Origin of the sequence: Pseudomonas sp. O39 (genome assembly GCF_045447295.1) — a bacterium.
Lineage (GTDB): Bacteria > Pseudomonadota > Gammaproteobacteria > Pseudomonadales > Pseudomonadaceae > Aquipseudomonas > Aquipseudomonas antarctica_A.
Map to the genome: position 1 here is coordinate 115,344 of NZ_JBJGXV010000011.1, position 54,644 is coordinate 169,987.

Below are 54,644 nucleotides of genomic sequence, written 5' to 3' on the forward strand. Positions count from 1 at the left end.
TCGTGTGCCGGGCTGGTGGAACAGATTTTAATCAACACCGTGGGAGGCGCTGCGGACGTCAAACCGAAAAGCGAAAAAGCTATTTGCGGTTGCAGCGACCTCAACCACGGGCAAATCCGCCAGGCTATCCGCGAACAGCATCTGCTGACCATCGCCAGCACCATGACTTACCTGAACTGGCGCACACCCAATGGCTGTGCCACTTGCCGCCCGGCATTGAATTACTACCTGATTTCCACCTGGCCCGGCGAAGCCAGGGATGACCCGCAATCGCGCCTGATCAACGAACGCGCCCACGCCAATATTCAGAAGGACGGCACCTATTCTGTAGTCCCCCGGATGTGGGGCGGGGTGACCAATCCCTCGGAGCTACGGCGTATCGCCGATGTGGCCGACAAGTACAACGTGCCGATGGTCAAGGTCACCGGCGGCCAGCGTATTGACCTGCTGGGCATCAAGAAACAGGACCTGCCCGGCGTCTGGAAAGACCTCGACATGCCGTCCGGCCATGCTTACGGCAAATCCATCCGCACCGTGAAGACCTGCGTCGGCAGCGAGTTCTGCCGCTTCGGCACTCAGAACTCCACGCAGTTGGGCATCGAACTGGAGCATGACCTGTTCAATATGTGGTCGCCGCACAAGGTCAAGCTGGCAGTGTCGGGCTGCCCACGCAATTGCTCGGAAGCGGGCATCAAGGACGTAGGAATTATCGGTGTCGACTCCGGCTGGGAGATGTATATCGGCGGCAATGGCGGGATCAAAACCGAAGTCGCAGCGTTCTTCGTCAAGCTGAAAACCGCCGAAGAAGTCCGCGAATACAACGGCGCTTTCCTGCAGCTGTACCGCGAAGAAGCCTTCTACCTAGAGCGCACCGTGCATTACCTGCAACGGGTGGGCATGGAACATATCAAGAAGGCCGTATTGGAAGACCCGGCCAGGCGCCAGGCGCTCAATGAGCGCCTGCAGTTCTCACTGTCATTCGAACAAGACCCTTGGAAGGAACGCCTGGAGCAGCCGCTGCTGAAAAAGGAGTTCGAGGTTATTCCCGTCAAGCAACTGGAGGTGCAGGCATGAACTGGCTGGATATTTGCGCCCTCGATGAAATCAACACTCTGGGTTCGCGCATCATCAATGGACCCAAAGGCGATATCGCGATTTTTCGTACCAGTGATGACGAAGTTTTCGCCCTCGACGACCGCTGTCCGCACAAGGGCGGGCCACTGTCCCAAGGTTTGATCTATGGCAAGCGCGTGGCCTGCCCGCTGCATAACTGGCAGATCGACCTGGCGTCCGGCGAAGCCCAGGCACCGGATATTGGCTGCGCCCATCATCACTTCGCCCGCGTGGAAAACGGCCGAGTGATGTTGGCCCTGCGGGACGCGGGTTGATGAACCGCCAGACCACTGCATCCACGTGTTGTTATTGCGGGGTGGGTTGCGGCGTGCTGATCGAGCATGACGGCTCGCAGATCCTGGGCGTGCAAGGCGACCCGAACCACCCGGCAAACTTCGGCAAGTTGTGCAGCAAAGGCGCCAGCCTGCACCTGACCGGCGACCTGGCTGCCCGCGCCTTGTACCCGGAGCTTCGCCTGGGCAAAGGCCTGGTCCGTGCCCGCACCGACTGGGACACGGCTCTCGAACACGCGGCCAACGTGTTCGCCGACACCATCGCCGAGCACGGGCCGGACAGCGTGGCGTTCTACATCTCCGGGCAATTGCTGACAGAGGACTATTACAGCTTCAACAAGCTGGCCCGCGCGGTGGTCGGCACCAACAATATCGACAGCAACTCGCGGCTGTGCATGTCTTCGGCGGTGGTTGGCTACAAGCGCAGCCTGGGCGCCGATGCACCGCCGTGCAGTTATGAAGACCTGGAGTCCAGCGACTGTGTGATGATCGTCGGCAGCAACATGGCCTACGCCCACCCAGTATTGTTCCGACGCCTGGAGGAAGCTAAATCCCGGCGTCCACAGATGAAAGTCGTGGTCATTGACCCCCGGCGTACCGACACCTGCGATTTGGCTGACCTGCACTTGGCGATCTTGCCGGGCACGGACGTCGCGTTGTTTCACGGAATTTTGCATCTGTTGCTGTGGGAAGACTGGATCGACCGCGACTTTATCCAGGCGCATACCGATGGGTTGGCCGAGTTAAAGCGACTGGTGCATGACTACACACCGCAAATGGTCACGCAGTTGTGCGGGATCAGCGTCGAGCAACTGCGCCTTTGTGCGCAATGGGTCGGCACGTCCAGCAGTTTTCTGTCGCTGTGGTGCATGGGGCTGAACCAATCCACCGCCGGCAGTGCGAAAAACAGCGCGCTGATCAACTTGCACCTGGCGACCGGCACGATTGGCCGACCGGGCTGTGGGCCGTTTTCCCTGACGGGTCAGCCCAATGCGATGGGTGGACGCGAGACCGGCAGCTTGTCGAATTTACTGCCAGGGCACCGCGAAGCGGCCAACCCCGAACACCGAGCGCAAGTCGCCGCCTATTGGGGGGTTGAATCGTTGCCCACGACAACCGGGTTAACGGCGATCGAACTGTTCGAGCAAATCCAGGCCGGCAAGATCAAGGCATTGTGGATTGCCTGTACCAACCCTGCGCAATCCCTGCCAGACCAGAACAGCGTCCGTGCGGCCTTGGCCGCCTGCCCGTTCGTGGTCTTGCAGGAAGCCTTTCGCACGACCGAAACTGCTGCCTATGCCGACCTGCTGCTGCCTGCCGCCAGTTGGGGGGAGAAGGAAGGCACAGTGACCAACTCCGAACGGCGTATTTCCCACGTGCGCCGCGCCATCGTCCCACCAGGAGAAGCGCGTCCCGATTGGGCGATTACGGTGGATTTCGCACGGCGGCTGGAGCGTCGCTTACGGCCGGGATCGACCAGCCTGTTTACGTTTGAACAACCTGCGCAGATTTTTGATGAGTACAAAGGACTGACCGGCGACCGCGACCTAGACTTGTCAGGCCTCAGCCATGCCCTGCTCGATCAGATCGGCCCGCAGCAATGGCCATTTCCCGTGGGCGCGCAAACGGGAACGCCGCGCCTGTACACCGATGGCACCTTCCCCACCGAAACCGGCCGCGCGCACTTTATCGCCGACCCTTACCGCGCCGCCAAGGAACAGCGGGACGCGCGCTTCCCGCTGACCCTTATCACCGGCCGCCTGCGCGACCAGTGGCACGGCATGAGCCGCACCGGCACGGCGGCGCAGTTGTTCGGGCACGTCAGTGAGGCGTTACTGAGCCTGCACCCGGAAGAGTTACGCCGCCATCGCTTCAAAGAAGGTGACCTGGTCAGCCTGAAAAGCCGTCGCGGCAGCGTGATCGTCGCCGTCAGCAGTGACGACAGCGTGCGTCCAGGCCAGGCGTTCTTGCCCATGCATTGGGGCGATCGCTTTCTCAAAGGCGGCGTCAACGTCCTGACCCCACCGGCGTTCGATCCCCTGTCAAAACAACCCGAACTCAAGCACAGCGGCGTGCGCCTGGAGCCAGTGCAACTGCCATGGCAGCTGTTCGCGCTGATCGAAGGAAATATACAGCAACACTTTGAGGCCCTGCGCCCGCTGTGCGAGGGCTTTGCCTACGTCAGCCTCAGCCTGGCCGGGCGCGAAAGGCCGGCGCTGCTGGTGCGCGCTGCGCACACCGAAGCGCCCGACCTGCAACTGTTGACCCGAATCGACGAACTGCTGGGCCTGAACGACGGCCCTGTCATGGCCTATGACGACCCCCGTCGCTCAATCGGCAAGCGCGTCAAAATTGAAAAAGGCCGCATTACTGCGCTGCGCCTGGCAGGCGAAACCCTGGCCCGACACTGGCTGCAAAAACTCTGGCAGGAAGGCCGGGCTGACGAACAACTACGTCGCTGGCTGTTGGCGCCGCTCAGTGCTCCACCGGGTGGCGCGACAGCCAGCACCAAGACTTTGTGCAACTGCAAGAACGTCAGCGAAAGCGCGGTGTGCGCCGGTATCGGCCGTGGACTGGACCTGGACGGGCTCAAACAGGAACTCGGCTGCGGCACTCAATGCGGCTCCTGCGTACCGGAAATCAAACGTCTTTTGGCCAGCAACCCGCAGCCAATCGCAATGCGTGTGTGAGGGGAAAATATGAGCGCAAAGGTTTGGCTGGTGGGCGCAGGGCCGGGTGATCCGGAGTTGTTGACCCTCAAGGCGGTGCGGGCCCTGCACGAAGCCGATGTGGTGCTGATCGATGATTTGGTCAACCCGGCAGTGCTGGAACACTGCGTCAACGCGCGGGTAATTACCGTAGGCAAGCGTGGGGGTTGCCGTTCGACGCCGCAGGATTTCATTCACCGCCTGATGCAGCGTTATGCGCGCCAGGGTAAATGCGTGGTGCGACTTAAAGGCGGTGACCCGTGCATTTTTGGTCGAGGCGGCGAAGAGGCGAGGTGGTTGCGCGAGCGCGGGGTGGAGGTGGAATTGGTCAACGGGATTACAGCGGGGCTGGCGGGGGCAACGAATTGCGATATCCCGCTGACGTTGCGCGGTGTCAGCCGAGGCGTAACGCTGGTCACGGCGCATACTCAGGACGACAGTAGCCTGAACTGGCGTGCGCTGGTCGAGGGTGGCACGACGCTGGTGGTGTATATGGGGGTGGCAAAACTTGAAGAGATTCGTCGGCAACTGCTGGAAGGCGGAATGGCCGCGGATATGCCGGTGGCGATGATCGAAAACGCATCGTTGCCCCAGCAGCGCGAATGTCGCAGTCGTCTGGCGTCTATGCATGCGGATGCGCAGGCGTTTGCCCTGAAGAGCCCGGCGATCCTGGTGATCGGCCCTGTTGCCGCCACTGCACAGGCGATCCGGGTTGCGGTCTCAGCCAGCATTTGAGGCAAATCACAGGCGAAAAAAAGCCCGGCCTAAGCCGGGCTTTTTTCTACCACTCAGTAATTACTGAGCAGCTTGAGCTTCTACCGAGGCTTCTACGCGACGGTTGATAGCGCGGCCAGCTTCAGTTGCGTTGTCAGCAACTGGGCGGGATTTGCCATAACCAACCGAGCTTACACGGTTAGGAGCGATACCGTCTTTGACCAGAACTTGCTTGACCGCGTCAGCACGACGCTGGGACAGCTTCTGGTTGTAAGCGTCAGGACCGACGGAGTCAGTGTGACCTTCAACAACGGTGGTGGTCTGTGGGTACTGTTTCATGAAGTCAGCGAGGTTTTTCACGTCGCCGTAGCTGTTAGGCTTAACAACCGACTTGTCGAAGTCGAACTTCACGTCCAGCTCAACACGAACAACCTGAGCAACTGGAGCTTCTGGCTCTGGAGTTGGCTCTGGAGCTGGTGCTGGGGTAGGAGCTGGAGCAACTGCGCCAGCGTTACCGCCGAAGTTCACACCCAGGCCGACCAGTGCGGAGTAATCCCACTTGCCGTTGTCCAGTGCGTAGTCAGCTTCAACGCCAGCACGTGCGAACAGGTTGTTGGTGAAGTAGTACTTCACGCCAGCGCCAGCGATAGCCAGGGTCGACTGGTCACGACCAGTGTGACCGTCAGCAGCAACGTTGGTACGGCTCTGGTGACCGAAACCACCTTCAACGTATGGACGCAGGGAGTCAACACCGGCCTGACCGAAGTGGTACTGAGCAGTCACGCTGCCAGTGTCACCTTTGATCTTCTGGTTGCCAGTACCGCCGTTGGAGCGGGTGTGGTTGGTCGTGTCGTAGTTCAGGTTGATCGACACGTCGTCGGTCAAGAAGTAACCGATGCTTGCGCCAGGGTTGAAGCCGTCTTCGATGTGCTTAACGCTATCGTTGTACTGCTTCTTGTAGAACAGCTGGCCTTCAACTGCGCCTTGGCCTTGTGCCAGAGCGCCGAAAGAAGTGGCAGCAATAAGAGAACCAATGGCAAAGCCCAAGGTGTTTTTCAGTTTCATCCGTTAAATCCCCATCTGGTGATTGTAAAGCAGTCCCACAAACCGGGGGACAACTCGGCGACAAGTCTAACAGAACTTGCCTACACGTAAGAGATATTTGCACCGAACTAAGTTTCAGTACTGCCCGCAAATTTCTCACGTAATTTATCAAGAGCACGTTTGTAACGCATTTTTGTAGCACTCAAACCCATGTGCATGATGTCAGCAATTTCCTGAAACTCGAGCTCTGCGACAAATCGTAGCACCAGAATTTCACGGTCAATTGGATTCACATACACCAACCAACGGTCAAGTCCGCCCTTCTCCTCGGGTGTCGGCGCCTTTTCTTCAGACGCTTCCTCAAGGGGGTCCAGACTCAAAGCGTCCATCAAGCGACGCTTCCGCCGTTCCTTACGATACTGCGTGATGCACTCGTTGTACGTGATGCTGTAGAGCCATGTCTTGAACTTCGATTTCCCCTCGAAGTTCTTCAGGCCGTACAGCACCTTGAGCATCACTTCCTGACAGACATCGTCCGCGTCTCTATCGTTCCCTAAATACCTTGAACAAACGTTGAACAGAGTGCGTTGATACCTGCGCATCAATTCTTCGTACGCGCGTGTTACGTGAAACAGCTCCGTGTGCGAGCGCGCGACCAACTCCTCATCAGAGAGCTCACGGGGGTCATAGCGCGTAGACAGCGTTTGGGCTTTATTCAAAACAAGTCGTGCCGACAGTCAGGTCAATGTCCGCTACAGCCCGGTCACCCGGGTTTGCGGCGGCGTACATTAGCAGGGTTTACCGGGTTAGCGGCTACTGACCTGCTGCTCCAGAAGAATCCGATTGGACAGTGACACCAGGTCACCGTCATCGGTCAGCACCGTCGTCTTGACTGTACCGATCTCTTCGATTTGCCCTTCGACCTCGCCCACACGGACCTGTTGCCCAACCTGATACAGCTCACGCACATAGATTCCCGCAAGAATCTGACCGGCAATTTCCCGGCTACCCAACCCCATGGCCAGCGCAACGGCCAGACCAACGGTAATCAAAACAATCACAATCACGTGGTTAAGAAGGTCAGTTTTGACCTCCAACTGGCTGATCGCGACGGAAATACTGATGATGATCACCAGCCCCTGGGCAATTCGCCCCAGGCCCGCAGCATAGTCCAAGCCCACGCCTTCGGCTGCCCCACGCACCAGACCGTTGGCCAATTGCGCCAGCAAAACGCCTACCAGCAACACCAGCGCGCCGCCGAATACTTTCGGCAAATACAGCGCCAGCATGTCGAGCGTAGCTGAAACTCGCTCAAGTCCAAGGGATTGAGCCGCAGAAACCAGAAAAATAAGTAAAACGAACCAGTAGACGATCTTCCCGATCAGGGTAGAGATCGGGACTTGCAGCCCGGCACGGCCCAATAGTTTGGTCAAACCGGTGCCCGCCATCAAGCGATCCAGCCCAAGCTTGGCGAGTAATTTGGACAGCAAGGTGTCGAGCAACTTGGCCACGACAAAACCCAGCAATACCAGGACCAGAGCACCAAACAGGTTGGGAATGAAATTCGCCACCTTGGTCCACAATGCGGTCATCGCGGTGACCAGGCTCTGGGTCCAGAGATCAAGTTCCATATTCAATCAGCCTTATCAGCAGTGCGAGCAAGAGGTTTACGACGGGAAACCGGCGATACATGGGCCGAACCATTGTTCAGGGCCATCATCAACGCAGGCAGCCAACGACCGAGCAAACCGAACAGGTCACCCGCCCCTACCTGACGGTTGGCGGTTTTCAACACGCGGCCCAGGCAAGCGTCGTCGTCACGGTTGGACGGCGAAGCATTGAGCATGTCACGCAAAGACTGTTCGAACGGATCGTGCATAAAGACCTCTCGCAAGTATTTTAAAAGACGAGGGTTAAATTCTTGGGGTCACATGCGACCCTTCCTGTGTTCAGGTCATATTCAGGTCAAACCCAGCGCAATCGTCGAAATAGCCACCATTGCCCGAGCGCGACAGCCACCATCATCAGGCAGGCAATCGCGAATCCGTAGGGGTCACCGGAGAAGGGTATTCCGCCCACGTTTATACCCAGCAAACCGGTCAGAAAACTCATCGGCAGGAAGATTCCCGTGATGATCCCAAAGCGGTACATGGTGCGATTCATGCGCACGCTCAAGCGCCGGTCTTCGGTCTCAAGCACAAGCCCCACGCGCTCCCGAGTCAATTCGAGCTCTTCCAGGTAACGGGTCAGGCTGTTGTTCAATTCGTTCCAATAGTCAGCATCATCGTTACAGAACCACGGCAATTTGATCCGCGTCAGCTGGGCAAAAATATCCCGCTGCGGCGCCAGGAATCGCTTCAGCCCAGCCGCTCGTCGACGGATCTGCAAAACATTGCCATGTTCCGGAGTATACCGTTCGTCGGCATCAAGTTTTTCTTCCTCGAAATCGACGATTTCGGAAAGATCGGTCACCAAATCCTGCACTTTATGGGTCAGGTACTGCGCCATATAAAGGATGAGTTCAGACGAGGTTTTTGGGCCTTTGCCCTCCGCCAGTTGCACCAGCAACTCATCAGTGGCGCGCAGCGGGCGCAAGCGCAAGGAAATCACGCGACTGGCCGCAGCGAAGATACGCACCGAGACCATGTCTTCCGGCTCGGCCCCCGGGTTGAGGTTGACCCCTCGCAGAAACAGCAGCAATTCGTCGTCCGGCAGCGGCAACAGGCGCGGACGGGTGTTTTCCTCCAGCAACAAGTCGCACGCGAACTCGCTCAAGCCGCTGGATTTACGCAACCAGGTCTGGGTCCGCGGATGGCTGCGATCCCAATGCAACCACAGGCTTTCCTGGGGCTGCAGTTGCAAATCGTCGAGCTCAGTCCGGGTAATCGAACGCGCACCGCCTTTACCGTCCAGTACCAGGGCATGCACCAGCCCCCACTGCGCGTTTTCTTCCTCGAACATCCTCACCCCTATGGCTACAGCAGTTTATTCAGGCATTTTCAGCGGGCTTGGCGAGACGATCACACCATTATTGTCCGCATAGATGTATTCACCCGGGCGGAAGGTTACGCCCGCGAAGGTCACCACTACGTTCAGGTCGCCAATGCCGCGCTTGTCGGTTTTCATCGGGTGAGAGGCCAGTGCCTGCACACCCAGGTCAGTCTGGGCGATGACATCGACATCACGGATGCAACCGTAGATCACCAGCCCTTCCCAGCCGTTTTTTGCGGCTTTCTCGGCGATCATGTCACCCAGCAAAGCGCGGCGCAGGGAACCACCACCGTCGACTACCAGCACTTTGCCGGCACCCGGCTGGTCGGCCTGCTCCTTGACCAACGAGTTGTCTTCGAAGCATTTGATGGTGACGATTTCGCCACCAAAGGAGTCTCGGCCACCGAAATTGCTGAACATCGGCTCAACCACCTGCACCAGGTCCGGGTAGGCGTCGCACAAGTCGGGCGTCACGTAATGGTTCATCGAGAAACTCCTGTCGTGAAAGAAGAGGTCGAACATCCCACGGTGTACATCAGAAAAACGCGTCGTGACAGGCAATCTTTACATGCTCATCCGTTGACGGCGGCCATGATCAAACCCATTTTGTCGCAACGCAATAGCCATTGCGCGACTGAATATGACCAGAAGCCCATAACGCGTCATATCTTAGCCGCAACCACACACAAGTGAAACGCCCTTGGTAGCGCGCTTGCGTCAAACCGTTGCGGCAATCTGCGATTGAGCCCCGAACAAAGGTGTGAGCGGATCTTTCAACCACTGCGCCACCAACGGCCACACTTCGGCCTGGGCGGCTTTACTGACCAGCATTTCAACATGCCCGAAATCCCCGGTAAAACCTTGTCCGCGCCCCAGGCACAGGTATTGGCGATGCACAGAGCCCACTTGCTCGAACAGTTTGCGACACGCCCAATCCGGGTCTTGCCGATCACCCGCAGCGCTCACCGCCAACAGCGGCACGTCAACGTCGGCCAAGCCCTTCCACCAGTCTTGCTTACCCTCGCCAAAGCGACCGAACAGGCCATTCCAGCGCATGGCCTCGATCATCACGCCCGCTGGCTCGTCCTCCGGACCGCGCTTGAGGCGGGAGCCGGATACCTCGCCAAAGCGCTTCAGAAGCAAACGCCCCGTCCACTCCAGCGGTGGAATTTTCAACGGCCAGTGGGTGCGGCTGACCTGGCAGCCAAACAGCGCGACTGAGGCCACTGCTGGCGCGCCAAGGTGCTGACCGCCCAAGGCTGCCGCCAGAGCGGTGCCACCCAGGGAATGCCCAATCCAGTGCGGGATTTGCGCACTTTGCTCACGCACAAACGCCCCGATGGCCGGCAAATCGTAACGCGCATAATCGGCGACGCGATTGCTGGCGTAGTTCTGATTGCGCTTGGACAGGCCATGCCCGCGCATTTCCGGGATCCATACATCAAATCCCTGGCGCGCCAGGTAAGCGCCCAGGCCGATGCCTTTAGGCGAGTAACAGAAGCGCCGATTGGAAAAACTGCCGTGCACTAAAATTACCGGCGTGCCCCGGTTTTCCGGGACATCCGCCAGGCCCAAACGGGTCACGGCCAACTCGACGGTGCCGTCCGGGCTGTTGCCGGGTTTGAGGCGGTACACATCTTCACTCAGGTCGCCGCGACGTTCAGCGCTGATCAGGGCGACGGGAAACAGGTTGCTACTGCTTTGCATAATGCTCTTGCACAAAAAAGGGCGGCGTCCGGAAGGAGTTCCGCCCTGCACAGATAAGAATGCCGGTCACCCTTAATGAGTGACCGGCACTTTTGACGTAACGACCTTATGCGGGCGCTTGGCCTTCCGCGAGGAAGAACCAGGTTTCCAGCACGGAATCGGGGTTCAGCGAGACGCTTTCGATGCCCTGCTCCATCAGCCATTTGGCCAGGTCCGGGTGGTCGGAAGGGCCTTGGCCGCAGATCCCGATGTACTTGCCGGCCTTGTTACACGCCTGGATGGCGTTGGCCAGCAGCTTCTTGACCGCCGGGTTACGCTCGTCGAACAAGTGAGCGATGATCCCCGAATCGCGGTCCAGGCCCAGGGTCAGCTGGGTCAGGTCGTTGGAGCCGATGGAGAAACCGTCGAAGAACTCCAGGAACTCTTCGGCCAGGATGGCGTTGGATGGCAGTTCGCACATCATGATCACGCGCAAGCCGTTTTCACCACGACTCAGGCCGTTTTCCGCCAGCAGATCAACGACCTGGCTCGCCTCGCCGAGGGTACGCACGAACGGCACCATAATCTCGACGTTGGTCAGGCCCATCTCGTTGCGCACGCGTTTGAGCGCACGGCACTCCAGCTCGAAGCAGTCACGGAAAGCTTCGCTGATGTAACGCGAGGCGCCGCGGAAACCCAGCATCGGGTTTTCTTCTTCCGGCTCATAGAGCTTGCCGCCGATCAGGTTGGCGTATTCGTTGGACTTGAAGTCCGACAGGCGCACGATGACCTTTTTCGGGTAGAAGGCCGCCGCCAGGGTGCTGATGCCTTCCACCAGCTTCTCGACGTAGAAACCTACCGGGTCGTTGTAGCCGGCGATGCGCTTGTCGACGCTTTCCTTGATCTCCAACGGCAGACCGTCGTAGTTCAGCAAGGCCTTGGGGTGCACGCCGATCATGCGGTTGATGATGAATTCCAGGCGGGCCAGGCCCACACCGGCGTTTGGCAACTGCGCGAAATCGAAGGCACGGTCCGGGTTACCGACGTTCATCATGATCTTGAACGGCAGGTCTGGCATGGCGTCGATGGAGTTTTGCTTGATGTCGAAGCCCAGTTCGCCTTCAAAGATGAAGCCGGTGTCGCCTTCGGCGCAGGACACCGTCACACCTTGGCCATCTTTCAACAGTTGGGTGGCGTTGCCGCAACCCACCACAGCAGGGATCCCCAGCTCACGGGCGATGATCGCCGCGTGACAGGTACGCCCGCCGCGGTTGGTGACGATGGCGCTGGCGCGCTTCATCACCGGCTCCCAGTCCGGGTCGGTCATGTCGGAAACCAGTACGTCACCTGGCTGGACTTTGTCCATTTCGGACACGTCCTTGATGATCCGCACTTTACCGGCGCCAATGCGCTGGCCGATGGCGCGACCTTCTACCAGCACGGTGCCGGTTTCTTTGAGCAGGTAACGCTCCATGACGTTGGCCGAGGTACGGCTCTTCACGGTTTCAGGTCGAGCCTGCACGATGTACAACTTGCCGTCGTCACCGTCTTTGGCCCACTCGATGTCCATCGGGCACTTGTAGTGCTTTTCGATGATCATTGCTTGCTTGGCCAATTCGCTGACTTCGGCGTCGGTCAGGCAGAAACGCGCGCGTTCGGCCTTGTCGACATCAACGGTTTTCACCGAGCGACCGGCCTTGGCCTCGTCGCCGTAGATCATCTTGATGGCTTTGCTGCCCAGGTTACGGCGCAGGATGGCCGGACGGCCTGCCTCAAGGGTGTGTTTGTGGACGTAGAATTCGTCCGGGTTGACCGCGCCTTGTACGACGGTTTCGCCCAGACCGTAGGCACCGGTGATAAACACCACGTCACGGAAACCGGATTCGGTGTCCAGTGTGAACATCACGCCGGCGGTGCCGGTTTCCGAACGTACCATGCGCTGCACACCGGCAGACAAGGCCACCAGCTTGTGGTCGAAACCCTGGTGTACACGATAGGAAATAGCGCGGTCGTTGAACAGTGAGGCGAACACTTCCTTGGCTGCGCGGATAACGTTTTCCACGCCGCGGATATTAAGGAAGGTTTCTTGCTGGCCGGCAAAGGAGGCATCCGGCAAGTCTTCAGCGGTGGCAGAAGAGCGCACGGCGACGGCCATGTCGGGGTTGCCGGCCGACAAAATGGCGAAAGCAGTGCGGATTTCTTCGTTGAGCTTCTCGGGGAACTCGGCGTCCATGATCCATTTACGGATCTGGGCGCCGGTCTTGGCCAGGGCGTTGACGTCATCGACGTCCAGGGCGTCCAGCGCGGCGTGGATCTGAGCATTCAACCCGCTCAGCTCGAGGAAATCGCGGTAAGCCTGGGCCGTGGTGGCGAAACCACCGGGCACCGAAACACCAGCGCCTGCAAGATTACTGATCATCTCGCCGAGGGATGCGTTCTTGCCCCCCACATGCTCTACATCATGGACGCCGAGCTTATCGAGGGAAACTACGTACTCTACCAAGGTGATCTCTCCACTTTCTGTGTTGGAAAAGCTCAGGACGCCGGCTGCTCAGTAGGAGCAAACGCTGACGCTTGTGGCCTGGACCTGGAAAATAAGTGAGAATGCGGCCCACTGCGGGACGGCAAAATCGCGCCTATCATATCCAAGATTCGCCATCAGCTTAAGGCCCAGGGCTCAAATGAAACGATCTGCTTTCTTTATCTCCGACGGCACCGGCATTACAGCCGAAACATTGGGTCAGAGCCTGCTCGCGCAGTTCGAAAACATTACCTTCGCCAAATTCACGCGGCCCTATATCGACAGCGTGGATAAAGCGCGGGCCATGGTACAACAAATCAATCTGGCGGCCGAAAAAGACGGTTGTCGCCCGATCATTTTCGACACCATCGTCAATCAGGATATTCGTGAGATCCTCGCGACTTCCAATGGTTTCATGATCGACATCTTCTCCACGTTCCTGGCGCCGCTGGAGCAAGAGCTGAGTGAACACTCTTCCTATTCCGTAGGAAAGTCCCATTCCATTGGGCACAACTCCAATTATATGGAGCGTATCGAGGCGGTAAACTTCGCCCTCGACAACGATGACGGCGCCCGTACTCACTACTATGACAAGGCCGACCTGATCCTGGTGGGCGTATCCCGCTGCGGCAAGACCCCGACGTGCCTGTACATGGCCATGCAGTTCGGCATCCGCGCGGCCAACTATCCGCTGACCGAAGACGACATGGAGCACCTGACGCTGCCGGCCGCCCTGCGCGCGCACCAGCACAAGCTGTTCGGCCTGACCATCGACCCGGACCGCCTCACCGCCATCCGCAATGAGCGCAAGCCCAACAGCCGCTACTCCAGCTATGCCCAGTGCGAGTTCGAAGTGCGCGAAGTGGAAAATCTGTTCCGTCGCGAGAATATTGCGCACATCAATTCCACGCATTTCTCGGTGGAAGAGATATCGGCGAAGATTCTGGTAGAGAAAGGCGTAGAGCGACGCTTTAAATAATCTCTGTTGCTTGAACTGACGCCATCGCAGGCAAGCCAGCTCCCATAGCGGAATACACTGCAAATGTGGGAGCTGGCTTGCCTGCGATGAACGGTAACTCGGTTTACCGTCCTACAAATGAAACCTGTCCCCACCCTGCCCCAACGCCGTCGCCAGCGCATCAAACCCCGCCCGCAACAACTGGTCATCCCCCGACGTATTACAAATGCTCGCCCGAATAAACTGCGGCACTGCTGTTTGCCCCACGGCAAACGCCTCGGCGGTGGCGATCAGGTAATTATTCTGCTTGAGCTCCGCCTCAATTTCCGACGCTCGCCATGGCTCCGGTACTTCAATCCAGAAATGCGGACTGTTGAGGTGGGTGCGGTACTCCAAGCCGGTCAGCAGGTCACGCACCAGGGCTTTGCGTCGGCTGATCTCATTGATTTGTTGGCGTAACAGGTATTCCGCCGTGCCGTTTTCGATCCACTGGGTTGCCAGTTCCAGGGTCACCGGCGTGGCCATCCAGCACGTCGAGCGCAACGCTGCCGAAATACGGCTGACCAACGCCGGTGGCGCATGCACATATCCCACACGTAACCCGGCAGACACCGCCTTGCTCAGGCTACTGATCAAAATCGTACGCTCCGGTGCGAAAAAGCTTAGCGGTGGTGGGCGATCTTCCACCAGGACGCCGTGGGCTTCGTCTTCAAGAATCAGCAGATTATGCTCACGGCATACCTTAACCAAAGCCTCACGGCGTGCGACAGACAGCACCGCCGTGGTCGGATTCTGGATGGTCGGTGTGCAGTACAGCGCCGAAACCCGGTGATTACGACAAACTTCATCCAGCGCACCGGGCAGCACGCCTTCCTCATCCATCTCCAGACCGATCAGACGTACGCCGAGCATCCGCGCAGCGGTAATCAGCCCAGGGTACGTGAGCTGTTCAGTGACCACCGTATCGCCCGCCCGCAGCAGCGCCATCATGGCGCAAAGCAAGCCATGCTGGCCGCCATTGACACAGATGACCTGCTCGGGAATCGGGTGAAATTCGCGCTGCAACAGCCATTGCGCACCGGCCTCACGGTAGCGCGGCAAACCGGCGTCGGGTGTGTAGGCACTGATGTCTTGAAGGAACTTGGCATTGGTCGACAGGGTTTGGAAGCTCTGCGCGAGAAACACCGTCTCCTGCCCGGGAATATGCATGTTACGGCTCATATCGAAATAATGACGTGGCTCCTCGCTGACGTTGCGAAAGCCTTCATCACGCTGACGCTCCATCCCACGCTTGCGTACGAAAGTACCGTCACCCACCCGTGCCACCACTAACCCAAGGCGTTCCAGTTCGCCGTAGGCTCGGCTGATGGTGCCGATGGTCACGCCCAGATTGTCGGAAAGAACCCGATGGGGCGGCAGTTTTCGCCCCGGCTCAATCAAGCCTTCAAGGATGCCGCGTTCCATCACGTCAGACAGGCGCTTGTACTTCACGCCCTGACCGCTGGACAACCCCTCACGCATAATTGACACCATGTCAATATTTGTTTTGACAGCCATCATTCGCCCTAATAGTGTGCTTTTACGGGTTCAATCACCGAATGAAACAACTTAATACACAGTCAATATAGAGTTCAATTCCGGCTCAGGGAAGCAATAAACGATGCCAATGTCCGCCGTTCTTGAAAACACTACAAAAACAAAAACTCAGAAACAGTGGTTGGCCGGCCTGGTAACCAGCGTGATGTTTCTTATCGTGTGCCTGAGTTGGGGCACCACTTGGCTGGGGATCAAGATCGCCGTCGAAAGCGTGCCTCCGCTGACGTCTGCAGGCTTGCGCTTCCTGATCGCGTTTCCGTTGTTTCTGTGCTTTGCCCTGGTGCGCCGTGAACCGATCCTGTTCCCCCGAGAAAGCCGCTGGTTCTTCGTATTCGTAACCCTGTCCTATTTCAGCGTTCCCTATTACTTGCTCAACTATGGCGAGATGCACGTCTCGTCCGGCCTCACCGCCCTGCTGTTCAGCTGCATGCCCGTCTTCATCCTGATTTTCTCCGCGCTGTTCCTGCGCGAGCGCATCTACTTTTCCCAAGTGGTCGGCATCGGCATCGGTTTCGGCAGCCTCTACATGATCATCAAGAGCCAGGGCCTGCACCTGGATCACGCCGAGTTCTTCGGGGTACTGGCGATCCTGACCGCCGCGATCATGCATGCACTGTGCTATGTCATTACCAAGCAAAAAGGCAGCGCCATCAGCGTAATTACCTACAACACCCTGCCCATCGGCATTGCCGGGCTGATGCTGTTCGTCGCCGGGCTGTGGTTTGAAACGCCCACGTTCGAAAACATTACCCTGCGTTCCTGGAGTGCACTGTTCTACCTGGGGCTGGTGGCGTCGGTGGGTGGCTTTATCGTCTATTTCATGCTGCTAAAACGCTTGAGCCCGATCATTTTGTCGTTCGTGTTCATCATCTTCCCGGTGTTCGCGGTGATCATCGGCGCCTGGTACGAAGGCGTGGAGATTTCCCGTGACCTGATGCTGTACTCGGCCATCCTGCTGGCCGGCTTTGCGATTACCAAGTTGCCGGTTGAAAAACTGCTGGCCAAGAAAAATTGACTGTCCTGACCCATCAACATCAGCCACGCGAGAGAAACATGGATGTCCTCCGCCCGACCGCCCTGGAACAGATCTACGCCCACGCCAGCCGCAGCTACCCCGAAGAGTGCTGTGGTTTTGTCTTCGCCGACGGCAGTGTGTACCTGGGCAGCAATATCCAGAATGAGCTGCACCGCAAGAACCCCGAGATGTACTCGCGCAGCGCGGCCAACGGCTACACCTTTTCCGTGGCCGACACGCTGCTGCTGAACAAGGCGTTTCGCAGCGATAACCCGGTGGTGGTGATCTACCACTCCCACCCGGACGTCGGTGCCTATTTCAGTGACGAAGACCAGGACAAGGCGCTGTTCCTGGGTGAGCCGATCTACCCCGTCAGCTACCTGGTGGTGGACGTTCGCCAGGGTAAGGCCCTGGGCTCAAAGCTGTTTGCCTGGGATGGCAAGCATTTCGCACTTCAACCCTTCAACGACCTGCACACGGAGTTGTCCATGAACGCTATCTCTTTCCCCGATATTCTGGTTCGCGTGGCCAAGCTGCCGGAATCGACCCTTGAGGGCACTGGATCGACATTGCGCGAAGTCATTGAAAACCTCTGCAGCAGCCACCCACAGCTGCGCTCGCACCTGTTTCACGAAAAAAACAACCAGCTCAAGGAACACTTTCTGTTCACCGCCGAAGAAGAACTGATCGGCGCAGACGACACATTGCCGGAAAAAGCCAGGATCGAAGTGCTGCTCGCGACCTCAGGCGGCATGGATGTCGACGCCCTGAGCAATGAAGAAGTGCAGCGTTACGTGCGCCACATCACGCTGCCGGGCGTCGGCCGCGAAGGTCAGTTGAACCTCAAAAAAGCCAAGGTCTTGATCATCGGCACCGGCGGCCTGGGCTCACCCATCAGCCTGTACCTGGCGGCAGCCGGCATCGGCACACTGGGCCTGGTGGATTTCGATGTGGTGGAAAGCAGTAACCTGCAACGCCAGATCGTCCACGGCAACAGCACACTGGGCATGCCAAAGGTCGAGTCCGCCAAGCAACGCCTACAGGACCTCAACCGGCATATTCAGATCAACGCCCACAACACGGCCCTGAATGCCGACAACGCGCTGGAACTGGTGGGCGCCTACGATCTGATGATCGACGGCACCGACAACTTCGACACGCGCTACCTGGTCAACGACGCTTGCGTGCAGTTGGGCAAACCCTTGGTGTATGGCGCCATCTATCGCTTCGACGGGCAGATCAGCGTGCTCAACCATAAAGGCGGGCCTTGCTACCGCTGCCTGTTCCCCACAGCCCCGCCCGCAGAACTGGCCCCCAACTGCAGCGCCGGCGGCGTCATCGGTGTACTGCCGGGAGTGGTCGGGATGATTCAGGCCACCGAAGCCATCAAGTTGCTGATCGGCATCGGCGAACCGCTGTCCGGCCGCTTGATGCGTTTCGATGCGCTGGCAATGAAGTTCAGCGAAATCCGCTTCAAGCGTCGCGCCGATTGCCCCTGCTGCTCGGAACTGCGCCACAGTGAAACCGTGGCACCGGCGGTTTGCGCGGACGCCCTCCCCTGCCAACCTTCCCTGGCCGAAGAGCGCTACATCAAGCCGCGCGTACTCAAGCAGCTGCTCGAACACCCGCGCAGCGCTGACGTGCTGCTGGATGTGCGCGACGCCAGCGAACTGGAAGTGTGCAAATTGCCAGGCGTTGTGCACATCCCCCTCGCCGAACTGGATGGGCAACTCGACAGCCTCAGCCGGGACAACACCCATTACCTGATCTGCTACGCAGGAACCCGCGCCGAGCAAGCGGCCAGCACCTTGCTGGCGGCCGGTTTCGCCAATACCAAAGTCCTGCAGGGCGGCATGAAGCACTGGGTTCGCGACGTCGAACCCGATATGCCTTTGTACTGATTCGGGGACAGCCTGATGTTGCATAACTCAATTCTCGACGTGATCGGCCATACGCCCATCGTGCGCCTGGAGCAGTTTTCCGAGGACCTCGGCATCGAGGTCTACGCCAAGCTGGAATCACTCAACCCCGGCGGCAGTCACAAGGCGCGCATCGCCTTGGGCATGATCCTCGACGCGGAACGTCGCGGCGTGCTGATCCGCGATTCCGGGCAAACCATTATCGAACCCAGCGGCGGCAACACCGGCATCGGCCTGGTGATGGCAGGCAATGTACTGGGTTACAAAGTGGTGCTGGTGATCCCCGACAACTACAGCCCCGAAAAACAGAAACTGCTGCGCCTCTACGGCGCCAAGGTAGTGCTGTCGGACAGCCGTTTGGGCAATAACTCCCATGGCGAAAAGTGTATGGAGCTGCAGCTGGAAAACCCCAGCTTCGTGATGCTCAACCAGCAACGCAACGGCGCCAACCCACAAACCCACCGCGATACCACCGCGCCGGAAATCATCCGAGCCTTTGGTGAACAGCGCGTTGACTATTTCGTCAGCGGTATCGGTACCGGTGGCCACATCACCGGCATCGGCGAAACCCTCAAAGCCACGTGGCCGGCGATCCGGGTAATGGGCGTGGAGCCGGAAGAATGCGACCTGCTAAAAGATCGGCACGCGCCGCACCATATACAGGGCCTGTCGATTGGCTTGATCCCAAGCATCCTCAATGTCGAGGTGCTGGACGGCATGCTCAAGGTATCGCGCCAGGCGTGCATCGACATGATGAAACGCATCATGCGCACCGACGCCATCAGCCTTGGGTTGTCCTCGGCTGCCAACATGGTTGCCATCGCTCAGCTTGCCCCCGAACTTCCGCCCGAAACGGTGGTGTTGACCATGGTCTACGACAATGCTGACAGCTACCTGCCCAATTTCGAGTAACCCGTTTGCCAACCATCCAGAATGTGGGGGTGCCTCCATGGGGGGCTTTATCGACATGCAACAGCTGCACGATGAGTTGCTTACCCACCTCATCAAGACCCTGACGCCTACGCAGATGAAGCAGTTGGAACCGCACCTGGCGCCGCTGATCCAGAACGCCGCGCAGGCAGTGGCCGAAGACTTGATCGCCTATGCCTATCGCGACCCGGCTTCCCGAGGGCGTGGCGAGTTGATCCTGGAGTCCTATGCCTCGTTCAAGGCCGTGCTGTTCTATCGGCTTGCGCACCTGGTGTGGAATTTTCCCGACCAGACTAACGGCCTGTTTTCGCGCATCGCCCTCAAGCTCAGCAATCAGGGCAAAGTGCTCTCCGGCGCCGAGATTCACCCCGCCGCACGCATCGGCCGGCGCTTCGTACTCGACCATGGCTACGGCACGGTGATCGGCGAAACCTGCGAGATCGGCAACGACTGCTACATCCTCTGCGGCGTGACACTGGGCGCACAGGGTATCGCCAACAACCCGGACGGCAAGCGTCACCCGCGCCTGGGCAACAATGTCGAGGTGGGCGCCGGCGCGCGCGTGCTCGGCTATGTGCTGATCGGCGATAACGTGTTTATCAGCCCTTCCTGTGTAATTACCCAGGATGTGCCGGCGGGCACCAAGGTCAAGGTGGTCAATCAGATTCAGCTGCAGAAAAACGCCGAATCGGACCACAGCAACTACCTCGGTGCGTTCGCCCTGGATGAGCGTTTACACGTGGTCGGTGAGGTCAGTGCCAGCCACAAGGTCACGGTACTGGATGCTGACTTTCACCCCCTGCAGGGGCTGATGCTGGAGGCAACGGTAAAAGAGCGCCATCACCTGCAATTTCGCTTGCGTCGCCTCGATGTCGGCGACCACCTGCCGCGACTGCCGCTGAACCTGAAAGTCTGCGGGCCGGAATTTGAAATCACCCTGCTCTCCCCTCCTGGCTTGAGTGCAATGGTGCGCCACCTGCTGCAAGCCAGCCCACTGATCGTCGGAGGTTGAACATGTCCGTGCACACCATGGAAACCCTGGCGCTGTTTGACAGCGCGCCCTATCAGAACGCCTTCAGCGCACGGGTGATTGCCGTCAGCGAGCACGGTATCGCGCTGGAACACACGCTGTTCTACCCCACCGGCGGCGGGCAACCGGGCGACACCGGGCATCTGACCCTGGCCGATGGCACGCGGGTCGAGGTGATCGGCACCGTGCGCGACCCGGTGCTGCGCTCGATCATCTGGCACCAGGTTGAACACTGCCCCGAGCAATTGACGGCCGGTGTGCAAGTAGACGCAGGCCTGGACTGGCAGCGGCGTTACCAGCACATGAAGATGCACACCTGCCTGCACTTGCTGTGCTCGATCATTGATGCTCCGGTCACCGGTTGCAGCATCAGCGCAGACAAAGGACGCCTGGATTTCGACCTGCCGGAAATGACCCTCGACAAAGACAGCATCACCCGCGACCTCAACGCCTTGATCGAACAGGCCCACGAGGTAAAAACCCTGTCGATGCCAGCCTCCGAATATTCGACCCTGCTCCAAATCACCCGCACCCAGGCGGTGGCACCACCGGTCATCCAGGGTTCGGTCCGCGTGATCGAGATCGCCGGGATCGATATCCAGCCGTGCGGCGGCACCCACGTGATCAACACCGAAGAAATCGGCCGGGTGTTTTGCGAAAAAATCGAGAAGAAGAGCAAGCACAACCGTCGGGTGATCCTGCGCTTTGAGTAAAAATCGAGGCTGACCCGGTCCAGCATGGGGGCTCACCCCACCCTGTCCGAAGCGGTTTTGCGCGCCCTATTTCTTTTGCTTGTCGGCGTTCTTGACCGGCGCCTCAATCTGCTGTTGAAGCGGTGAGATCAACGTGTGGTAGTAAGCAGTGGCCGCATCAAGTCCGTCCTCAAGCGCCTGGTTTTCTTTCTTGAGCGCTTCAACGGTCCTGGCCCTCGAGGCTGTTGACTCATTCGCCGGGACAGACACTTGGTTTTGCCGGGAAGCGGGTGCTTCAGGCTGCACGTCGTCTGACGAAACCGGTTTGGCGGAGGCCGCCGTCCCTGTAGGTATTTGCCTTTGCGGGAGATCCATCGTGTCGACTCGGTGAGCCAGGCTCCCAACCAGCTGTTGCAGCCGTGTAAGCATCCTATGGAACTGCTCGAATGCCTTCTTGACCATATGGCGAAACTCATCGTTTTCACGGGTCAACGTATCCAGACTGCGCGACAGGCCTGACTCGTTCACCAGCGTGCCCTGCAGGAGGAAAGTTTCATCCTGTTCATCGAAGAGGCGGTAATACGGCTGACTGGCCGGTGCAACGGCAGAATCGGGAGCTGCTTTACCCTGGGCTTGCGGCTCAAACTTTTCCACCAGCGCGTTTAGTTTGGCGAGAAGTTGATTATTTTTTTGAGTCAATTCTGCCAGCAGGCGCGTTTCTGCGGTTTCTGGCGGCTTCGGGTTGACGATTGCATGGTGGCTCGAAAACTGACCGCGCTGCTCGGGTGTCACAGGGTTGCGGGGAGGCGCCGCGTCGGGCCGTGTGTCGGATCTCCCGGAAGCTTCGGCGTCGCCTTCCGGGCCCGTGGGCGCAGGCGCCGGGGAGATCTCATGGCCGACAGTGCAGGGCGATGGTTGCCGAGTATTTACGCTAGTCATGGGGTGCCGCCTCAGATTCAGGTCTTTAATACGTAACTGACGCGTGCCAGCAGCGATGCAATAGCCAGTCGTCTCACTACCTGATTGGCACTTTTCTGAAAGCAGTTCCGAGCCTGCATGACAGGTGGGTAGCTGATTGTGTCCGCTTAGAAAAACAGCCACACCCTGCAATTTGAATGATTGTTAAGCCTTGCCAGGGCAGTCGACACCCTGGCGGTGTTTTTTTACCTAAAACTGACAGTAATTTTATACGTTTGTAACATTTTGAAACGTACAATCCCGCCAGCGGCGAATCTCCCTCAGATTCGATGCGCCCCAGACTCACGGAGAAAGAGCGCCCGCCCATTCTCGGTGGGTGATTTGTATAGAAGCTAAGCTCACCCCACCGCACCTCTTTGAACCTGAACGCTGCCGGACTGACTGCCTATGAACCACGGCCTATGAAAAAAGTATTCCGTCACTACCTGCCAGCCTCCACGCTGCGCCTGCTGCCCAACCGCTGGGATTTGGTCGCACTGCCTCTGGTGATCGGCTTTTTGCTGTTCTTGTCCATCGGCGCCCGGGAAACCTGGGCCCCCATCGCCACGTTGCAAAGTGAGGTCATCTCCCTCGACCCGGCCAACCTGCCGGAATACGCCATGCGCACTACCTTGCGAATGCTTGCGGCAATGGTGGCATCGCTGGTTTTCACGCTGTTGTACGGCACCCTGGCCGCCAAAAGCCGGCGCGCCGAAAAACTGCTGGTGCCGGTGCTCGACATTCTGCAGTCGGTGCCGGTACTCGGTTACATCTCGTTTACGGTGACGTTCTTCCTGCTGATGTTTCCAGGGCGCGTGCTGGGGGCCGAGTTCGCGGCGATCTTTGCGATCTTTACCAGCCAGGCCTGGAACATGACGTTCAGCTTTTACCAGTCGCTGCGCATGCTGCCCCATGACCTGGTGGAAGTGTCCACCAACCTGCGGCTTTCCGGCTGGCAGAAGTTCTGGAAACTCGACGTGCCCTTCGCCATGCCCGGGCTGGTGTGGAACATGATGATGAGCATGTCCGGCGGTTGGTTTTTCGTGGTTGCTTCTGAAGCCATCACCGTCGGCGACAAGACCATCACCCTGCCGGGCGTGGGTTCATACCTGGCCTTGGCCATTGCCCAGAAAGACCTGCATGCGGTGGGGTATGTGATCCTGGCGATGATTGTGGTGATCCTGATCTACGACCAATTCCTGTTCCGCCCACTGGTGGCCTGGGCCGACAAATTCCGCATGGAAACCACCGCCTCCCAGGGCGCCGCGCCACAGTCCTGGCTGCTGAACCTGATCCAGCGCACACGCATCGTCCAGCGCATCCTGCGCCCTATCACCCGCACCGTCAGTCGCATCGGCAATAAGCGTTTCAGCCTGGCGGGGGGTGCGCTCAAGGCCTTGCCGGCAGAGACACCGGCGGCGTCAAAGGTGATCGACTGGGTGTGGGGCACTCTGATTGCGCTGATGGCGGCTTATGCGCTGTACCACATCGTGCAATACGTCGGCACCGAGGTGACGTTCGCCGAAGTCGGCCATGTGTTTGTACTGGGCCTTATCACGCTGCTACGGGTAGCCGGGCTGATTCTGATCGCCTCGCTGATCTGGGTGCCGTTGGGCGTGATGATCGGCTTGCGTCCCAGCCTTGCGGAAAAAATCCAGCCCCTCGCGCAGTTCCTCGCGGCGTTCCCGGCGAACCTGCTGTTCCCGGTGTTCGTCATTGTGATCCTGCACTACAAGCTCAACCCGGACATCTGGCTGAGCCCGCTGATCGTGCTGGGCACCCAATGGTACATCCTGTTCAACGTGATCGCCGGCGCCACGGCGTTCCCCAATGACTTCAAGGAAGTCGCCGCCAACTTCCGCATTCGCGGCTGGCTGTGGTGGCGCAAGGTGATGCTGCCGGGGATCTTTCCGTATTACGTCACCGGTGCGATTACCGCGTCCGGCGGTGCATGGAACGCCAGCATCGTGTCCGAGTATGTGTCCTGGGGCCAGGACAATGTGGTGGCCCACGGGCTGGGGGCTTACATCGCGCAGACCACGGCTGCCGGCGACTTCCCGAAGATCGCCTTGGGCGTCGTGGTGATGTCGATCTTTGTGGTGGCCTTCAACCGCGCGGTCTGGCGACCTATGTACGCCATGGCTGAAAACAAACTTCGCTTGAATTGACGGGATTCGCTGTGATGAATACCAACACTGAACACACTGCTGATACCCCCGAAATCTTCTCGCTGAAAAACGTGAATCGGGTGTTCGGCAAAGGTAAAGACGAACTGCAGGTGCTCAGTGGCGTGAACCTGAGCCTGCACGAAGGTGAAATCGTCGGCATGCTCGGCCGCTCTGGCTCGGGCAAGTCCACACTGCTGCGCATTATCGCCGGGCTTATTCAACCGTCATCGGGCGAAGTCCGCTACAACGGCGCGCCGCTGAACGGCCCGGCCGAAGGCGTGGCCATGGTGTTCCAGACGTTTGCGCTGTTCCCTTGGCTGACCGTGCTGGAAAACGTGGAGGCCGGCCTGCAAGCCTTGCAGGTCGAGCGCAAGGAAACCCGCAAGCGCGCACTGGCGGCCATCGACTTGATCGGCCTGGACGGTTTTGAAAACGCCTACCCTCGCGAGTTGTCCGGCGGTATGCGCCAGCGTGTGGGTTTTGCCCGTGGCCTGGTGGTCAACCCGACCCTGTTGCTGATGGACGAACCCTTCTCCGCCCTGGACGTACTGACCGCCGAAACCCTGCGCACGGACTTGCTGGACCTGTGGAGCGGCAAACAACTGCCGATCAAGTCGATCCTGATCGTGACCCACAACATCGAAGAAGCCGTGTTGATGTGCGATCGCATCCTGGTGCTGTCGTCCAACCCCGGTCGCGTGGTGGCAGAAATCAAAGTACCGTTCCCGCACCCGCGCAACCGGCTGGACCCGACCTTTCGGCAAATGGTCGACGACATCTACGCACTGATGACTGACCGGCGCAGCGCCGACGCCAGCCGAGGCCTGCCGGAGCTGAAAATGGGCAGCCTGTTGCCGGAAGTGTCCACCAACCTGATGGCCGGCTTGATCGAAACCCTGGCCGCCGAGCCTTACAACGGTCATGCCGGCTTGCCGACCGTGGCCGAGCGGCGCTTGCTGGAAGTCGACGACCTGTTCCCGGTAGCGGAGATGCTTGAGCATTTGGGCTTCGCTGAGCTCAAGGGCGCCGACATCACCCTGACCGACGCCGGCAAATTGTTCGCCGACTACGGCACCCAGGAACGCAAAACCCTGTTCGCCGAGCATTTGATCCGGCACGTGCCGTTGGCCGCACGCATTCATCAGGTGCTGCTTGAGCGCAGCGGGCACCGGGCGCCACGGGTGCGCTTCGAGCAGGAGTTGGAAGACTCGATGACCGAAGCATTTGTGGAGAAAACCCTGGAAAGCGTGGTGGCGTGGGGGCGCTATGCGGAGATTTTCTCCTATGACGACCACACCGAGACGTTCAGCCTGGATGATGTGGAAGGCAGTATGTAAGCCGGACACTTTTTATTCAGAAACACTGAACAAATGTGGGAGCTGGCTTGCCTGCGATGGCATCACCTCGGTTAACTGCAAGACCGAGGCGCCTGCATCGCGGGCAAGCCCGGCGCCCACATTGACCGCAGTGATTTTTTAGATCACGAACAGGTCCACAAAGCGGTTCACAGGCGTGGCCTCAAGCCGTGCCTGATCCTTGCACAACGCAAAAATCTGCGCACTGCGCTGCGCGGTAAACCGCGTGGCCAAATTGGCCTTGAACTTGTCTTCCAGCAACGGAATGCCATCCACCCGACGCCGACGATGGCCAATCGGGTATTCCACCGCCACCTGCTCGGTGCTGGAGCCGTCCTTGAAATACACCTGCACCGCGTTGGCGATGGAGCGTTTGTCCGCCTCCAGGTATTCGCGGCTGTAGCGCGGGTCTTCGACAATGACCATCTTCTGGCGCAGCTCATCGATGATCGGATGAGCCGCATGAAACTCGTCCTCATACTGCTCGGCCACCAGGTTGCCGAAGGCCAAGGGCACAGCGGTCATGTATTGCAGGCAGTGGTCGCGGTCGGCGGCGTTGGCCAGTGGGCCGACCTTGGAGATGATGCGAATCGCCGACTCGTGGGTGGTGATCTCGATGCGTTCGATTTCATGCAGGCGATGCTTGACCAACGGGTGCAACGTCACCGCCGCCTCACAGGCCGTTTGCGCATGAAACTCGGCGGGGAAACTGATCTTGAACAGCACGTTTTCCATCACATACGTGCCGTAGGGCTGTGACAGGCTGAAGGCCCGCTTGTCCTCGGGTTTGAGCGCCAGGTCGTTGTTGGTGTGGCTGAACAGCACGTCGTAAAAACCCCACTGCGGCGCGCTTAACACGCCCGGGATGCCCATCTCGCCACGCAGTGCGATGTCCGCCAGGCGCACACCACGGCTCGACGCGTCCCCCGCCGCCCAGGATTTGCGCGAACCGGCATTGGGCGCGTGGCGGTAGGTGCGCAGCGCCTGCCCATCGACAAACGCGTGGGACAAGGCGGCAAGCAGTTGCTCACGGTTGGCGCCCATCAGCTTGGCAGTGACGGCGGTAGAAGCGACTTTCACCAGTAGCACATGATCGAGACCGACACGGTTGAAGGAGTTTTCCAGGGCAATCACACCCTGGATCTCGTGAGCCATGATCATCGCGTCCAGCACCGCGCGCACGGTCAGCGGCGTGTCGCCATTGGCCACGCGTTTTTGCGAAAGGTGGTCGGCCACGGCAAGAATGCCCCCGAGGTTATCCGAAGGGTGGCCCCATTCGGCGGCGAGCCAGGTGTCGTTGTAGTCGAGCCAACGCACGATGCAGCCAATGTCCCAGGCGGCTTTGACCGGGTCCAGCCGAAAGGACGTGCCCGGCACGCGCGCGCCGAACGGCACCACCGTGCCCTCCACGATCGGCCCCAGGTGCTTGGTGCACTCGGGGAAGCGCAAGGCCAAAAGGCCACAACCGAGGGTGTCCATCAGGCAGTTGCGGGCGGTGTCCAAGGCGTCCCGTGAATCGATCCGGTAATTGAGGACGTAATCGGCGATGTCCTGCAGGACCTGGTCGTAGTCGGGACGGTTGTTCTGGTCGACGTTGGCGCTCATGGCAGTTCTCCAAAGTGGGTTAGGGTTGTTTCATCCTCAGGGTCAGGGTTGATCATGTGTGGCAGGTCTGATTGCCTGCTAATGGAGTGCGGATTGCGTTGAACCCCTGTGGGAGCGGGCTTGCTCGCGAAGGCGGCGTGTCAGCTATACATAAGTTGACGGGACCACCGCATTCGCGAGCAAGCCCGCTCCCACATAAGCCCGCCCCACCAGGTGACGGTGTAGGGTTTTAAAAGGCGTCGCCGGGAACGCGTACGAAGCCTTCCATCAGGACTCGCGCGCTGCGGCTCATGATGGCTTTTTTTACCACCCATTCACCGTTCACCTGGCGGGCTTCGGCGCCGACGCGCAAGGTGCCGGACGGATGCCCGAAGCGCACGGCGTTACGTTCAACACCACCGGCGGCGAGGTTAACCAACGTCCCGGAAATTGCCGCCGCCGTGCCGATCGCCACCGCTGCCGTGCCCATCATCGCGTGGTGCAACTTACCCATGGACAGCGCACGCACCAGCAAGTCGACATCACCGGCCTTGATCGCCTTGCCACTGGACGCCACGTAGTCCGCAGGCTTGGCCACAAACGCCACCTTCGGCGTGTGCTGTCGCTGGGCGGCCTCGTCGAGGTGTTTGATCAGGCCCATGCGCAACGCACCATAGGCCCGCACGGTTTCGAACATCGCCAGGGCTTTGGGGTCGCTGTTGATCTCGCCTTGCAGCTCGGTGCCGGTGTAGCCAAGGTCTTCGGCGTTGATGAAAATCGTCGGGATGCCCGCGTTGATCAGTGTCGCCTTGAAGGTGCCGACACCGGGTACTTCGAGGTCGTCGACCAGGTTGCCGGTGGGGAACATCGAGCCGCCGCCGCCCTCTTCTTCCGCCGCCGGGTCCATGAATTCGAGCTGCACTTCGGCGGCCGGAAAGGTCACGCCATCGAGTTCGAAGTCGCCGGTTTCCTGCACCGCACCGTCGGTGATCGGCACATGGGCGATGATGGTCTTGCCGATATTGGCCTGCCACACCCGCACCACCGCTACACCGTTGTGCGGCACGCGGGCCGGGTCGACCAGCCCGGCGCTGATGGCGAACGAGCCCACCGCCGCCGACAGGTTGCCGCAGTTGCCGCTCCAGTCGACAAAGGGCTTGTCGATGGAGACCTGGCCAAACAGGTAGTCCACGTCGTGCTCGGCGCGTGTACTTTTGGCCAGGATCACGGTTTTGCTGGTGCTGGAGGTCGCACCGCCCATGCCGTCAATCTGCTTGTCGTAGGGATCGGGGCTGCCGATCACCCGCAACAGCAGGGCATCGCGGGCGGCACCCGGCACCTGCGCCGCTTCGGGCAGGTCCTTGAGGCTGAAGAACACGCCCTTGCTGGTGCCGCCACGCATATAGGTGGCGGGGATCTTGATTTGCGCTGTGTGTGCCATGGTTATCCTCTTCAGGCGGTCGCCGCCGATTCCAGGAAGTCCTGGGCAAAACGCTGCAACACGCCACCCGCCTCGTAGATCGACACTTCTTCAGCGGTGTCCAGGCGGCACGTCACCGGCACTTCGACACGTTCGCCATTCTTGCGGTTGATGACCAGGGTCAACTGCGCACGCGGGGTGCGCTGGCCGATGACGTCATAGGTTTCGCTGCCGTCGATGTTCAAGGTGTGGCGGTCGGTGCCCGGCAGGAACTCCAGCGGCAACACGCCCATGCCCACCAGATTGGTGCGGTGGATGCGTTCGAAGCCTTCGGCGGCAATCGCTTCCACACCGGCCAGGCGTACGCCCTTGGCCGCCCAGTCGCGGGACGAGCCCTGACCGTAGTCGGCGCCCGCAATAATGATCAGCGGCTGCTTGCGTTCCATGTAGGTTTCAATGGCTTCCCACATCCGCGTGACCTGGCCTTCAGGCTCGATACGCGCCAGGGAACCCTGCTTGACCTTGCCGTTTTCAACCACCATTTCGTTGAACAGTTTCGGGTTGGCGAAGGTCGCGCGCTGCGCGGTCAAATGGTCGCCGCGGTGGGTAGCGTAAGAGTTGAAGTCGACTTCCGGCAGGCCCATTTTCGCCAGGTATTCGCCAGCGGCGCTGTCGAGCATGATCGCGTTGGACGGCGACAGGTGATCGGTGGTGATGTTGTCCGGCAGCACCGCCAGCGGGCGCATCCCCTTGAGCGGACGGGCGCCGGCCAGCGCGCCTTCCCAGTACGGCGGGCGGCGGATGTAGGTGCTTTGCGGGCGCCAATCATATAGCGGCGCGACTTTCGGGCCGGTGTCTTCGTGAATCGCGAACATCGGGATGTAGACCGCGCGGAACTGCTCCGGCTTGACCGAAGCCTTGACCACCGCGTCGATTTCTTCATCGCTCGGCCAGATGTCTTTGAGGCGGATTTCCTTGCCGTCGGCATCCAGGCCCAGCACGTCCTTTTCAATGTCGAAACGGATGGTGCCGGCAATCGCATAAGCCACCACCAGCGGCGGCGAAGCGAGGAACGCTTGCTTGGCGTACGGGTGAATGCGCCCGTCAAAGTTGCGGTTACCGGAAAGCACGGCAGTGGCGTAAAGGTCGCGGTCGATGATTTCTTGCTGGATCACCGGGTCGAGCGCACCGGACATGCCGTTGCAGGTGGTGCAAGCGAACGCCACCACACCAAAACCCAACTGCTCCAACTCGTGGGTCAAGCCCGCTTCATCGAGGTACATCGCCACGGTTTTCGAGCCGGGCGCCAGCGAGGATTTGACCCACGGTTTGCGGACCAGCCCGAGCTTGTTGGCGTTACGTGCCAACAGGCCGGCGGCGATCACGTTGCGCGGGTTGCTGGTGTTGGTGCAACTGGTAATGGCAGCGATGATCACCGCGCCATCGGGCATTTGCCCCGGCACTTCGTCCCACGGGCCGCAGATGCCTTTGGAGGCCAGATCGCTGGTGGCGACACGGGCGTGCGGGTTACTCGGGCCGGCCATATTGCGTACGACGCTGGACAGGTCGAAGGTCAGGCCACGCTCGTACTGCGCACCTTTGAGGTCATCCGCCCACAGGCCGGTGTGGCGCGCGTACTGCTCAACCAACGTGACTTGTTCGTCTTCGCGGCCGGTGAGTTTCAGGTAGGCGATGGTTTGCGGGTCGATGTAGAACATGGCCGCAGTGGCGCCATATTCCGGGGCCATGTTGGAGATAGTCGCGCGGTCGCCCAGGGTAAGTGCCGAGGCACCTTCGCCGAAGAATTCCAGCCATGCCCCCACCACTTTCTGCTTACGCAGGAATTCGGTCAGCGCCAGCACCATGTCGGTCGCGGTAATGCCCGGTTGCAGCTTGCCCGTCAGCTCCACGCCGACACTTTCCGGCAGGCGCATCCACGAGGCGCGGCCGAGCATCACACTCTCGGCTTCGAGGCCGCCGACGCCGATGGCGATCACACCCAGGGCATCCACGTGCGGGGTGTGGCTGTCGGTGCCGACGCAGGTGTCGGGGAACGCCACACCGTCACGCACCTGAATCACCGGGGACATTTTCTCCAGGTTGATCTGGTGCATGATGCCGTTGCCCGGCGGGATCACGTCGACGTTCTTGAAGGCCTTTTTGGTCCACTCGATAAAGTGGAAACGGTCTTCGTTGCGACGGTCCTCGATGGCGCGGTTTTTCTCGAACGCGTCCGGGTCAGCACCACCGGCTTCAACGGCCAGGGAGTGGTCGACGATCAGTTGGGTCGGCACCACCGGGTTGACCTGGGCCGGGTCGCCGCCTTGCAGGGCGATGGCATCGCGCAGGCCGGCGAGGTCGACCAGGGCGGTCTGGCCGAGGATATCGTGGCACACCACGCGCGCCGGGAACCACGGGAAGTCGAGGTCACGCTTGCGCTCGATCAGTTGGCTCAGGGACGCATTGAGCATGGCCGGGTCGCAACGGCGCACCAGGTTCTCCGCAAGGACGCGGGAGGTGTACGGCAAGGTGGCATAGGCACCGGGGCTGATTGCATCGACGGCCGCTCGGGCATCGTAGAAATCCAGGCGGCTGCCGGGCAGCGGTTTACGAAATTCAGTGTTCATCGTCAGGACTCGGTCACGGTAGTTACAAAAGAAGAGCCGAGGCAGATCCAGAATTGGAATGAGGTCAAAATGTGGGAGCGGGCTTGCTCGCGAAAGCGGTGGAACAGTCGCCGGATGTGTTGAATGACACACCGTATTCGCGAGCAAGCCCGCTCCCACATTTTTGATTCGGTTACCACGTCAGGATCGCCGGTCACTTCACTCAGCGACGTTCGATTGGCACGAACTTGCGCTGCTCAACGCCGATGTATTCGGCGCTCGGACGGATAATGCGGTTGTTGGCGCGCTGCTCGAACACGTGCGCGGCCCAGCCGGTGAGGCGCGAGCACACAAAGATCGGCGTGAACAGCTTGGTCGGTATGCCCATGAAGTGGTACGCCGAGGCATGGTAGAAGTCGGCGTTGGGGAACAACTTCTTCTGCTCCCACATGGTCTTGTCGATGGCTTCCGAGACCGGGAACAACACGTTGTCGCCCACTTCGTCAGCGAGTTTTTTCGACCAGCCCTTGATCACTTCATTGCGCGGGTCGCTGTCTTTGTAGATCGCGTGGCCAAAGCCCATGATCTTGTCCTTGCGCGCCAGCATGCCAAGAGTGCCTTCAACGGCTTCTTCGGCCGAGCCGAAACGCTCGATCATTTCCATCGCCGCTTCGTTGGCGCCGCCATGCAGCGGGCCGCGCAGGGAGCCGATGGCGGCCGTGACGCACGAATACAGGTCGGACAAGGTCGAGGCACACACGCGGGCGGTGAAGGTCGACGCGTTGAATTCGTGCTCGGCGTAGAGGATCAGCGACACGTTCATGACTTTCTCATGCAGCGCGCTCGGCTTCTTGCCGTGCAGCAGGTGCAGGAAGTGGCCGCCGATGCTGGGCTCGTCGGTCACGCAGTCGATGCGCTTGCCGTCGTGACTGAAGCGATACCAGTAGCACATGATCGCCGGGAAGGCGGCGAGCAGGCGGTCGGTGACATCGCGTTGCACGCTGAAGTCTTTCTCGGGCTCGATATTGCCCAGGAACGAGCAACCGGTGCGCATCACGTCCATCGGGTGGGCATCGGCGGGGATGCGTTCCAACACTTCTTTCAAGGCCTGGGGCAGATCGCGCAGCGTGCTCAGTTTTTTGCTGTAGGCGGCCAGTTCGGCTTTGGTCGGCAACTCGCCGTAGAGCAGCAGGTAAGCGACTTCTTCAAATTGCGCGTCGGCGGCGAGTTCACGCACGTCGTAACCGCGATAGGTGAGGCCGGCACCGGCCTGGCCTACGGTGGACAATGCGGTCTGCCCGGCTACCTGACCACGCAGGCCGGCACCACTCAGTACTTTTGCTTCAGCCATGGTTCTTCTCCAATTTTGTAGTTATTCAGGGAGGCGCGTTCGTTACTTTTTCGCGGCGAACAGCGCGTCGAGCTTCTGCTCGAAGGTGTGGTAGTCGATGCGATCGTAAAGCTCCATGCGGGTTTGCATGGTGTCGATCACGTTCTGTTGGGTGCCGTCGCGACGGATCGCGGTGTAGACGTTCTCGGCGGCCTTGTTCATGGCACGGAAAGCCGAGAGCGGGTACAGCACGATGGAAACATCGGCAGATTTCAACTGTTCGGTGGTGTACAGCGGGGTTGCGCCGAATTCGGTGATATTGGCCAGGATCGGCGCCTTCACCCTTGACGCGAAGAGCTTGTACATCTCCAGTTCAGTGATGGCTTCCGGGAACACCATGTCGGCGCCGGCTTCGATGCAGGCGGCGGCGCGTTCCAGGGCGGACTCCAACCCTTCCACGGCAAGGGCGTCGGTGCGCGCCATGATCACGAAGCTGTCATCGGTGCGCGCATCCACGGCGGCCTTGATGCGGTCGACCATTTCCTGCTGGGACACGATCTCTTTATTCGGGCGATGCCCGCAGCGCTTGGCGCCGACCTGGTCTTCGATGTGGATGGCAGCGGCGCCGAACTTGATCATCGACTTGACCGTGCGCGCCACGTTGAAGGCTGAGGAACCGAAACCGGTGTCCACGTCTACCAGCAGCGGCAGGTCGCACACGTCAGTGATGCGGCGCACGTCGGTCAGCACGTCATCCAGGCCGGTGATGCCCAAATCCGGCACGCCGAGGGAGCCGGCAGCGACACCGCCACCCGAGAGGTAGATGGCCTTGAAACCGGCGCGTTTGGCCAGCAGCGCGTGGTTGGCGTTGATTGCGCCCACCACTTGCAAGGGATGTTCGCTGGCGACTGCATCGCGGAAACGCTGGCCTGGAGTAGTTTTATTGTTGGAACTCATGACTCACCTCGCTGAGTGGCTGTCTGGGGCGCGCCGTCCGGGAAGTGACGGGCGATATTGCGTTTGGAGGCGCCGATATGCCGGCGCATCAACAATTCGGCCAGTTCACCGTCACGATCGGCAATCGCGTCAAGAATGCGGTGATGCTCGGCAAAAGCCTGGCGTGGACGATTGGGGGTGGCGGAGAACTGGATGCGGTACATGCGCACCAATTGGTACAGCTCGCCGCAGAGCATTTGGGTCAGCGTGCGATTACCGGCGCCTTGAATTATCCGGTAATGAAAATCGAAGTCGCCTTCCTGCTGGTAGTAGCCGAGCCCGGCCTGGAACGCTTCGTCGCGTTCATGGGTGTGCAGCACTTGGCGTAGCTCCTCGATTTCCGCATCGGTCATGCGCTCGGCGGCCAGGCGGCAGGCCATGCCTTCCAGAGATTCGCGGATTTCATAGAGCTCGATCAGCTCGGCATGGCTCAAGGACACCACTCGCGCGCCAACGTGAGGCACGCGCACCAGCAGACGCTGGCCTTCCAGGCGGTGGATCGCTTCACGCAATGGACCACGGCTGATGCCGTAGGTGCGCGCCAGTTCCGGCTCGGAGATCTTGCTGCCGGGGGCGATTTCGCCTTTGACGATGGCGGCCTGGATACGCCGGAAGACGTTCTCTGACATGGTCTGGGAATCGTCTTGCGCTACCACTGGGGTTTCCAGTTGATCCAGCATATTGTCGACACCTTTAAAAGCAATGCCGCAAAAACTAGCCAATCAGACCTTATTAGTCAAAGAATAAATCAACATTGTCGACAATCGTCTAATAACCCCTTCTGCACGCTCTAGGGCATGGCCGCCTGCCAGCGCTGGCGCCAAAAAAGCATCATGTTAGAATGCCCGCCGCTTTTGCCTGACATCACTTGATGAAACGGCGCACTAGAGATTGCGCAGCAATGCCAGTCGCCTTGATGAATTGAACATCGCACTGCACCGCGTCAGGATCTATGAGACTCAAGCCCTTCCTTCTGATTTGCCTACTGTTCCTGCCGGGGCTCATGCCGGGGCTAAGTGCTGCCGCCGAGAAGACCGTGTATGGCCTGAATGAATACGCCAAATTGGCCGGCATTGACCTGGAAGTGGCGGCCAAACTCGACACCGGCGCCAAGACCGCCTCGTTGAGCGCCCGCGATATCAAGCGCTTCAAGCGCAACGGCGAATCCTGGGTGCGCTTCTACCTGGCTATCGACGCCGCCCATTCCCACCCCATCGAACGCCCGTTGGCCCGCGTCAGCAAGATCAAGCGCCGCGCCGGTGACTACGACCCCGATGAGGACAAGAACTACACCGCCCGCCCAGTGATCGCGCTGGAAATCTGCATGGGCAGCGCTTTACGCAGCATCGAAGTGAACTTGACTGACCGCAGTGCCTTCCAATACCCGCTGCTGATCGGCTCCGAAGCGTTGAAACGCTTTGATGCGCTGGTCGACCCCAGTCTTAAATACGCAGCGGGCAAACCTGCCTGCGCCGCCGACGCTCATACCGCCGAGTAAACTGAATGCGCTCTCTGACCCTGCACCTGAAAATCCTGATCACCATCCTGGTGGTGTTGGGTATTTCGGTCACCGCCTACCAGATTTTCGTGCTGGGGATTCCTGTCACCGAGGACGCCACCGACGACCTGTGGAACATCGACGCCAAGGTCGAGTTCGTCGCCAACCCCAAGGACCCGGTGAAAATCTCGATGTTCGTGCCGCCCCTGAGCCGCGACTTCGTCAGCCTCAATGAGAGTTTCATCTCCAATAATTATGGCGTCAGCGTCAACCGTACTGACGGCAACCGTAAGGTCACGTGGTCGGCGCGCCGAGCCAAAGGCAAACAGACCCTGTATTACCGACTGGTGCTGACCAAGCGTTACAGCGGTGAAAAGGTCAAGGTCAAGGGCCCGACCTTCCGCGACAGCATCGCAGTGGACGGCCCGGAGAAAATCGCCGCCGAAGCCTTGCTGGCGCCGATACGCCAGCACTCGGCGGACGTCGAGACCTTTATCGGCGAGGCCATCAAGCGCACCAACAACCTCAACGACGACAATGTGAAGCTGCTGCTGGCCGGCGATCCGTCGACGCCGCACAAGGCCAAGATCGTCGAGCTGCTGCTGTCCATCGCCCACGTGCCGATCGAAAAGGTCCACACCATCCGCCTGGTGGCCGACCAACCGCAAACCCCCGAGCTGTGGCTGCGCAGTTTCAACGGCAATGACTGGCTGTACTTCAACCCGGAAACCGGCGAGCAAGGCCTGCCGTCCGACCGCCTGTTGTGGTGGACGGGCGATGAAAACCTGATCACGGTCGATGGCGGCAAGAAAGCCATGGTCACCTTCAGCCTGAACAACAGCGAAATGAACGCCATTCGCCTGGCCAAGCTGACCGACGAAAACACTGACGCCAACTTCCTCGAATATTCGCTGTACGGCCTGCCGCTGCAAACCCAGCAGACCTTCATGATCATGGTGATGATCCCGATTGGCGTGCTGGTGATTCTGATCCTGCGCAACCTCATCGGCCTGCAGACCCTGGGCACCTTTACCCCGGTGCTGATCGCCCTGGCGTTTCGCGAGACGCAGCTGGGCTTCGGCATTGTCCTGTTTACGATCATCACGGCGCTGGGCCTGTCCCTGCGCTCGTATCTGGAACACTTGAAGTTGCAGATGCTGCCGAGGCTATCGGTGGTGCTGACCTTCGTGGTGGTGCTGATTGCGGCCATCAGCCTGTTCAGCCACAAACTCGGCCTGGAACGCGGGCTGTCGGTGGCGCTGTTCCCGATGGTGATCCTGACCATGACCATCGAACGCCTGTCGATCACCTGGGAGGAGCGCGGCGCCAACCATGCGCTGAAAGTGGCGATCGGTACGCTGTTCGCTGCCTCCCTGGCGCACATCATCATGAGCGTGCCGGAGCTGATCTACTTTGTGTTTACCTTCCCGGCGATCCTGTTGATCCTGGTGGGCTTCATGCTGGCCATGGGTCGTTATCGCGGCTACCGCCTGACCGAGCTGGTGCGCTTCAAGGCCTTCCTCAAGGCTGACTCGTAATGTTCGGCTTCTGGAAGACCTGGAAGGCCCTCGAAGCGCGGGGGATCATGGGCATCAACCGGCGTAATGCCGACTACGTGCTCAAGTACAACAAGCGCAGCCTGTACCCGATTGTGGATGACAAGATCATCACCAAAGAGCGGGCGATTGCCGCCGGCATCCATGTGCCGGAAATGTACGGGGTCATTTCCACCGAGAAGGAAATCGACAAGCTCGACGAGATTATCGGCGGGCGCAACGACTTCGTGATCAAACCGGCCCAGGGCGCCGGCGGCGATGGCATCCTAGTGGTGGCCGACCGTTTTGAAGGGCGCTATCGCACCGTGTCCGGCAAGATCATCAGCCATGAAGAAATCGAGCACCAGATTTCCAGCATCCTCACCGGTTTGTATTCCCTGGGCGGCCACCGCGACCGTGCGCTGATCGAATACCGCGTGGTGCCCGACCAGATCTTCAAGAGCATCAGCTACGAAGGCGTGCCGGATATCCGCATCATCGTGTTGATGGGCTACCCGGTGATGGCCATGCTGCGCCTGCCGACCCGGCAGTCCGGCGGCAAGGCCAACCTGCACCAGGGTGCGATTGGCGTCGGTGTGGACCTGGCCACCGGCCTGACCCTGCGCGGCACCTGGCTGAACAACATCATCACCAAACACCCCGACACCACCAACGCAGTGGATGGGGTGCAACTGCCCAACTGGGATGGTTTCATGCAGTTGGCGGCCGGCTGCTATGAACTGTGCGGGCTGGGCTATATCGGCGTGGACATGGTGCTGGACCAGGAAAAAGGCCCGCTGATCCTCGAACTGAATGCGCGGCCGGGGCTGAATATCCAAATCGCCAACGACTGCGGCCTGACCCTGCGCACCCACGCCGTGGAAGCGCGCCTGGCAGAGCTGAAAGCCGCCGGCGTGACGGAAACCCCGCAAGAGCGCGTGAAGTTTGTGCAGGAAATGTTTGGGCATATACCCCACGTCGAAGGCTGATCCGGGCTTCAATCTGTCTATAGCCGACATCCCCTCTAGGACCAAATCCTACGGGGGACTACAATCGCCTCCCCACGCCAATCGCTGATCCGCCCCGCAATGTCGACCTGTTCCGTACACTCGCTGCCCTACCGGGCCAACCCCGCCGAATACTTTGCGGCGATTCGCCATGCCCCCGGTGCGGTGCTGCTCGACAGCGGGCGCCCGGCTGCCGAACGCGGGCGCTATGACGTGCTCAGCGCCTGGCCACAAGCAACCTTGACCGTAAGGCCTGACGAAAGCGGCAGTGATTTCCTGCAACGCTTGCGCGATAACCTGACGCAGCTGGGTGAAGCGGCAATGCCGGCAGGTGTGGAACTGCCGTTTGCCGGCGGCTTGATCGGCTATCTGAGCTACGACTTCGGCCGGCACCTCGAACAGATGCCACACCTGGCGACGGATGACCTGCACCTGCCGGATGCACGCTTCGGGCTGTATGCGTGGGCACTGATCAGCGATCACCAGGCACAGACCAGTCAGTTGGTCTTCCACCCGGCGCAGGCCGACAGCGAGCGACAACGGCTGATCGACCTGTTCAGCCAGCCTGCCCCACAAACATCAGCCACCTTCAAGCTCCACGGCCCGATGGCGCCCGACCTCACAGCCGAGGCTTATCGCCAGGCCATCGTGCGCATTCAGGACTATATCCAGGCGGGCGACTGCTATCAGGTCAACTTCGCGCAGCGCTTCCGGGCGCCGTGCATCGGCGACCCATGGGTGGCTTACTGCGCTCTGCGTGAAGCCTGTCCTACGCCTTTCTCCGGTTTTCAAAGCCTGCCGGATCACGGCGCGGTATTGAGCCTGTCGCCAGAGCGCTTCGTCAGGGTCAGCGAACGCCACGTCGAAACCCGCCCGATCAAAGGCACCCGCCCGCGGGGTTTGACCGCCGAAGAGGATGCAGCTCACGCCGCCGAACTGCTGGCCAGCCCCAAGGATCGCGCCGAAAACCTGATGATCGTCGACCTGCTGCGCAACGACCTCGGTCGCACCTGCCGCACGGGCTCGGTGAAAGTGCCCGAGCTGTTCAGCCTGGAAAGCTACCCCAACGTGCACCACCTGGTGAGCAGCGTCACCGGCATCCTGGCCGACGACAAGGACGCCCTCGACCTGATCGCCGGCAGCTTCCCCGGCGGCTCGATCACCGGCGCGCCGAAGATCCGCGCAATGCAGATCATTGACGAGCTGGAGCCGACGCGACGCGGCTTGTACTGCGGCTCGCTGGTGTACCTGGACGTACGCGGCGAGATGGACAGCTCCATCGCGATTCGCAGTTTGTTGGTCAAGGATGGGCAGGTGTGCTGCTGGGGCGGCGGCGGGATCGTAGCGGACTCGCAGTGGGAGGCGGAGTATCAGGAGTCGCTGACCAAGGTGCGGGTGTTGTTACACACGTTGGAAAACCTCTAGCGCCGCGCTTCTTCTGGCGCTCAGACGCAGAGCCCAGTAGCCGAAAAAGCCTGAATCAGAATGGCCGTGGACGGCGTGTGAGTGGGAGGATAGCGTCCAGCCCCTACCGCCCACCCGCCGTTTGTGAAGGATCACATGAAGCGACTGTCTACTCGTCAGAAATTATTTCCGCGATTGCATATCCACTCAAGCATATCTATTATCTCCCGTATTGGGAGATTTCAACGATGCGGATAATCGCTCTCTCTACCTTACGAATATTCTGGGAAAGCCATCCCGCGTATATCGAGGCCAAAACGCCGCTGGTCGAGCTGTATCGCCACATGGAGAAGACTATTTACGCCACGCCGCAGGCACTCAAAGATGAGCTTAGAACGGCGAGCATTCTCAAGGGCGGCAGGGTTGTTTTCAACGTGGGCGGCAACAAGTACCGAGTGATCATGGCGATCGACTATCAACGACAGCTGGGTTTCATCCGTTTCGTAGGGACCCATGCGCAATACGACCAGATCAACGCGGAGACCGTGTGATGAACATCAAACCTATTCACTCCCAGGAAGACCTGACTGCGGCGCTCGCACGCGTCGAGCAGCTATGGGGAGCGCAAGTCGGCTCGCCAGAGGGTGACGAGCTGGAAATCCTCGCCGTACTCATTGAGAAGTACGAGGCGGAACATTTTCCAATGCCGGCTTCGGACCCAGTGGAAGCGATTAAATTTCGCATGGAGCAGTTGGGCATGACTGCCCGCGACCTGGAGCCTTTTATCGGTACGAGCGGGCGAGTGTCCGAAGTGCTGAATCACAAGCGAAAGCTGAGCCTGGCGATGATCAAACGCCTGCATGAAGGTTTAAGTATTCCTTATGAGCGGTTGCTGGCCGGGGTTTAGGCGCAGACTGAACCGGCTTCATCACAGGCAAGCCAGCACCCACATTTTAAGGGTCACAAATCAAAATGTGGGAGCCGGGCTTGCCCGCGATGAGGCCAACAGCATCAACCAATCAACTACAGGCTCAATGGCCGATTCGACGCCTTGATGAACTCTTTCTTCAAGTCCTCAAACGTATGCACCGCGGGGAACTGCGGGAACTCGCGAATCACATTCTCCGGCGCATGGAACAGAATCCCACGGTCAGCTTCGCCGAGCATGGTGGTGTCGTTGTAGGAATCGCCGGCGGCGATCACGCGGTAGTAGAGGATCTTGAACGCCAGCACCGACTGGCGCTTGGGGTCCTTCTGGCGCAGTTGGTAGCTCACCACCCGGTCGTTCTCATCGGTAATCAACCGATGGCACAGCAAGGTCGGGAAGCCGAGTTGGCGCATCAGCGGTTGGGAGAATTCGTAGAAGGTGTCTGACAAAATCACCACCTGGAAGCGCTCGCGCAGCCAGTTGACGAACTCGATGGCACCGTCCAGCGGCTTGAGGGTGGCGATCACTTCCTGGATATCGGCGAGCTTGAGCCCGTGTTCGTCGAGGATGCGCAGGCGTTGCTTCATCAGCACGTCGTAGTCGGGAATATCCCGGGTGGTGGCCCGCAAGGATTCAATACCGGTTTTTTCAGCGAAGGCGATCCAGATTTCCGGAACCAGCACTCCTTCCAGGTCGAGACAGGCAATTTCCACAACACACCCCTATTTATCTTATTCAAGTTGAGCGAGCAAAAGGACTGCCGAACTCTAGCGACTCAAGCTCGGCCCCGCAACGCGAGGCGGATTTTGATACCATCGCTCCCCTATAGAGCGCTCAGCGCCACTGACCTGTAGGAACCGTCCTGATGAACCAAGCCTTCGACGTCGCTGAACTCGCTGCGACTTACGCAAACAAATCCGCCCAGGACATTCTCAAGCTGGCGTTCAGTCAGTTCGGCGATGACCTGTGGATTTCCTTCAGCGGCGCCGAGGACGTGGTGCTGGTAGACATGGCCTGGAAGCTGAACAAGAACGTCAAGGTATTCAGCCTCGACACCGGCCGTCTGCACCCGGAGACCTACCGGTTTATCGAGCAGGTGCGCGAGTTCTACAAGATCGACATCGAGCTGATCTCGCCGGACCAGCGCGCGCTGGAACCCTTCGTCAAGGAAAAGGGCCTGTTCAGCTTCTACAAGGACGGCCATGGCGAATGCTGCGGCGTGCGCAAGATCGAGCCGCTGCGCCGCAAACTGTCCGGCGTAAGCGCCTGGGCCACCGGCCAACGCCGCGACCAGAGCCCCGGCACCCGCAGCCAGGTGGCGGCACTGGAGGTCGACAGCGGTTTCTCCACCCCGGAACGTACGCTGTACAAGTTCAACCCGCTGGCGCAGATGACCAGCGAGGAAGTCTGGGGTTACATCCGAATGCTCGAGTTGCCTTACAACAGCCTGCATGAACGCGGCTTTATCAGCATCGGCTGCGAGCCGTGCACCCGGCCGGTATTGCCGAACCAGCACGAGCGCGAAGGCCGCTGGTGGTGGGAAGAAGCTACGCAGAAAGAATGTGGCCTGCACGCCGGGAATATCATCAGCAAAGCCTGAGGGCTAGCGCAGTAAAACATGTGGGAGCGGGCTTGCTCGCGAATGCCGTGGATCAGTCGACATATTCAGTGACTGGCCCTTCACATTCGCGAGCAAGCCCGCGCCCACATTTGCTTTGTGGTGGGTATAAATTTTGTACACACTGATGTAACCATCGGTGCCATTTATGTGTGCAATCCAGTCAAAAGCGCACCATAACGTAACATCTCTTCCCGCTTCTTTTCGTTCTCTCCCGCACTGTTTCTACTGCATAAAAAATAAATACCTGTTCAAACGGTCAATTTATATCGCTTTTAATTCAGTCAGTTATTTGGACAACCTATAAAAACGAAATTAATCGCCCGTTTCATAGTTCCAAAACTGGCACGCATGTGGGTTAAGGTGAAATGCGCTTTGTATACAATAAATACAAAACCTACATACACTTTGCCATCTGCGGCTTGCTCGCCGATGCGCTGGAGCCTGCCGGAATGCGTACAAGCCTCTCGAATAACATCGCACTGGATCTGCCCTCCTCCGCCCTGAACCCGGCGGCCGCGAGCCCCGGCCCGTTGGTGCTCAGCCCTCGCCTGCACAACCGGGACCTGGCGCCCACCAAAGTTGAGGGTCGTCGCTGGGGTCGCTACAGCATTTTCGCGCTGTGGACCAATGACGTGCACAACATCGCCAACTATTCGTTTGCCATTGGCTTATATGCGCTGGGCCTTGGCGGTTGGCAGATTCTGTTATCACTGGGGATTGGCGCGGCGCTGGTGTACTTCTTCATGAACTTGTCGGGGTATATGGGGCAGAAGACCGGCGTGCCGTTCCCGGTCATCAGCCGTATCAGTTTCGGTATTCACGGTGCACAAATTCCGGCGCTGATTCGGGCGGTGATTGCGATTGCCTGGTTTGGTATTCAGACCTACCTGGCGTCAGTGGTTTTCCGCGTGCTGTTGTCGGCAATTCATCCAGGGTTTGCCGACTATGATCACAACTCGATCCTCGGCCTGTCGACGCTGGGTTGGGCGTGTTTCGTGGCGATCTGGTTTGTGCAACTGGCGATCCTGGCGTACGGCATGGAAATGGTGCGGCGCTATGAAGCGTTTGCCGGGCCGGTCATTTTGGTGACTGTGGCCTCATTGGCCGGTTGGATGTATTTCCAGGTCGGCGGCAATATCGCCTGGTCGATCCGCGAGCCGCTGAGCGGTGGCGAGATGTGGCGCAACATCTTTGCCGGCGGCGCGTTGTGGCTGACGATCTACGGCACGCTGATTCTCAACTTCTGCGACTTTGCCCGGTCCTCGCCGTGCCGCAAGACCATCCTGGTCGGCAATTTCTGGGGCTTGCCAGTGAATATCCTGGTGTTTGCCGCCATCACCGTGCTGCTCTGCGGTGGGCAGTTCCAGCTCAATGGACGGGTGATTGAAAGCCCGACCGAAATCATCGCAGCGATCCCCAACACCTTCTTTCTCGTGCTGGGCTGCCTGGCATTCCTGATCGTCACCGTGGCGGTGAACATCATGGCCAACTTCGTCGCACCGGCCTTTGTGTTGAGCAACCTGGCGCCCAAGTACCTGAACTTTCGTCGTGCCGGGCTGATCAGCGCCACCGTGGCGGTGCTGATCCTGCCGTGGAACCTCTACAACAGCCCGCTGGTGATCGTGTATTTCCTGTCCGGACTGGGCGCGCTGCTGGGGCCGCTGTACGGGGTGATCATGGTCGATTACTGGCTGATTCGTAAAAGCCAGGTGGACGTTCTGCAACTGTATAGCGAAGACCCGAATGGCGTTTATTACTACAGCCGAGGCGTCAATTTACGCGCAGTCGCGGCGTTTATTCCTGCGGCGGTGATCGCGATCCTACTGGCGCTGTTGCCAGGTTTTACCAGCGTCGCTCCCTTTTCCTGGCTGTTTGGCGCTGGTATTGCAGGGCTGTTGTATCGGCTGATCGCCAAGCGCCAACCGTTCTACGCCGATGTCAGCGGCGAAAGCATTGCAGTCGATAACGTCAGTCATTAACCAAGGACATTCCATGCGCATCCTCGTGGTCAACGTCAACACCACCGAATCCATCACTGAAACCATCGCCCAGCAGGCACGGGCCGTGGCCTCGCCCGGCACCGAAATCGTCGGCCTCACGCCGTATTTCGGCGCCGAGTCGGTGGAAGGCAATTTCGAAAGCTACCTGGCCGCTATCGCCGTGATGGACCGGGTGATGGCCTACGATCAGCCGTTTGATGCGGTGATCCAGGCCGGCTATGGCGAACATGGCCGTGAAGGCTTGCAGGAGTTGTTGAATGTGCCCGTGGTGGACATCACCGAGGCGGCGGCCAGCACGGCGATGTTCCTGGGCCACGCCTACTCGGTGGTGACCACCCTGGACCGTACCGTGCCGTTGATCGAAGACCGATTGAAACTTGCCGGGCTGTATCAACGCTGCGCCTCGGTACGCGCCAGTGGCATGGCAGTGCTTGAGCTTGAAGAAGACCCACTGGCCGCCATGGAAGCCATCGTGCGCCAGGCGGAACTGGCGATCCGCGACGACAAGGCCGAAGTGATCTGCCTGGGCTGCGGCGGTATGGCCGGGCTGGATGAGCAAATTCGCCAGCGCACCGGCGTGCCGGTGGTGGATGGAGTGACGGCGGCGGTGACCATTGCCGAATCCCTGGTTCGGTTGGGGTTGTCGACATCGAAGATCAGGACCTATGCCACGCCGAGGCCGAAGAGGGTCATTGGTTGGCCGGGTTAGTTAGGCCGGTAGACCGAGTCGCCTGCATCGCGGGCAAGCCCGGCTCCCACATTGGAATTGAGCAACCGTCGTCAAATCGCGCTGAACCGCTGCCCCAAGCCCTTTTCGGAAAACTGCTCAATGATGAAGTCCACAAACGCCCGAGTCTTGCCGGGCAGCAGCTTGTGTTCGGCGTAGTAGATGGAGATGTTGCCGTCGTCGACGTACCAATCGGACAACACCCGCACCACCGCGCCGCTGTCGAGGAACGGCACGGCCATCGGCATGCTGACCAGCGCAATCCCAAGGCCTTGGGCGCTGGCGCAGCAGGCGGCTTCGGAATCGCTCATGGTCATGCGCGGCTTGAGCACCAGCGGGCGTTGCTCACGCTCCGGGCCCGTGAGCTGCCAGGTGCGCACGCGGCCGGTTTGCGGAGAGCGGATCAGGATGCCCAGGCAACGCGATAAATCTTCGGGCGCCCTTACCGGCAGACGCCGCTCCAGATAAGCCGGCGAGGCCACCAGTATTCGATGCGCAGGTGCCAACTTGCGCGCCACCACACCCTGGGGCAGTTCAAAACCGCCGCCGATAGCCGCATCAAAGCCTTGGCCGATCAGGTCCACCTGGCGATTATCGAAATGCCAGTCCGGGCTGATATCCGGAAAGCGCCGCATGAACTCCACCAGTAACGGCACCACATAACGATTGCCGAACACCGTGCCCATGCTGACCTTGAGCGTGCCCACCGGGCGGCCTTCCGCGCTCGCCAGGTTGGCCACGGCGTTCTGGATGGTGATGAGGCTGCCGCTGACTTCTTCGAGGAACAGCTTGCCGGCTTCGGTCAGGGTCAGGCGCCGGGTGCTGCGTTGAAACAGGCGAACACCGAGGCGTGCTTCCAACTTGGCGACACTCTTGCCGACCGCCGCCGGCGTCAGGCTCAGGTGCCGGGCCGCTTCGGCGAAGCTGCCGCCTTCGGCACTGCGCACAAAGCATTCGATACTTCCAAAGCTTTCCATATCGCACCATTCTAAACTTTTGGTTTACACAGACTATAGCAATCACGGTCTACCGGCATGGGTGGGTGAGGTCGATACTCGGCCCATCAACTACTTGGAGATCGACATGACCACACAAAACCTCACCGGCAAAGTCGCCTTGATCCAGGGCGGTTCCCGCGGCATTGGCGCTGCGATCGTAAAACGCCTGGCCGCACAAGGCGCAGCCGTCGCCTTCACTTACGTCAGTTCGGCCGCCAAGGCCGAAGAACTGCAGAACGTCGTGATCAGCGCAGGCGGCAAAGCCCTGGCCATTCAGGCCGACAGTGCCGACGCCACGGCGATTCGCAATGCGGTCAACGCCACCGTCGAAGCGTTCGGGCGCCTGGATATCCTGGTGAACAACGCCGGTGTATTGGCCATCGCGCCACTGGAGGATTTCAAGCTGGAAGACTTCGACCAGACCCTGGCGATCAATGTGCGCAGCGTGTTTATCGCCACTCAGGAAGCGGCCAAGCACATGGGTGAAGGCGGCCGCGTGATCAACATCGGCAGCACCAATGCCGAACGTATGCCGTTTGGCGGCGGTGGCCCCTACGCGATGAGCAAGGCGGCGCTGGTGGGCCTGACCAAAGGTTTGGCACGGGACCTGGGGCCACGCGGCATCACCATTAACAACGTGCAGCCGGGGCCGGTGGACACCGATATGAACCCCGCGAACGGTGAGTTTGCCGAGACGCTGATCGGGTTGATGGCGGTGGGGCGTTATGGCCACGTGGAGGAGATAGCGAGTTTTGTGGCTTACCTGGCCGGGCCGGAAGCGGGGTATATCACCGGTGCAAGCCTGACCATTGATGGTGGTTTCAGCGCCTAACCCATTGTGGGAGCTGGCCTGCCTGCGACAGCGGTCTTGAGGACGCCATCGCAGGCAAGCCAGCTCCCACATTTTTGACCCTGTTCAGTCAGGGAAAAGGTGGCAAGCCATAGGCGGCGAGATCGAAGTCCGCGAGTTTGCGGATGATCTGGTCGGCATGTTGGTATTTGCTGTCGGCCATGGCTTCATCGGGCACGGCAATAGCGGTCATGTTGGCGGCTTTCGCGGCCGTCACACCGAACGGCGAATCCTCGAACACCAGGCAATCCTGTGGCGCGACGCCCAAGCGGCGCGCAGCGGTCAGGAAGATATCCGGCGCAGGTTTCGCGGCGCCGACTTCCGGGTCATCGGCCGTGACAATGGTGCCGAACAGGCCAAACCATTCACGGTGCAAGGTGGTCTTGTGGCCAAACGAATTGCGCGACGAACTGGTGCCCACCGCGATCGGAATGTTATGCGCCTTCAAGTGCCGCACCAGCGCCTCGGCCCCGGGCATGCCCAAGGCCTTGGGAAAACGCTCGCTCATCAGCGGTTCACGGATTCTGAGAAACTCTGCTGGCGTGATCGGCAAGTCCAGCGCCTTGACCACGTAATCGGCCAGGTCCTGAGCGCCTCGGCCGATGATGTGCTGCTTGATGCCCCAGTCGTAGGAACGGCCGTAGCGTTCGGCGATGATCTGCGTGACTTCGGTGTAGATGCCTTCGGTATCCAGCAATAACCCGTCCATATCGAAAATCACGGCCTTGATCGGGCCGACTGCGGTACGCGGTGCATTCATCACAACAGAACCTTGGGGGGAGGACTAAAAGGATTCAGCACAATAACGGCCCAGGTTGCTTGCAAGCAACCATCACGGCCACAAACCTGAGCCCGCCCTCACGCCTTACTCCGCAAAGTCCACGCCTTCAGTCGTCTCAGCCCACGCCTCAAAATCAGCGCTTAACACCCTTGACCTGGGTGCATGCAAAACCCAACGTAGCCTTGCCCGGCAGCAGGCACACTGGACGGCTTCGGCTTTGCCTATGTTGGGCGCTCCAGCCTCGCGCCCTATTTGCAAAGCGGCGAGTGGGTAGAAGTATTGGGCGACGGGATCATCCATAGTACGTGGCGGGTGTATGACGGCAATCGCAGTAATATGTCGAAAAAACTGCCTGTGTTTATCGCCTACCCGCAAGAAGAATTCGGCGCCTGACACTGGCCCACCTTATAAGCGAATCCCAACATGCTCTATCGCGTAGCCGCCGACAGCCTGGTGCTGTTTCACCTGAGTTTCATCTTGTTCGTGCTGTTCGGCGGATTGCTGGCCCTCAAGTGGCGGCCTGTCATGTGGCTGCACCTGCCCGCAGCGGCCTGGGGGGTCGCCGTCGAGGTGTTCCACCTGCCCTGCCCGCTGACCCGTTGGGAGAACCTGTTCCGCCATCTCGCCGGGCAGGACGGTTATGGCGGCGGGTTTGTCGAGCATTACATCCTCACGCTGATCTACCCGGCCGGGCTGACCCCGAACATTCAATGGGTACTCGGGGCCGTGGTGTTGCTGATCAACATGGCGGTGTATGTGCGCTTGATCAGGCGGACGCAGGCAAACACCCCAGGTCGGCCAAGGTAGTCTCCACCGCCTGTTCCAGCGGCGTGTGCGGCTCACGGCCCAAGGCATCCAGCAAGCGCTGGTTATCCAGGCGCAACGGGGTTTGCCACAGGTAGCGCATTTCCTGCATCTCACGGACTGTGACGACAAAGGGCGCTGCCAATTTCATCAACCACCAAGGGAAACGACCTACGCGCGGTTGATGGCCGGTCCGACGCAGCACCACGCGCTGGATCGCCTCGGCCATCTGCGTGCCGTCCGTGTCCATATGCCCAGCCATATGAAAGCGCGCGAACGCATCGAGGCTCGCCCGACGCTCAATCAACTCGAGCATCGTGCGCGCCACATCCGGCAGGTACGCCCATTGATGCGCCACACCGGGAGCGCCCGGGTAGCTGACGGCGTGCACCGGTTTGCCGGGCTTGATCAAGCCTTGGGCGAACCAATTGTTGGCCACCCGGGCGCCGAAAAAATCCCCGGCGCGCACGATCACCACACGAGCGCCCCGGCGGGAAGCGTCCTGTAGACGCTGCTCCAGTTGCACACGAATCGCGCCTTTGCGTGTCTGCGGGTGCTGAGGCGAGTCTTCGTGCAACACGGGAAACGCATCCGGCCCGAAGTTGTAGACCGTGCCAGGCAACACGATGGTCGCGCCCTCGGCGATGGCCGCCGCGATACTGTTATCGATCATTGGCAGCACCTGCTCGGCCCAGTTGCGATAGCCCGGTGGGTTGACCGCATGGACGATCACCGCACAGCCACGCGCGGCAGCGAGCACTTCCTGGCGATTGAGTGCATCGCCCTGGAGCCAGGAGAAGGCGGCATTCGCAAGGCGCGCCTTGTCCACATCCCGGGTCAACGCACACACCTCCCAGCCTGCCGCACTCATCTGCCGCGCCACTTCGCCGCCGATCCCGCCCGTCGCACCCAGTACCAGAACTTTGCTCATGACCGTCTCCCACGTTGGTTGGTGAGGCCATTGTGTGGCGGGGTCAGCTATAGATAAATTGCCGAAGAGCATCGAGCCGCTATACATTTATGCATGCCTGCGAATATTGGTTGGGAGCTTTACCGGTCGTTCCTCGGCGTACTGAAGGAAGGATCGTTGTCGGGGGCCGCGCGGCTGCTTGGCATCACACAGCCGACGGTCGGCCGGCACATCGCTGCACTGGAATTGGCGCTGGGGGTGGTGCTGTTTACTCGCTCGCCCACCGGGCTGTTGCCGACGGCGGTGGCCCACACCTTGCGCGCCCACGCCGAAACCATGGAGCGCACGGCCGCCGCCCTGGAGCGCGCCGCGTCAGCCCAAGGCGATGAAGTGCGTGGCGTGGTGCGGATTTCCGCCAGTGAAGTGGTCGGCGTGGAAGTGTTACCGCCGATCATCACGCAGTTGCGCCGCCAGCACCCGCACCTGCGGGTTGAACTGATCCTGAGCAACCGCCTGATCGACCTGCTGCAACTGGAGGCCGACATCGCCGTACGCATGGTGCGACCGAGCCAGGAGCAATTGCTGGCAAGGCGCGTCGGCCTGATCGAAGTCGGCCTGCACGCCCGCGACGATTATCTGCAACAGCACGGCAGCCCTCTGCTGATGCAAGACCTGGTCGGCCACTCGGTGATTGGCTTCGATCAGGAAAGCGCGTTTATCCGCAGCCTGGCCATCAAAGGCTTTGAACGCAGCACCTTCGCCATCAGCAGCGACAGCGACCTGGCACAACTGGCGCTGATTCGCGCCGGTGCCGGTATCGGCGGCTGCCAGGTGCAACTGGCCAAGCAAGACCCGCGCCTTCACCGGGTCCTGCCCGACGCGTTTGCGTTCAAGATGGACACGTGGGTCACCATGCACGAAGACCTGCGCAACAGCCCGCGCTGCCGGGTGACATTTGATGCGCTGGTGCAGGGTTTACAGCGTTACGTACAGGATTGAGACAGCTGAATTGGTAAAGAATCAGACTCCCTCATTCCGTTCGTAGACGCCCCCATGTCCGAAGCCTTCGAAGTCCCCAGCCCCCACGAAAAACACGTCGAACACACCACCGAACACGCCCATGGCCGTGGAGACAATTTCGCCAGCCGCATCGCTGTGATGACCGCCCTGATGGCCACCCTCGGCGCCATGCTCAGCTACCAGGCAGGCTCGACCGAAAGCGAAGCGGCAATGGACAAAAACAACGCCGCCATCATCAAGACCGAAGCCGCCAACCAGTGGAACTACTACCAGGCCAAATCCAGCCGACAAAACCTGGCGGAACTGGCCACCCATATTCCCGGTGTGGATGCTGCGCATTACAAGGATGAGATCGAACGCTACAAGGGCCAGAAGGAAGAAGTGCGCAAGCAGGCCGAGAAGCTTGAGGCGACTTCGCGGGACTGGGATCAGAAGTCCGAAGAGGCGCTGCACCAGCATCACCGATGGGCTCAGGCGATGACGGCGATTCAGATCGCGATTTCGCTGGCGGCGATCACGTTGCTGACGCGTAAGGAATGGTTGAAGCGGATGTCATACACCGCTGGCGGCGTGGCCGTGATATTGGGCAGCCTGGCGTGGCTGCATCTCTGACTGACCGAACGCGGTCAAAAAGTGGGAGCTGGCTTGCCTGCGATGGCGGTGGGTCAGGCCGCATCAATGTTTGCTGAACCCGCGCTATCGCAGGCAAGCCAGCGCCCACAGGTGCTCTTCGGGGTTATCAGAGTTGGGCTCTGCATCGTATCGCTATATAGTAAATCGCATAGCGACCAGTACAGCTTGAACGCGAGGGAAAACCGGTGACTGCACAACCCAAAGAAGCCGTGGGCACCGCCTACAGTATCGACTCCATGCGTTATGCCCAGGCCATGACGAGGCAAGCCATCGACCACCTTGCCCAACGTATTCGCCCCGGCATGCTCGAATCCGAAGCGCGCGAGCTGGGCAAGCAGGTGCTCACCGAGCTCGACATGCAACGCATCTGGCACCCGCTGCTGGTGCGTTTCGGTGCCAACACCCTCAAGACCTTCAAGCAACGCTCCGACGGCGACCCGGTACTGGGTGAACACGATATCTTCTTCATCGACATGGGCGCGGTGTGGCAAGGCCACGAAGGCGACGCCGGTGCGACCTTCACCACCGGCAACGACCCGCAGATGATCGCCTGCGCCAACGCCGCCAAAGAACTCTTCGACCGCGTACAATCACGCTGGAAAAACCACCAGGCCGTGGGCCTTGAGCTTTATCGCTACGCCGAGGAGCAGGCCCAGGCCATGGGCTGGCAACTGAACCTCGACATCAAAGGGCACCGCGTCAGCGACTTTCCCCACGCGATCCACCGTGGCGGCGACCTGGGGGATTTCGAGCACTACCCGAATGCCGGACTGTGGATCCTGGAAATCCAGATCGCCCACCCGAGCAAGCCGTACGGCGCCTTCTACGAAGATTTACTCGCCTGACCCACCAAGGAATCAAAATGGAACACTCCACCCAATTTCCTGTGCTGCTGTTTTCCTACGGCACCTTGCAAGACAAGGCCGTGCAACTGGCTAACTTCGGCCGGGAATTAGTCGGCCAGCAGGACGCGATGCTGGGCTATTCACAAAGCTGGGTAGAAATCACCGACCCCGAAGTGCTGGCCACCAGCGGCAAGACCCACCACCCGATTGTCGCACCGACTACAGAAAAGGCTGCCAGCGTTGAAGGCATGGTCTTTCAGATCAACGAACAGGAACTGGCGGCGGCGGATGCGTATGAAGTGTCCGACTATAAGCGGGTCTCGGTCGCGCTGGCTTCCGGGCTGACAGCTTGGGTGTACGTGCAGGCGTGAAGATGAAAATGTGGGCTGATTGATTTCAATCCGCCCTGGTCGCGTTTAAAGTGTCGCCCCCCTCGTGAATTGAATCGCGAGGGTTAGTCCATGGAGTTACACAGTGAAGTACGTCAGTAAAGTGGTTGCAGCAGCAGTTCTCGGTTTCGCACTGGCAGGCTGCACCGGCACCGCCATCAAATCCCCGCAGTACGACAGCAGCCAGTACACCGTTCTGGGCCACAGTGAAGCCAGCGCCACCGGCATCATGTTGTTCGGGGTTATCCCTATCGGCCAGAACAGCCGTTTTGTGCGCGCTCAGGATGCAGCCATCAAAGCCAAAGGCGGCGACGCGCTGATCAACACCCAAGTGCAGGAAAACTGGTTCTGGGCATGGGTATTGAGCGGTTACACCACCAAGATCTCGGGTGATGTGATCAAGCTGAAAACCGCGCAATAAGTGTGAACGTGTCAAAATCGCCAGGGCATTAACCCCTGCGCGCGACGTATCATGGGCCTGACCTTCGAGGATGGCCCATGAACCTCAGTATCCTGTACGCACTTGCCGCTGCCGCCCTCTTCGGCGCCAGCACGCCGCTCGCCAAAAGCCTCGGCCTGGGCCTCTCGCCCGTGCTGCTCGCGGGCCTGCTCTACCTCGGCAGCGGAATCGGCCTGGCCGGCGTGCGCCTTATCCGTGATCGCGGTTGGAAACCCAGCGGGTTGACCCGTTCCGAATGGCCGTGGCTGATCGGCGCCATCGCGTTCGGCGGCATCCTCGGGCCGGTCGCGTTGATGTTCGGCCTGACTCGCACAGCAGGCGCGACCGCTTCCCTGATGCTCAACCTTGAGTCGGTGCTGACCGCCGTTATCGCCTGGCTGGTATTCAGAGAGAACGCCGACCGGCGCATCGTCCTGGGCATGCTCGCAATCGTGCTGGGCGGCGTGGTGTTGTCAGGGGCCGGCGGTGGCGGCACGAGCCACGATTGGACCGGGCCGTTTGCCGTGGCGGTGGCCTGTTTGTGCTGGGGGATTGATAACAACCTGACGCGCAAGGTGTCTGCGTCGGACGCGGTGTTTATTGCGGGCGCCAAGGGTTTAATTGCCGGGGTGGTGAATTGCAGTTTGGCGCTGTATCTCGGGGCGCAGATTCCGGGTGTTGCGCAGCTGGCGCCTATCTTGTTGGTTGGCTTTCTGGGGTATGGCATCAGCCTGGTCATGTTCGTGCTGGCATTGCGCGGTCTGGGCAGTGCGCGCACCGGCGCCTACTTTTCGACCGCGCCGTTCCTCGGTGCCGCGGTTGCGCTGCTGGTGATGGGCGAGTCGGTGACCATGGCGTTCTGGATTGCGTCGGCGCTGATGGCCGTGGGTGTGTGGCTGCACCTGACGGAGCGGCATGCGCATGAGCATCTGCACGAGGCGACGGAGCATGGGCATCGGCACGTGCATGACGAGCATCATCAACATGAGCATGGGTTTGAATGGGACCCGGCGCAGCCGCATAGTCATGTGCATGTTCATAGTGTGATGCGGCATAGCCATGCGCATTTTCCGGATGTGCATCATCGGCACAGGCATTGACGGCATGTGCTCATGCTGACGGCCTAGCCCATCAAGGCTGCTCAGCCACCACGCAATTGCGCCCGTTTTGCTTGGCCTGGTACAACAGCTGGTCAGCCCTCTCAAGCACAACCGCTATCGAATCGGCGCCGGGGTGCCATAGCGCGACGCCCAGCGAAACCGTCACGTGCCCGACAGTTTCAATGTCCGCTGCGTCAATTGAGGCACGCAGTCGCTCGGCGACATCCATTGCAGCCTGAAGCGAACTATTGGGCAATAACAACACGAACTCCTCTCCACCGACCCTGCAGGGCAAGTCATTGGACCGCGAGTTCTGCTGCATGAGCTGCGCGATAGCCCTCAGTGTTTCATCACCTGCACCGTGGCCGAAGGTGTCGTTCACACGTTTGAAGTGGTCGATGTCCATGGAAACAACGGCGAACGCTTTTTCGGCCTCCTGCCAGCGCGCCAGGATGTCCTGCATCGCGCGACGGTTGGCCAGGCCTGTCAGCGCATCGGTTTGCGCTTGCTGATTGAGCTTGCCGATTTTCTCTTGCAGCAGGGTGGCACCCAGCAACAGCGCTCTGCGAATCTGCCAGCTTTCGAAATAACGCGCCGGGACTGCCCTGATGCGTTCGTAGCTGTCGGGTGTGTCCAGTCGTTTGGCGCACTCGGCAAGCCTGGACAGCGGCGCCGAGATCCTTGTCCCCAACCACCAGATCAAGATGATTCCGAACAGAGCCAGTGGCGCTATACCCTGCATGACCTTGGCCATGGTATGGCGCAGAACGGCGTGGATATTTTCCAGTGGCTGTTGCGAAATCACCCCCCAACCGCTACTGGGCACCCTGGCGAAACCCGCGAGCATTTCCACGTCACTGGCATCCGTCGCCTGCAAAGTACCGGCGTCCTGACTGAGCGCAGCATCAGCGATCAAGCCCTTACCCGTGACGCTGCCGATCTGCTCGGGGTCGGTGTGATAGAGCACCCGACGGGCGCTGTCGATGAGATAGACATGCGCCCCATCCTTGCGCACATTGGTATCCATCAGTGCCTGCAGTGTATTTCTCTGCTCAAGCCGGACACTGCCGCCTATCAGGCCCAGGTATTCGCCTTTCGCGTCAAATACGGGCTGGGTAATGAACACCACCAGATTGCCGGAGAGGGACCTGAACGCATTGCTGATTCTTGGCACACGAAGGCTGAGCGGCTCCTTGTGTTGCAGCGTGCGCCCATCGAGATGGAGGCTTTCCGGGGCTGAGGCAATGATTGTTCCGCCCGCGTCGGCGATCAGCACAGAGTTGAAGCTGGCGTCCTGGCCAAACAGTCGATCGGCCTCCTCCGCCAAATAGCGCTTATCGTCAAACGCCTTACCAATGACCCCGGAGCCATACTTTAACTTGTCCAGGTCAGAGTTAAGCACCTGCTCCACACTCAGCGCGATCCGAGAAGCGTAGGCCTTGTTCACCTCCAGGGCATTCTCAATTAACTCCTGCTTCTGAATCTTGAACGTCACCCAGAAACTATTGACCAGGGTTGCAAAGGCAGAG

The 54,644-nt window shown here is 59.8% G+C and carries 50 protein-coding genes (1 of these 50 only partly in view); 29 read left to right on the forward strand and 21 right to left on the reverse strand.

Annotated elements, in window-relative coordinates; translation table 11 throughout:
* The 4 genes in view from nirB to cobA are tightly spaced (at most 9 nt apart) and all read left to right on the forward strand, a layout consistent with a single transcriptional unit that may run on beyond the window.
* A protein-coding gene (gene nirB / locus ACI77D_RS16360) for a nitrite reductase large subunit NirB (RefSeq protein ID WP_407017048.1) crosses the window boundary here: on the forward strand, nt 1-1,074 show its 3' portion. 1,380 nt of this gene lie to the left of the window's left edge; 1,074 of the gene's 2,454 nt are visible here — the last part of the coding sequence; the start codon falls outside the window, past its left edge; it ends in the stop codon at nt 1,072-1,074.
* Nucleotides 1,071-1,388, forward strand: coding sequence for a nitrite reductase small subunit NirD (gene nirD, locus ACI77D_RS16365; protein ID WP_064453622.1), 318 nt, complete (start codon nt 1,071-1,073; stop codon nt 1,386-1,388). Before nirB ends, nirD begins: the two co-directional genes overlap by 4 nt.
* Nucleotides 1,388-4,096, forward strand: coding sequence for a molybdopterin-dependent oxidoreductase (locus ACI77D_RS16370; RefSeq protein ID WP_407017049.1), 2,709 nt, complete (start codon nt 1,388-1,390; stop codon nt 4,094-4,096). Before nirD ends, ACI77D_RS16370 begins: the two co-directional genes overlap by 1 nt.
* A 9-nt stretch (nt 4,097-4,105) precedes the next feature.
* Nucleotides 4,106-4,849: a uroporphyrinogen-III C-methyltransferase gene (gene cobA, locus ACI77D_RS16375; RefSeq protein WP_221295411.1), complete on the forward strand. Its 744-nt coding sequence runs from the start codon at nt 4,106-4,108 to the stop codon at nt 4,847-4,849.
* Nucleotides 4,850-4,909: 60 nt separating this feature from the next.
* Here the strand turns inward: cobA and ACI77D_RS16380 are convergent, their stop codons facing one another.
* From ACI77D_RS16380 to ppsA, 8 genes are all read right to left on the reverse strand, one after another.
* Nucleotides 4,910-5,893: an OmpA family protein gene (locus tag ACI77D_RS16380; RefSeq protein WP_064453625.1), complete on the reverse strand. Its 984-nt coding sequence runs from the start codon at nt 5,891-5,893 to the stop codon at nt 4,910-4,912.
* A 107-nt stretch (nt 5,894-6,000) separates the two neighbouring features.
* Complete coding sequence (sigX, locus tag ACI77D_RS16385; RefSeq protein WP_064453626.1) at nt 6,001-6,591, reverse strand: RNA polymerase sigma factor SigX; 591 nt, start codon at nt 6,589-6,591, stop codon at nt 6,001-6,003.
* Between the two features lie 87 nt (nt 6,592-6,678).
* A complete protein-coding gene (locus tag ACI77D_RS16390) occupies nt 6,679-7,503 on the reverse strand; it encodes a mechanosensitive ion channel family protein (RefSeq protein WP_003175519.1) in 825 nt (274 codons plus the stop codon).
* A gap of 2 nt (nt 7,504-7,505) precedes the next feature.
* Entirely contained in the window at nt 7,506-7,751 is a 246-nt protein-coding gene (locus tag ACI77D_RS16395; RefSeq protein WP_005790375.1) for a hypothetical protein, read from the reverse strand.
* 86 nt (nt 7,752-7,837) lie between these two features.
* On the reverse strand, nt 7,838-8,833 hold the full coding sequence (locus ACI77D_RS16400; RefSeq protein WP_407017050.1) for a zinc transporter ZntB: 996 nt from the start codon (nt 8,831-8,833) through the stop codon (nt 7,838-7,840).
* Nucleotides 8,834-8,857: 24 nt separating this feature from the next.
* Nucleotides 8,858-9,349 (reverse strand): ribonuclease E activity regulator RraA, encoded by a 492-nt coding sequence (rraA, locus tag ACI77D_RS16405; RefSeq protein ID WP_032887592.1) that lies wholly within the window; start codon nt 9,347-9,349, stop codon nt 8,858-8,860.
* A 231-nt stretch (nt 9,350-9,580) separates the two neighbouring features.
* Complete coding sequence (locus ACI77D_RS16410) at nt 9,581-10,570, reverse strand: alpha/beta fold hydrolase (protein WP_407017051.1); 990 nt, start codon at nt 10,568-10,570, stop codon at nt 9,581-9,583.
* A 106-nt stretch (nt 10,571-10,676) separates the two neighbouring features.
* The gene (gene ppsA / locus ACI77D_RS16415; protein ID WP_064453629.1) at nt 10,677-13,052 is read right to left on the reverse strand and encodes a phosphoenolpyruvate synthase; all 2,376 of its coding nucleotides are present in this window, start codon (nt 13,050-13,052) and stop codon (nt 10,677-10,679) included.
* Nucleotides 13,053-13,230: 178 nt separating this feature from the next.
* Here ppsA and ACI77D_RS16420 point away from each other — a divergent pair, with 178 nt between their 5' ends.
* Nucleotides 13,231-14,049 carry a pyruvate, water dikinase regulatory protein gene (locus ACI77D_RS16420; protein ID WP_064453630.1) on the forward strand — a complete coding sequence of 273 codons (819 nt, stop codon included), beginning with the start codon at nt 13,231-13,233 and terminating at the stop codon, nt 14,047-14,049.
* A gap of 111 nt (nt 14,050-14,160) precedes the next feature.
* On the opposite strand, the gene ACI77D_RS16425 is transcribed toward ACI77D_RS16420, so the two are convergent.
* Nucleotides 14,161-15,585 carry a PLP-dependent aminotransferase family protein gene (locus ACI77D_RS16425; protein WP_407017052.1) on the reverse strand — a complete coding sequence of 475 codons (1,425 nt, stop codon included), beginning with the start codon at nt 15,583-15,585 and terminating at the stop codon, nt 14,161-14,163.
* A gap of 160 nt (nt 15,586-15,745) precedes the next feature.
* On the opposite strand from ACI77D_RS16425, the gene ACI77D_RS16430 reads away from it, so the two are divergent.
* The 5 genes from ACI77D_RS16430 to ACI77D_RS16450 are packed head-to-tail and all read left to right on the forward strand — an operon-like array spanning nt 15,746 to nt 21,231.
* Entirely contained in the window at nt 15,746-16,639 is an 894-nt protein-coding gene (locus tag ACI77D_RS16430) for a DMT family transporter (protein WP_017134754.1), read from the forward strand.
* A 38-nt stretch (nt 16,640-16,677) separates the two neighbouring features.
* Nucleotides 16,678-18,540, forward strand: a complete 1,863-nt coding sequence (moeB, locus tag ACI77D_RS16435) for a molybdopterin-synthase adenylyltransferase MoeB (protein WP_407017053.1) — start codon at nt 16,678-16,680, stop codon at nt 18,538-18,540.
* Between the two features lie 15 nt (nt 18,541-18,555).
* Nucleotides 18,556-19,470 (forward strand): PLP-dependent cysteine synthase family protein, encoded by a 915-nt coding sequence (locus ACI77D_RS16440; protein ID WP_064453633.1) that lies wholly within the window; start codon nt 18,556-18,558, stop codon nt 19,468-19,470.
* Nucleotides 19,471-19,507: 37 nt separating this feature from the next.
* Nucleotides 19,508-20,500: a serine O-acetyltransferase gene (locus ACI77D_RS16445; RefSeq protein WP_407017054.1), complete on the forward strand. Its 993-nt coding sequence runs from the start codon at nt 19,508-19,510 to the stop codon at nt 20,498-20,500.
* A gap of 2 nt (nt 20,501-20,502) precedes the next feature.
* Nucleotides 20,503-21,231 (forward strand): alanyl-tRNA editing protein, encoded by a 729-nt coding sequence (locus ACI77D_RS16450; RefSeq protein WP_053257484.1) that lies wholly within the window; start codon nt 20,503-20,505, stop codon nt 21,229-21,231.
* 66 nt (nt 21,232-21,297) lie between these two features.
* Here the strand turns inward: ACI77D_RS16450 and ACI77D_RS16455 are convergent, their stop codons facing one another.
* Nucleotides 21,298-22,149: a hypothetical protein gene (locus tag ACI77D_RS16455; protein WP_407017055.1), complete on the reverse strand. Its 852-nt coding sequence runs from the start codon at nt 22,147-22,149 to the stop codon at nt 21,298-21,300.
* Between the two features lie 440 nt (nt 22,150-22,589).
* Here ACI77D_RS16455 and ACI77D_RS16460 point away from each other — a divergent pair, with 440 nt between their 5' ends.
* Both ACI77D_RS16460 and ACI77D_RS16465 read left to right on the forward strand, forming a co-directional pair.
* Nucleotides 22,590-24,335 (forward strand): ABC transporter permease subunit, encoded by a 1,746-nt coding sequence (locus ACI77D_RS16460; protein WP_064453635.1) that lies wholly within the window; start codon nt 22,590-22,592, stop codon nt 24,333-24,335.
* A gap of 14 nt (nt 24,336-24,349) precedes the next feature.
* Nucleotides 24,350-25,672: an AAA-associated domain-containing protein gene (locus tag ACI77D_RS16465; protein ID WP_064453636.1), complete on the forward strand. Its 1,323-nt coding sequence runs from the start codon at nt 24,350-24,352 to the stop codon at nt 25,670-25,672.
* A gap of 138 nt (nt 25,673-25,810) precedes the next feature.
* Here the strand turns inward: ACI77D_RS16465 and prpD are convergent, their stop codons facing one another.
* The 6 genes from prpD to ACI77D_RS16495 all read right to left on the reverse strand — a co-directional run bounded on the left by prpD (nt 25,811) and on the right by ACI77D_RS16495 (nt 34,306).
* The gene (gene prpD / locus ACI77D_RS16470) at nt 25,811-27,295 is read right to left on the reverse strand and encodes a 2-methylcitrate dehydratase (protein ID WP_407017056.1); all 1,485 of its coding nucleotides are present in this window, start codon (nt 27,293-27,295) and stop codon (nt 25,811-25,813) included.
* 229 nt (nt 27,296-27,524) lie between these two features.
* Nucleotides 27,525-28,715, reverse strand: coding sequence for a 2-methylaconitate cis-trans isomerase PrpF (gene prpF / locus ACI77D_RS16475; protein ID WP_407017057.1), 1,191 nt, complete (start codon nt 28,713-28,715; stop codon nt 27,525-27,527).
* A gap of 11 nt (nt 28,716-28,726) precedes the next feature.
* Nucleotides 28,727-31,321 carry a Fe/S-dependent 2-methylisocitrate dehydratase AcnD gene (acnD, locus tag ACI77D_RS16480; protein ID WP_407017058.1) on the reverse strand — a complete coding sequence of 865 codons (2,595 nt, stop codon included), beginning with the start codon at nt 31,319-31,321 and terminating at the stop codon, nt 28,727-28,729.
* Between the two features lie 202 nt (nt 31,322-31,523).
* Nucleotides 31,524-32,651, reverse strand: coding sequence for a 2-methylcitrate synthase (gene prpC, locus ACI77D_RS16485; protein WP_064453640.1), 1,128 nt, complete (start codon nt 32,649-32,651; stop codon nt 31,524-31,526).
* 42 nt (nt 32,652-32,693) lie between these two features.
* A complete protein-coding gene (prpB, locus tag ACI77D_RS16490; RefSeq protein ID WP_021491517.1) occupies nt 32,694-33,587 on the reverse strand; it encodes a methylisocitrate lyase in 894 nt (297 codons plus the stop codon).
* Nucleotides 33,584-34,306, reverse strand: a complete 723-nt coding sequence (locus ACI77D_RS16495; RefSeq protein ID WP_064453641.1) for a GntR family transcriptional regulator — start codon at nt 34,304-34,306, stop codon at nt 33,584-33,586. Before ACI77D_RS16495 ends, prpB begins: the two co-directional genes overlap by 4 nt.
* 272 nt (nt 34,307-34,578) lie before the next feature.
* Between ACI77D_RS16495 and ACI77D_RS16500 the strand changes: the two genes are divergently transcribed.
* From ACI77D_RS16500 to ACI77D_RS16525, 6 genes are all read left to right on the forward strand, one after another.
* Complete coding sequence (locus ACI77D_RS16500) at nt 34,579-35,124, forward strand: ATP-dependent zinc protease (protein ID WP_064453642.1); 546 nt, start codon at nt 34,579-34,581, stop codon at nt 35,122-35,124.
* Nucleotides 35,125-35,129: 5 nt separating this feature from the next.
* Nucleotides 35,130-36,662, forward strand: a complete 1,533-nt coding sequence (locus ACI77D_RS16505) for an inactive transglutaminase family protein (RefSeq protein ID WP_064453643.1) — start codon at nt 35,130-35,132, stop codon at nt 36,660-36,662.
* The gene (locus tag ACI77D_RS16510; protein WP_407017059.1) at nt 36,662-37,648 is read left to right on the forward strand and encodes an alpha-L-glutamate ligase-like protein; all 987 of its coding nucleotides are present in this window, start codon (nt 36,662-36,664) and stop codon (nt 37,646-37,648) included. The genes ACI77D_RS16505 and ACI77D_RS16510 overlap by 1 nt, the downstream gene beginning before the upstream one ends.
* A 99-nt stretch (nt 37,649-37,747) precedes the next feature.
* Entirely contained in the window at nt 37,748-39,091 is a 1,344-nt protein-coding gene (gene pabB, locus ACI77D_RS16515) for an aminodeoxychorismate synthase component I (RefSeq protein ID WP_064453645.1), read from the forward strand.
* A 227-nt stretch (nt 39,092-39,318) separates the two neighbouring features.
* A complete protein-coding gene (locus tag ACI77D_RS16520; RefSeq protein WP_064453646.1) occupies nt 39,319-39,621 on the forward strand; it encodes a type II toxin-antitoxin system HigB family toxin in 303 nt (100 codons plus the stop codon).
* Nucleotides 39,621-39,977: a type II toxin-antitoxin system HigA family antitoxin gene (locus tag ACI77D_RS16525; protein ID WP_128588238.1), complete on the forward strand. Its 357-nt coding sequence runs from the start codon at nt 39,621-39,623 to the stop codon at nt 39,975-39,977. Before ACI77D_RS16520 ends, ACI77D_RS16525 begins: the two co-directional genes overlap by 1 nt.
* 116 nt (nt 39,978-40,093) lie before the next feature.
* On the opposite strand, the gene thrH is transcribed toward ACI77D_RS16525, so the two are convergent.
* On the reverse strand, nt 40,094-40,711 hold the full coding sequence (gene thrH / locus ACI77D_RS16530) for a bifunctional phosphoserine phosphatase/homoserine phosphotransferase ThrH (protein WP_407017060.1): 618 nt from the start codon (nt 40,709-40,711) through the stop codon (nt 40,094-40,096).
* A 152-nt stretch (nt 40,712-40,863) separates the two neighbouring features.
* Here thrH and ACI77D_RS16535 point away from each other — a divergent pair, with 152 nt between their 5' ends.
* The 3 genes from ACI77D_RS16535 to ACI77D_RS16545 all read left to right on the forward strand — a co-directional run bounded on the left by ACI77D_RS16535 (nt 40,864) and on the right by ACI77D_RS16545 (nt 44,328).
* Nucleotides 40,864-41,598: a phosphoadenylyl-sulfate reductase gene (locus ACI77D_RS16535; RefSeq protein ID WP_407017061.1), complete on the forward strand. Its 735-nt coding sequence runs from the start codon at nt 40,864-40,866 to the stop codon at nt 41,596-41,598.
* Between the two features lie 470 nt (nt 41,599-42,068).
* Nucleotides 42,069-43,598: an NCS1 family nucleobase:cation symporter-1 gene (locus ACI77D_RS16540; RefSeq protein WP_064454995.1), complete on the forward strand. Its 1,530-nt coding sequence runs from the start codon at nt 42,069-42,071 to the stop codon at nt 43,596-43,598.
* A gap of 13 nt (nt 43,599-43,611) precedes the next feature.
* A complete protein-coding gene (locus ACI77D_RS16545; RefSeq protein ID WP_407017062.1) occupies nt 43,612-44,328 on the forward strand; it encodes an aspartate/glutamate racemase family protein in 717 nt (238 codons plus the stop codon).
* Between the two features lie 71 nt (nt 44,329-44,399).
* On the opposite strand, the gene ACI77D_RS16550 is transcribed toward ACI77D_RS16545, so the two are convergent.
* A complete protein-coding gene (locus ACI77D_RS16550) occupies nt 44,400-45,323 on the reverse strand; it encodes a LysR substrate-binding domain-containing protein (RefSeq protein WP_407017063.1) in 924 nt (307 codons plus the stop codon).
* Nucleotides 45,324-45,429: 106 nt separating this feature from the next.
* Here ACI77D_RS16550 and ACI77D_RS16555 point away from each other — a divergent pair, with 106 nt between their 5' ends.
* A complete protein-coding gene (locus tag ACI77D_RS16555; protein ID WP_064453651.1) occupies nt 45,430-46,176 on the forward strand; it encodes a 3-oxoacyl-ACP reductase family protein in 747 nt (248 codons plus the stop codon).
* A gap of 88 nt (nt 46,177-46,264) precedes the next feature.
* On the opposite strand, the gene ACI77D_RS16560 is transcribed toward ACI77D_RS16555, so the two are convergent.
* Nucleotides 46,265-46,954: an HAD-IA family hydrolase gene (locus ACI77D_RS16560; protein WP_407017064.1), complete on the reverse strand. Its 690-nt coding sequence runs from the start codon at nt 46,952-46,954 to the stop codon at nt 46,265-46,267.
* A 444-nt stretch (nt 46,955-47,398) separates the two neighbouring features.
* On the opposite strand from ACI77D_RS16560, the gene ACI77D_RS16565 reads away from it, so the two are divergent.
* Nucleotides 47,399-47,782, forward strand: a complete 384-nt coding sequence (locus ACI77D_RS16565) for a DUF2784 domain-containing protein (RefSeq protein WP_064453653.1) — start codon at nt 47,399-47,401, stop codon at nt 47,780-47,782.
* On the opposite strand, the gene ACI77D_RS16570 is transcribed toward ACI77D_RS16565, so the two are convergent.
* Nucleotides 47,742-48,710 carry an NAD-dependent epimerase/dehydratase family protein gene (locus tag ACI77D_RS16570; RefSeq protein ID WP_407017065.1) on the reverse strand — a complete coding sequence of 323 codons (969 nt, stop codon included), beginning with the start codon at nt 48,708-48,710 and terminating at the stop codon, nt 47,742-47,744. The two genes, ACI77D_RS16565 and ACI77D_RS16570, sit on opposite strands and share 41 nt — an antisense overlap.
* A gap of 93 nt (nt 48,711-48,803) precedes the next feature.
* Between ACI77D_RS16570 and ACI77D_RS16575 the strand changes: the two genes are divergently transcribed.
* From ACI77D_RS16575 to ACI77D_RS16600, 6 genes are all read left to right on the forward strand, one after another.
* The gene (locus ACI77D_RS16575; protein WP_407017066.1) at nt 48,804-49,688 is read left to right on the forward strand and encodes a LysR family transcriptional regulator; all 885 of its coding nucleotides are present in this window, start codon (nt 48,804-48,806) and stop codon (nt 49,686-49,688) included.
* A gap of 54 nt (nt 49,689-49,742) precedes the next feature.
* The gene (locus ACI77D_RS16580) at nt 49,743-50,321 is read left to right on the forward strand and encodes a DUF4337 domain-containing protein (protein WP_064453656.1); all 579 of its coding nucleotides are present in this window, start codon (nt 49,743-49,745) and stop codon (nt 50,319-50,321) included.
* Between the two features lie 206 nt (nt 50,322-50,527).
* Entirely contained in the window at nt 50,528-51,187 is a 660-nt protein-coding gene (locus ACI77D_RS16585; protein WP_407017067.1) for a M24 family metallopeptidase, read from the forward strand.
* 17 nt (nt 51,188-51,204) lie between these two features.
* Nucleotides 51,205-51,558, forward strand: a complete 354-nt coding sequence (locus tag ACI77D_RS16590; RefSeq protein ID WP_064453658.1) for a gamma-glutamylcyclotransferase family protein — start codon at nt 51,205-51,207, stop codon at nt 51,556-51,558.
* A gap of 103 nt (nt 51,559-51,661) precedes the next feature.
* A complete protein-coding gene (locus ACI77D_RS16595; protein WP_010563783.1) occupies nt 51,662-51,997 on the forward strand; it encodes a hypothetical protein in 336 nt (111 codons plus the stop codon).
* Between the two features lie 77 nt (nt 51,998-52,074).
* Nucleotides 52,075-53,115 carry an EamA family transporter gene (locus ACI77D_RS16600; protein WP_407017068.1) on the forward strand — a complete coding sequence of 347 codons (1,041 nt, stop codon included), beginning with the start codon at nt 52,075-52,077 and terminating at the stop codon, nt 53,113-53,115.
* 31 nt (nt 53,116-53,146) lie between these two features.
* Here ACI77D_RS16600 and ACI77D_RS16605 read toward each other — a convergent pair.
* Nucleotides 53,147-54,644 (reverse strand): diguanylate cyclase (locus tag ACI77D_RS16605; protein ID WP_407017069.1); only part of this gene is annotated, 1,498 nt, incomplete at its 5' end.

Bases quoted from the DNA above. Each gene is read 5' to 3' on its own strand.
- nirD (WP_064453622.1), top strand. From the start codon at position 1,071: ATGAACTGGCTGGATATTTGCGCCCTCGATGAAATCAACACTCTGGGT.
- ACI77D_RS16370 (WP_407017049.1), top strand. From the start codon at position 1,388: ATGAACCGCCAGACCACTGCATCCACGTGTTGTTATTGCGGGGTGGGT.
- cobA (WP_221295411.1), top strand. From the start codon at position 4,106: ATGAGCGCAAAGGTTTGGCTGGTGGGCGCAGGGCCGGGTGATCCGGAG.
- ACI77D_RS16380 (WP_064453625.1), bottom strand. From the start codon at position 5,893: ATGAAACTGAAAAACACCTTGGGCTTTGCCATTGGTTCTCTTATTGCT.
- ACI77D_RS16390 (WP_003175519.1), bottom strand. From the start codon at position 7,503: ATGGAACTTGATCTCTGGACCCAGAGCCTGGTCACCGCGATGACCGCA.
- ACI77D_RS16395 (WP_005790375.1), bottom strand. From the start codon at position 7,751: ATGCACGATCCGTTCGAACAGTCTTTGCGTGACATGCTCAATGCTTCG.
- ACI77D_RS16400 (WP_407017050.1), bottom strand. From the start codon at position 8,833: ATGTTCGAGGAAGAAAACGCGCAGTGGGGGCTGGTGCATGCCCTGGTA.
- rraA (WP_032887592.1), bottom strand. From the start codon at position 9,349: ATGAACCATTACGTGACGCCCGACTTGTGCGACGCCTACCCGGACCTG.
- ACI77D_RS16410 (WP_407017051.1), bottom strand. From the start codon at position 10,570: ATGCAAAGCAGTAGCAACCTGTTTCCCGTCGCCCTGATCAGCGCTGAA.
- ACI77D_RS16420 (WP_064453630.1), top strand. From the start codon at position 13,231: ATGAAACGATCTGCTTTCTTTATCTCCGACGGCACCGGCATTACAGCC.
- ACI77D_RS16425 (WP_407017052.1), bottom strand. From the start codon at position 15,585: ATGGCTGTCAAAACAAATATTGACATGGTGTCAATTATGCGTGAGGGG.
- moeB (WP_407017053.1), top strand. From the start codon at position 16,678: ATGGATGTCCTCCGCCCGACCGCCCTGGAACAGATCTACGCCCACGCC.
- ACI77D_RS16440 (WP_064453633.1), top strand. From the start codon at position 18,556: ATGTTGCATAACTCAATTCTCGACGTGATCGGCCATACGCCCATCGTG.
- ACI77D_RS16445 (WP_407017054.1), top strand. From the start codon at position 19,508: ATGGGGGGCTTTATCGACATGCAACAGCTGCACGATGAGTTGCTTACC.
- ACI77D_RS16450 (WP_053257484.1), top strand. From the start codon at position 20,503: ATGTCCGTGCACACCATGGAAACCCTGGCGCTGTTTGACAGCGCGCCC.
- ACI77D_RS16455 (WP_407017055.1), bottom strand. From the start codon at position 22,149: ATGACTAGCGTAAATACTCGGCAACCATCGCCCTGCACTGTCGGCCAT.
- ACI77D_RS16460 (WP_064453635.1), top strand. From the start codon at position 22,590: ATGAAAAAAGTATTCCGTCACTACCTGCCAGCCTCCACGCTGCGCCTG.
- ACI77D_RS16465 (WP_064453636.1), top strand. From the start codon at position 24,350: ATGAATACCAACACTGAACACACTGCTGATACCCCCGAAATCTTCTCG.
- prpD (WP_407017056.1), bottom strand. From the start codon at position 27,295: ATGAGCGCCAACGTCGACCAGAACAACCGTCCCGACTACGACCAGGTC.
- prpF (WP_407017057.1), bottom strand. From the start codon at position 28,715: ATGGCACACACAGCGCAAATCAAGATCCCCGCCACCTATATGCGTGGC.
- acnD (WP_407017058.1), bottom strand. From the start codon at position 31,321: ATGAACACTGAATTTCGTAAACCGCTGCCCGGCAGCCGCCTGGATTTC.
- prpC (WP_064453640.1), bottom strand. From the start codon at position 32,651: ATGGCTGAAGCAAAAGTACTGAGTGGTGCCGGCCTGCGTGGTCAGGTA.
- prpB (WP_021491517.1), bottom strand. From the start codon at position 33,587: ATGAGTTCCAACAATAAAACTACTCCAGGCCAGCGTTTCCGCGATGCA.
- ACI77D_RS16495 (WP_064453641.1), bottom strand. From the start codon at position 34,306: ATGCTGGATCAACTGGAAACCCCAGTGGTAGCGCAAGACGATTCCCAG.
- ACI77D_RS16500 (WP_064453642.1), top strand. From the start codon at position 34,579: ATGAGACTCAAGCCCTTCCTTCTGATTTGCCTACTGTTCCTGCCGGGG.
- ACI77D_RS16505 (WP_064453643.1), top strand. From the start codon at position 35,130: ATGCGCTCTCTGACCCTGCACCTGAAAATCCTGATCACCATCCTGGTG.
- ACI77D_RS16510 (WP_407017059.1), top strand. From the start codon at position 36,662: ATGTTCGGCTTCTGGAAGACCTGGAAGGCCCTCGAAGCGCGGGGGATC.
- pabB (WP_064453645.1), top strand. From the start codon at position 37,748: ATGTCGACCTGTTCCGTACACTCGCTGCCCTACCGGGCCAACCCCGCC.
- ACI77D_RS16520 (WP_064453646.1), top strand. From the start codon at position 39,319: ATGCGGATAATCGCTCTCTCTACCTTACGAATATTCTGGGAAAGCCAT.
- ACI77D_RS16525 (WP_128588238.1), top strand. From the start codon at position 39,621: ATGAACATCAAACCTATTCACTCCCAGGAAGACCTGACTGCGGCGCTC.
- ACI77D_RS16535 (WP_407017061.1), top strand. From the start codon at position 40,864: ATGAACCAAGCCTTCGACGTCGCTGAACTCGCTGCGACTTACGCAAAC.
- ACI77D_RS16540 (WP_064454995.1), top strand. From the start codon at position 42,069: ATGCGTACAAGCCTCTCGAATAACATCGCACTGGATCTGCCCTCCTCC.
- ACI77D_RS16545 (WP_407017062.1), top strand. From the start codon at position 43,612: ATGCGCATCCTCGTGGTCAACGTCAACACCACCGAATCCATCACTGAA.
- ACI77D_RS16550 (WP_407017063.1), bottom strand. From the start codon at position 45,323: ATGGAAAGCTTTGGAAGTATCGAATGCTTTGTGCGCAGTGCCGAAGGC.
- ACI77D_RS16555 (WP_064453651.1), top strand. From the start codon at position 45,430: ATGACCACACAAAACCTCACCGGCAAAGTCGCCTTGATCCAGGGCGGT.
- ACI77D_RS16560 (WP_407017064.1), bottom strand. From the start codon at position 46,954: ATGAATGCACCGCGTACCGCAGTCGGCCCGATCAAGGCCGTGATTTTC.
- ACI77D_RS16565 (WP_064453653.1), top strand. From the start codon at position 47,399: ATGCTCTATCGCGTAGCCGCCGACAGCCTGGTGCTGTTTCACCTGAGT.
- ACI77D_RS16570 (WP_407017065.1), bottom strand. From the start codon at position 48,710: ATGAGCAAAGTTCTGGTACTGGGTGCGACGGGCGGGATCGGCGGCGAA.
- ACI77D_RS16575 (WP_407017066.1), top strand. From the start codon at position 48,804: ATGCCTGCGAATATTGGTTGGGAGCTTTACCGGTCGTTCCTCGGCGTA.
- ACI77D_RS16580 (WP_064453656.1), top strand. From the start codon at position 49,743: ATGTCCGAAGCCTTCGAAGTCCCCAGCCCCCACGAAAAACACGTCGAA.
- ACI77D_RS16590 (WP_064453658.1), top strand. From the start codon at position 51,205: ATGGAACACTCCACCCAATTTCCTGTGCTGCTGTTTTCCTACGGCACC.
- ACI77D_RS16600 (WP_407017068.1), top strand. From the start codon at position 52,075: ATGAACCTCAGTATCCTGTACGCACTTGCCGCTGCCGCCCTCTTCGGC.